At 61.6% G+C, this 57,671-nt stretch carries 49 protein-coding genes and 2 pseudogenes (2 of these 51 only partly in view); 30 read left to right on the top strand and 21 right to left on the bottom strand.

Going from position 1 to position 57,671, the window contains the following annotated elements:
- The 3 genes in view from RX328_RS02925 to RX328_RS02915 are tightly spaced (each overlapping or abutting the next) and all read left to right on the top strand, a layout consistent with a single transcriptional unit that may run on beyond the window.
- Positions 1–828 carry the 3' portion of an ABC transporter permease gene (locus RX328_RS02925; protein ID WP_213251640.1) on the top strand. Its footprint begins 66 nt before the window's first position, so only the last 828 of its 894 coding nucleotides appear in the window; the start codon falls outside the window, past its left edge; the stop codon is at positions 826–828.
- Complete coding sequence (locus RX328_RS02920; protein WP_213251639.1) at positions 828–1,841, top strand: ABC transporter ATP-binding protein; 1,014 nt, start codon at positions 828–830, stop codon at positions 1,839–1,841. The genes RX328_RS02925 and RX328_RS02920 overlap by 1 nt, the downstream gene beginning before the upstream one ends.
- Complete coding sequence (locus RX328_RS02915) at positions 1,838–2,830, top strand: ABC transporter ATP-binding protein (RefSeq protein ID WP_213251638.1); 993 nt, start codon at positions 1,838–1,840, stop codon at positions 2,828–2,830. The genes RX328_RS02920 and RX328_RS02915 overlap by 4 nt, the downstream gene beginning before the upstream one ends.
- Before the next feature lie 102 nt (positions 2,831–2,932).
- On the opposite strand, the gene RX328_RS02910 is transcribed toward RX328_RS02915, so the two are convergent.
- The 7 genes and pseudogenes from RX328_RS02910 to RX328_RS02880 form a co-directional block, all read right to left on the bottom strand.
- Positions 2,933–4,891: an acetyl/propionyl/methylcrotonyl-CoA carboxylase subunit alpha gene (locus RX328_RS02910; protein WP_213251637.1), complete on the bottom strand. Its 1,959-nt coding sequence runs from the start codon at positions 4,889–4,891 to the stop codon at positions 2,933–2,935.
- 11 nt (positions 4,892–4,902) lie between these two features.
- A complete protein-coding gene (locus tag RX328_RS02905) occupies positions 4,903–6,519 on the bottom strand; it encodes an acyl-CoA carboxylase subunit beta (RefSeq protein ID WP_213251636.1) in 1,617 nt (538 codons plus the stop codon).
- Positions 6,520–6,620: 101 nt separating this feature from the next.
- Complete coding sequence (locus tag RX328_RS02900) at positions 6,621–7,487, bottom strand: 3-keto-5-aminohexanoate cleavage protein (RefSeq protein WP_213251635.1); 867 nt, start codon at positions 7,485–7,487, stop codon at positions 6,621–6,623.
- A gap of 92 nt (positions 7,488–7,579) precedes the next feature.
- Positions 7,580–8,374, bottom strand: coding sequence for a helix-turn-helix domain-containing protein (locus RX328_RS02895; protein ID WP_213251634.1), 795 nt, complete (start codon positions 8,372–8,374; stop codon positions 7,580–7,582).
- 185 nt (positions 8,375–8,559) lie between these two features.
- On the bottom strand, positions 8,560–9,216 hold the full coding sequence (locus RX328_RS02890; RefSeq protein WP_213251633.1) for a glutathione S-transferase family protein: 657 nt from the start codon (positions 9,214–9,216) through the stop codon (positions 8,560–8,562).
- Between the two features lie 38 nt (positions 9,217–9,254).
- Positions 9,255–10,408 (bottom strand): annotated as a pseudogene (locus RX328_RS02885) (acyl-CoA dehydrogenase family protein).
- Positions 10,409–10,539: 131 nt separating this feature from the next.
- Positions 10,540–11,694 (bottom strand): acyl-CoA dehydrogenase family protein, encoded by a 1,155-nt coding sequence (locus tag RX328_RS02880; protein WP_249726390.1) that lies wholly within the window; start codon positions 11,692–11,694, stop codon positions 10,540–10,542.
- Positions 11,695–11,896: 202 nt separating this feature from the next.
- Here RX328_RS02880 and RX328_RS02875 point away from each other — a divergent pair, with 202 nt between their 5' ends.
- Together RX328_RS02875 and RX328_RS02870 are read left to right on the top strand one after the other, a co-directional pair.
- Positions 11,897–13,108, top strand: a complete 1,212-nt coding sequence (locus RX328_RS02875; protein WP_213251632.1) for an ABC transporter substrate-binding protein — start codon at positions 11,897–11,899, stop codon at positions 13,106–13,108.
- Between the two features lie 78 nt (positions 13,109–13,186).
- Complete coding sequence (locus RX328_RS02870; protein WP_213251631.1) at positions 13,187–14,734, top strand: acyl-CoA synthetase; 1,548 nt, start codon at positions 13,187–13,189, stop codon at positions 14,732–14,734.
- A gap of 116 nt (positions 14,735–14,850) precedes the next feature.
- Here the strand turns inward: RX328_RS02870 and RX328_RS02865 are convergent, their stop codons facing one another.
- Positions 14,851–15,060, bottom strand: coding sequence for a cold-shock protein (locus RX328_RS02865; RefSeq protein ID WP_213251630.1), 210 nt, complete (start codon positions 15,058–15,060; stop codon positions 14,851–14,853).
- Between the two features lie 361 nt (positions 15,061–15,421).
- On the opposite strand from RX328_RS02865, the gene RX328_RS02860 reads away from it, so the two are divergent.
- The 3 genes from RX328_RS02860 to RX328_RS02850 all read left to right on the top strand — a co-directional run bounded on the left by RX328_RS02860 (position 15,422) and on the right by RX328_RS02850 (position 18,351).
- A complete protein-coding gene (locus tag RX328_RS02860) occupies positions 15,422–15,697 on the top strand; it encodes a hypothetical protein (protein ID WP_213251629.1) in 276 nt (91 codons plus the stop codon).
- Positions 15,698–15,825: 128 nt separating this feature from the next.
- Positions 15,826–15,963 (top strand): hypothetical protein, encoded by a 138-nt coding sequence (locus tag RX328_RS02855; RefSeq protein WP_213251714.1) that lies wholly within the window; start codon positions 15,826–15,828, stop codon positions 15,961–15,963.
- Between the two features lie 165 nt (positions 15,964–16,128).
- Complete coding sequence (locus tag RX328_RS02850) at positions 16,129–18,351, top strand: acetate--CoA ligase family protein (RefSeq protein WP_213251628.1); 2,223 nt, start codon at positions 16,129–16,131, stop codon at positions 18,349–18,351.
- A gap of 100 nt (positions 18,352–18,451) precedes the next feature.
- Here RX328_RS02850 and RX328_RS02845 read toward each other — a convergent pair whose 3' ends face one another.
- Positions 18,452–19,213, bottom strand: a complete 762-nt coding sequence (locus RX328_RS02845) for a S1 family peptidase (protein WP_213251702.1) — start codon at positions 19,211–19,213, stop codon at positions 18,452–18,454.
- A gap of 105 nt (positions 19,214–19,318) precedes the next feature.
- Between RX328_RS02845 and RX328_RS02840 the strand changes: the two genes are divergently transcribed.
- The 3 genes from RX328_RS02840 (at position 19,319) to RX328_RS02830 (ending at position 22,392) form a co-directional block, all read left to right on the top strand.
- A complete protein-coding gene (locus RX328_RS02840) occupies positions 19,319–19,951 on the top strand; it encodes an HAD-IA family hydrolase (RefSeq protein WP_213251627.1) in 633 nt (210 codons plus the stop codon).
- A gap of 109 nt (positions 19,952–20,060) precedes the next feature.
- Positions 20,061–21,008, top strand: coding sequence for an AAA family ATPase (locus tag RX328_RS02835; protein WP_213251626.1), 948 nt, complete (start codon positions 20,061–20,063; stop codon positions 21,006–21,008).
- A gap of 7 nt (positions 21,009–21,015) precedes the next feature.
- Positions 21,016–22,392 carry a vWA domain-containing protein gene (locus tag RX328_RS02830; RefSeq protein ID WP_213251625.1) on the top strand — a complete coding sequence of 459 codons (1,377 nt, stop codon included), beginning with the start codon at positions 21,016–21,018 and terminating at the stop codon, positions 22,390–22,392.
- A gap of 6 nt (positions 22,393–22,398) precedes the next feature.
- Here RX328_RS02830 and RX328_RS02825 read toward each other — a convergent pair whose 3' ends face one another.
- The 3 genes from RX328_RS02825 to RX328_RS02815 are packed head-to-tail and all read right to left on the bottom strand — an operon-like array spanning position 22,399 to position 26,467.
- Positions 22,399–24,624 carry a xanthine dehydrogenase family protein molybdopterin-binding subunit gene (locus RX328_RS02825; RefSeq protein ID WP_213251624.1) on the bottom strand — a complete coding sequence of 742 codons (2,226 nt, stop codon included), beginning with the start codon at positions 24,622–24,624 and terminating at the stop codon, positions 22,399–22,401.
- Entirely contained in the window at positions 24,621–25,118 is a 498-nt protein-coding gene (locus tag RX328_RS02820; RefSeq protein WP_213251623.1) for a (2Fe-2S)-binding protein, read from the bottom strand. The genes RX328_RS02825 and RX328_RS02820 overlap by 4 nt, the downstream gene beginning before the upstream one ends.
- On the bottom strand, positions 25,115–26,467 hold the full coding sequence (locus RX328_RS02815) for a cytochrome c (protein ID WP_213251622.1): 1,353 nt from the start codon (positions 26,465–26,467) through the stop codon (positions 25,115–25,117). The genes RX328_RS02820 and RX328_RS02815 overlap by 4 nt, the downstream gene beginning before the upstream one ends.
- A gap of 242 nt (positions 26,468–26,709) precedes the next feature.
- Here RX328_RS02815 and recQ point away from each other — a divergent pair, with 242 nt between their 5' ends.
- Positions 26,710–28,572 carry a DNA helicase RecQ gene (gene recQ, locus RX328_RS02810; RefSeq protein WP_213251621.1) on the top strand — a complete coding sequence of 621 codons (1,863 nt, stop codon included), beginning with the start codon at positions 26,710–26,712 and terminating at the stop codon, positions 28,570–28,572.
- A gap of 9 nt (positions 28,573–28,581) precedes the next feature.
- On the opposite strand, the gene RX328_RS02805 is transcribed toward recQ, so the two are convergent.
- Positions 28,582–29,595 carry a 1-aminocyclopropane-1-carboxylate deaminase gene (locus tag RX328_RS02805; RefSeq protein ID WP_213251620.1) on the bottom strand — a complete coding sequence of 338 codons (1,014 nt, stop codon included), beginning with the start codon at positions 29,593–29,595 and terminating at the stop codon, positions 28,582–28,584.
- Between the two features lie 160 nt (positions 29,596–29,755).
- Here RX328_RS02805 and RX328_RS02800 point away from each other — a divergent pair, with 160 nt between their 5' ends.
- Together RX328_RS02800 and RX328_RS02795 are read left to right on the top strand one after the other, a co-directional pair.
- Complete coding sequence (locus RX328_RS02800; protein ID WP_213251619.1) at positions 29,756–30,220, top strand: Lrp/AsnC family transcriptional regulator; 465 nt, start codon at positions 29,756–29,758, stop codon at positions 30,218–30,220.
- A gap of 84 nt (positions 30,221–30,304) precedes the next feature.
- Complete coding sequence (locus RX328_RS02795; RefSeq protein ID WP_247509057.1) at positions 30,305–30,898, top strand: hypothetical protein; 594 nt, start codon at positions 30,305–30,307, stop codon at positions 30,896–30,898.
- A gap of 141 nt (positions 30,899–31,039) precedes the next feature.
- Here RX328_RS02795 and RX328_RS02790 read toward each other — a convergent pair whose 3' ends face one another.
- Positions 31,040–31,309, bottom strand: coding sequence for a hypothetical protein (locus RX328_RS02790; RefSeq protein ID WP_213251618.1), 270 nt, complete (start codon positions 31,307–31,309; stop codon positions 31,040–31,042).
- Between the two features lie 473 nt (positions 31,310–31,782).
- Between RX328_RS02790 and RX328_RS02785 the strand changes: the two genes are divergently transcribed.
- The gene (locus RX328_RS02785) at positions 31,783–32,091 is read left to right on the top strand and encodes a hypothetical protein (protein WP_213251617.1); all 309 of its coding nucleotides are present in this window, start codon (positions 31,783–31,785) and stop codon (positions 32,089–32,091) included.
- 205 nt (positions 32,092–32,296) lie between these two features.
- On the opposite strand, the gene RX328_RS02780 is transcribed toward RX328_RS02785, so the two are convergent.
- The gene (locus RX328_RS02780) at positions 32,297–33,232 is read right to left on the bottom strand and encodes a S1C family serine protease (RefSeq protein WP_312018010.1); all 936 of its coding nucleotides are present in this window, start codon (positions 33,230–33,232) and stop codon (positions 32,297–32,299) included.
- 507 nt (positions 33,233–33,739) lie between these two features.
- On the opposite strand from RX328_RS02780, the gene RX328_RS02775 reads away from it, so the two are divergent.
- Positions 33,740–34,972, top strand: a complete 1,233-nt coding sequence (locus RX328_RS02775) for a glycosyltransferase family 87 protein (RefSeq protein WP_249726389.1) — start codon at positions 33,740–33,742, stop codon at positions 34,970–34,972.
- A gap of 267 nt (positions 34,973–35,239) precedes the next feature.
- Entirely contained in the window at positions 35,240–36,220 is a 981-nt protein-coding gene (locus RX328_RS02770) for a tripartite tricarboxylate transporter substrate binding protein (RefSeq protein WP_312018009.1), read from the top strand.
- 58 nt (positions 36,221–36,278) lie between these two features.
- Here RX328_RS02770 and RX328_RS02765 read toward each other — a convergent pair whose 3' ends face one another.
- Entirely contained in the window at positions 36,279–37,148 is an 870-nt protein-coding gene (locus RX328_RS02765) for a tetratricopeptide repeat protein (protein ID WP_213251616.1), read from the bottom strand.
- 115 nt (positions 37,149–37,263) lie between these two features.
- Complete coding sequence (locus RX328_RS02760) at positions 37,264–37,920, bottom strand: FecR domain-containing protein (RefSeq protein ID WP_213251615.1); 657 nt, start codon at positions 37,918–37,920, stop codon at positions 37,264–37,266.
- Positions 37,921–38,213: 293 nt separating this feature from the next.
- On the opposite strand from RX328_RS02760, the gene RX328_RS02755 reads away from it, so the two are divergent.
- On the top strand, positions 38,214–40,790 hold the full coding sequence (locus RX328_RS02755) for a VCBS domain-containing protein (protein WP_249726388.1): 2,577 nt from the start codon (positions 38,214–38,216) through the stop codon (positions 40,788–40,790).
- A 48-nt stretch (positions 40,791–40,838) separates the two neighbouring features.
- Here the strand turns inward: RX328_RS02755 and RX328_RS02750 are convergent, their stop codons facing one another.
- On the bottom strand, positions 40,839–41,831 hold the full coding sequence (locus RX328_RS02750; RefSeq protein WP_213251613.1) for a Bug family tripartite tricarboxylate transporter substrate binding protein: 993 nt from the start codon (positions 41,829–41,831) through the stop codon (positions 40,839–40,841).
- A 223-nt stretch (positions 41,832–42,054) separates the two neighbouring features.
- Here RX328_RS02750 and RX328_RS02745 point away from each other — a divergent pair, with 223 nt between their 5' ends.
- The 4 genes from RX328_RS02745 to RX328_RS02730 all read left to right on the top strand — a co-directional run bounded on the left by RX328_RS02745 (position 42,055) and on the right by RX328_RS02730 (position 45,994).
- Positions 42,055–42,969 (top strand): 2-dehydro-3-deoxygalactonokinase, encoded by a 915-nt coding sequence (locus RX328_RS02745; RefSeq protein WP_213251612.1) that lies wholly within the window; start codon positions 42,055–42,057, stop codon positions 42,967–42,969.
- A gap of 11 nt (positions 42,970–42,980) precedes the next feature.
- Positions 42,981–43,619, top strand: a complete 639-nt coding sequence (locus tag RX328_RS02740) for a 2-dehydro-3-deoxy-6-phosphogalactonate aldolase (protein WP_213251611.1) — start codon at positions 42,981–42,983, stop codon at positions 43,617–43,619.
- Positions 43,620–44,170: 551 nt separating this feature from the next.
- Positions 44,171–44,848, top strand: coding sequence for a nitroreductase (locus RX328_RS02735; RefSeq protein ID WP_213251698.1), 678 nt, complete (start codon positions 44,171–44,173; stop codon positions 44,846–44,848).
- A gap of 45 nt (positions 44,849–44,893) precedes the next feature.
- On the top strand, positions 44,894–45,994 hold the full coding sequence (locus tag RX328_RS02730) for a murein L,D-transpeptidase family protein (protein WP_213251610.1): 1,101 nt from the start codon (positions 44,894–44,896) through the stop codon (positions 45,992–45,994).
- 123 nt (positions 45,995–46,117) lie between these two features.
- Here the strand turns inward: RX328_RS02730 and RX328_RS02725 are convergent, their stop codons facing one another.
- From RX328_RS02725 to RX328_RS02715, 3 genes are read right to left on the bottom strand one after another with little or no spacing between them, the layout of a single operon-like run.
- Positions 46,118–47,143: a PIN domain-containing protein gene (locus RX328_RS02725; protein WP_213251609.1), complete on the bottom strand. Its 1,026-nt coding sequence runs from the start codon at positions 47,141–47,143 to the stop codon at positions 46,118–46,120.
- A 59-nt stretch (positions 47,144–47,202) separates the two neighbouring features.
- Positions 47,203–47,448: an abortive infection family protein gene (locus RX328_RS02720; protein ID WP_312018008.1), complete on the bottom strand. Its 246-nt coding sequence runs from the start codon at positions 47,446–47,448 to the stop codon at positions 47,203–47,205.
- 32 nt (positions 47,449–47,480) lie between these two features.
- Entirely contained in the window at positions 47,481–48,032 is a 552-nt protein-coding gene (locus RX328_RS02715) for a hypothetical protein (protein ID WP_213251607.1), read from the bottom strand.
- Between the two features lie 853 nt (positions 48,033–48,885).
- Here RX328_RS02715 and RX328_RS02710 point away from each other — a divergent pair.
- From RX328_RS02710 to RX328_RS02675, 8 genes and pseudogenes are all read left to right on the top strand, one after another.
- Positions 48,886–49,083, top strand: a pseudogene (locus RX328_RS02710) (Arm DNA-binding domain-containing protein); the annotation flags it as partial.
- Between the two features lie 158 nt (positions 49,084–49,241).
- Positions 49,242–50,012 carry a site-specific integrase gene (locus RX328_RS02705; RefSeq protein WP_312018007.1) on the top strand — a complete coding sequence of 257 codons (771 nt, stop codon included), beginning with the start codon at positions 49,242–49,244 and terminating at the stop codon, positions 50,010–50,012.
- Positions 50,013–50,148: 136 nt separating this feature from the next.
- Positions 50,149–50,421 carry a helix-turn-helix domain-containing protein gene (locus RX328_RS02700; protein ID WP_213251606.1) on the top strand — a complete coding sequence of 91 codons (273 nt, stop codon included), beginning with the start codon at positions 50,149–50,151 and terminating at the stop codon, positions 50,419–50,421.
- Positions 50,418–53,612, top strand: a complete 3,195-nt coding sequence (locus RX328_RS02695; protein WP_213251605.1) for a hypothetical protein — start codon at positions 50,418–50,420, stop codon at positions 53,610–53,612. The genes RX328_RS02700 and RX328_RS02695 overlap by 4 nt, the downstream gene beginning before the upstream one ends.
- Positions 53,613–53,997: 385 nt before the next feature.
- Positions 53,998–54,519 carry a hypothetical protein gene (locus tag RX328_RS02690; protein ID WP_213251604.1) on the top strand — a complete coding sequence of 174 codons (522 nt, stop codon included), beginning with the start codon at positions 53,998–54,000 and terminating at the stop codon, positions 54,517–54,519.
- A 903-nt stretch (positions 54,520–55,422) separates the two neighbouring features.
- The gene (locus RX328_RS02685; RefSeq protein WP_213251603.1) at positions 55,423–55,668 is read left to right on the top strand and encodes a hypothetical protein; all 246 of its coding nucleotides are present in this window, start codon (positions 55,423–55,425) and stop codon (positions 55,666–55,668) included.
- A gap of 51 nt (positions 55,669–55,719) precedes the next feature.
- Complete coding sequence (locus RX328_RS02680; RefSeq protein ID WP_213251602.1) at positions 55,720–56,118, top strand: hypothetical protein; 399 nt, start codon at positions 55,720–55,722, stop codon at positions 56,116–56,118.
- Positions 56,119–57,051: 933 nt separating this feature from the next.
- Positions 57,052–57,671, top strand: the 5' end (the start) of a protein-coding gene (locus RX328_RS02675) for a cytochrome P450 (RefSeq protein WP_213251601.1). It continues 667 nt past the right edge of the window; the window shows 620 of its 1,287 coding nt (coding positions 1–620); its start codon is at positions 57,052–57,054; its stop codon lies off the right edge, out of view.

Below are 57,671 nucleotides of genomic sequence, written 5' to 3'. Positions count from 1 at the left end.
CGGCTGGTGTTCCTGGCGCAACGTTATCTGCTCGGCACGATCGGCCTTGTCATCATGGTGATGTTCGTCTGGATGGCGATCTCGGCCGACCTGATCGCCCGCTATGACCCACTCAGCGTCGATTCCGCGCAGCGGCTGGCGGCGCCGAGCGCGGCGCACTGGATGGGCACCGATTCATTCGGTCGTGACGTCTGGAGCAGGATCATTCACGGCGCGCGCATCTCGCTCGCCGTCGGCATCGGCGCCACCGCGCTGGGATCGACGATCGGCGTCATCGTCGGCCTCGTATCGGGCTATCTGTCCGGCTGGGTCGATCTGCTGTTCCAGCGCGTCACCGATATCCTGCAGGCGCTGCCCTTGCTGGTGCTAGCGCTGGTGATGACCGCGGCGCTCGGCCCCTCGCTGCCGAACGTGATCATCGCGATTGCGATCCCGTTGATCCCGACGGTCGCCCGCGTGATCCGCGCCAATACGCTGGCGCTGCGCGAGCAGCCCTTCGTCGAGGCCGCAAAATCGATCGGCATGAGCGAGACCCGTATTGCGCTCCGCCACGTGCTGCCGAACACGCTCGCGCCTTTGATCGTGCTCGCGACCGCGCAACTCGGTTCCACCATCCTCACCGAAGCCTCGCTGTCGTTCCTCGGGCTCGGCATCCCCGAGCCTTATCCGTCCTGGGGACGCATGCTGTCGGAGTCTGCGGCCGAATATGTTCGCACTGCGCCCTGGCTGGTGATTTTCCCGGGCGTCGCCATCTCCCTTGCCGTATTCGGCACCAATCTGTTCGGCGACGCGCTCCGTGACATCCTCGATCCGAGGCAGCGCGGCTGATGAGCGAGGCGCGCAAGGACGACACTATTCTCGACGTGAAGAACCTGCAGACGGTGTTCTTCACCAATTCCGGGCTGTTCCGCGCGGTCGACGACGTATCGTTCACCGTGCGCCGCGGCGAGACGCTGGCAATCGTCGGCGAGTCCGGCTGCGGCAAGAGCGTGACCGCGCTGTCGGTGATGCGGCTGGTGCCGGACCCGCCGGGCCGGGTGGTCGGCGGCTCGGTGACGCTGGAAGGCACCGATCTGCTCGGCCTCTCTGAGGTCAAGATGCGCGACATCCGCGGCAATCGGATCTCGATGATCTTTCAGGAGCCGATGACCTCACTCAATCCGGTAATGCGAATCGGCGACCAGATCACCGAGGTGCTCCGCCTGCACCAGGAAGTGACCGCGAAGGAGGCCTGGGCCAAGGCGGTTGAGATGCTGCGCCTGGTCCGCATCCCCGAGCCGGAACGCCGTGCGCAGGAGTATCCGCACCAGCTCTCCGGCGGCATGCGGCAGCGCGCGATGATCGCGATGGCATTGGCTTGCCGGCCGGCGCTGCTGATCGCGGACGAGCCGACCACCGCGCTCGACGTGACGATCCAGGCGCAGATTCTGGCGCTGATCGTCGATCTACAAAAGAGGCTCGGCACCGGCTTGATCCTGATCACGCATGATCTCGGCGTCGTCGCGCAAACCGCGCAACGCGTCATCGTGATGTATGCCGGCAAGAAGGTCGAGGAAGCGACGGTAGAGGACCTGTTCGAAAATCCAAAGCATCCCTACACGCGAGGGCTGATGGCCTCGATGCCGGCGGTGATTTCGTTCGGCGCCAAGACCGATGCGCGGCTCAATGAGATTCCCGGCATGGTGCCGTCGCTGACGAACCTGCCGCCGGGCTGCGCCTTTGCGCCGCGCTGCCGCCTGGCCGTGGACCGATGCCGCGCCGAATATCCGCCGCTGCAGCAAGTCGATGCCAATCATCTCGCGGCGTGCTGGCGCGCAACCGAATTGGTAGGCGCGCCATGAGCGACCAACGCCCGCTGCTGGAAGTCACCGATCTCGTCAAGCATTACGCGGTGCGCGGCGGCGTCCTGCGCCGCCGCATCGGCACCGTGCATGCGGTTGACGGCGTCAGCTTCTCGGTCGCCAAAGGCGAGACGCTCGGGCTGGTCGGCGAATCCGGCTGCGGCAAATCGACGGTGGCGCGCAGCGTGCTGCGGCTGGTGGAGCCGTCCAGCGGCGCCATCAAGCTGAACGGCACCGACATCACCGGGCTCAGCAAGGCCGAGATGCGCCCGCACCGGCGCTCGATGCAGATCGTGTTCCAGGATCCGTTCGCCTCGCTCAATCCGCGCATGACCGCGGGCGATATCGTCGGCGAGCCGCTCGCCGTGCATGGCCTCGCCACAGGGCGTGCGCAGCAGGAACGCGTCGCGGAACTGTTCGCGCAGGTGGGATTGCGGCCTGATCAGATGAAGAACTACCCGCACCAATTCTCCGGCGGCCAGCGGCAGCGCATCTGCATTGCCCGCGCGCTGTCGCTCGGACCGAGCCTGATCGTGTGCGACGAGCCGGTATCGGCGCTCGACGTCTCGATCCAGGCGCAGGTGATCAACCTGTTGATCGACCTGCAGCGCAAGAACCATTTTTCCTACCTGTTCATCGCCCACGACCTCGCCGTCGTCGCCCATATCAGCCACCGCGTCGCCGTGATGTATCTCGGGCGCATTGTCGAGATCGCGGATAAGTCGGAATTGTTCGCCAACCCGCGGCATCCGTATACGCAAGCGCTGCTGGCGTCGGTCCCGGTCGCTGATCCCAAAGCAAAGCGTCTTGCGCCCATGGTCGACGGCGACGTCCCGAGCCCGATCAACCCACCCTCGGGCTGCGCCTTCCACACCCGCTGCCGCTATGTCATGGATCGCTGCAAGGTGGAGCGGCCGGCGCTGGTGGAAGCCGGCGAAGGACATCAGGTAGCGTGCTGGCTGAATGACGGCACGGGGCGGCCGGAGTAATCCGTAGCTTCGTAAGGTGGGCAAAGCGAAAGCGTGCCCACCATTTCACGCACGGCAAGGATGGTGGGCACGTCGCTACGCTCCTTTGCCCACCCTACGCAGTCAGCCCGCTGCAATCTCCACGACGATCCGCCCCGTCGTCACCTGCTCGCCCTCGGCCACATCGATCGCCGACACCGTGCCCGAAACACCAGCCGTATGCACGTGCTCCATCTTCATTGCCTCCAGCGTCATCACGGGCTGGCCGACCGCAACCTGCTCGCCGGGCGTGACCAGCACGGCGACCACGCGGCCGTTCATTGTCGCGCGCACCTTGCCGTCGCCGTCCGCCGCCGCAGTGGAGGCCGGTGCGGCCAGCGTCAGATCGCGGGCGGCAATCGAGGCTCCGCGATGCAGGATGTACAGACGACCGCCGTCGCGCAGAAATCTCGCTGACTCCATCAAGCCATCGGTGCGAAAGCGGATCGTGTCGGCGCCAAGCTCGTCGATCTCGAAACGCCGCTCGTTGCCATCGAGGCCGGCGACATAACTTCCGTCGCGGTTCCGAACGATATCAACCTCGAACGCGTGGCCAAGGTCGATCCGCATCGTCAGCGGGAACGTCGTCGCCAGACTGCGTCCGCTGCGCCAGGGCGGCGCATGCGAGTTGGTGACGTAAAGCAACAATGCCGCCAACGTAGCGCCCGTCTCGTCGTTCGCACGCGACGCCAGCAGTTCGTCGCGGTGATTGCCGATGAAGGCCGTGGTCGCTTCGCCCTTCGCAAAGGCAGGATGGCGCAGGCAGGAGATCAGAAACTCCTGATTGGTAGTCACCCCAAACGCTGCCAGTTGCTCCAGCCCACAGATCAACCGGCCGCGGGCCTCGTTGCGGTCGGCACCGTGGCTGATGATCTTGGCGACCATCGAATCGTAGAACGGCGGAATCTCCGAGCCCGATCGCAGCGCGTGCTCGACGCGGATGCCGTCGGGCATCTGCCACAGCGCCATTCGGCCCGATTGCGGCATGAAGTCATGATCCGCGTCCTCCGAGCACAGCCGCACCTCGATGGCGTGGCCGGAGAATCTGACGTCTTCCTGCTTGAGCCCGAGCGGCTGGCCGGCGGCAATGCGCAACTGCAGTTCGACCAGATCGAGCCCGGTAATCGCTTCGGTGACGGGATGCTCGACCTGCAGGCGCGTGTTCATTTCCATGAAATAGAACTCGCCGGACGGATCGAGCAGGAACTCCAGCGTACCCGCGCCCTCATAACCGATCGATTTGACGGCAGCGACCGCGACGGCGCCCATGCGCGCCCGCAATTCCGGCGTCACCTTCGGCGACGGCGCCTCCTCGATCAGCTTCTGGTGTCGGCGTTGCACCGAGCAATCGCGCTCGCCGAGATGAATGGCATTGCCGTAGCGATCGCCGAACACCTGGATTTCGATGTGGCGGGGATCGATGATGGCGCGCTCCAGGATCACCGTGGGATCACTGAACGCGCCTTGCGCCTCTGACCTTGCGCTGCGCAGCGCATCCGGAAATGCCGCGGCGTCTTCGACAAGACGCATGCCGCGACCGCCACCGCCCGCAACCGCCTTGATCATCACGGGGAAACCGATCTTCCTGGCCTCTGCCAGCATCACTGCGTCGCTCTGGTCCGTGCCCTGATAGCCGGGCACGACAGGCACGCCAGCCTCCCGCATGATGTCCTTGGCGCCGGCCTTGTTACCCATCGCCCGGATCGCCTCCGGCGACGGCCCGATGAAGACCAGTCCGGCATCGCGGCAGGCCTGCGCAAAATCCTCGTTTTCGGCGAGGAAGCCGTAGCCCGGATGCACCGCGCCGGCCCCGCTGGCTTTGGCGGCGGCGATGATCGCATCTATCCGCAGGTAGGATTGCGCCGGCAGCGCCTCGCCGATGCGCACGGCCTGGTCCGCCTCGCGCACGTGCAGCGAATCACGATCGGCATCGGAATAGACGGCAACCACGCCATAGCCCAGGCGGCGCGCGGTGCGCATGATCCGCAGCGCGATCTCGCCGCGGTTGGCGATGAGGATCTTGAAGAATGGCGTTCGCTTCATCTCGATCCCGCTCATGGCCGGGCGACCGAGAATTGCATGCGCTGCGGCGTGCGGGCTTCGGCCTCGCGGCAGATCGCCAGCACCTCGGAAAGTACGCTGCGGGTATCGCGGGGATCGATCACGCCGTCATCGAGCACGCGCGCGCTGGTCGAGAACACGTCCATCTGGCCGTCGAACACGCCGGTGATCTGCGCCTTCATCGCCTCCAGCTTTTCCTTCTCGATCGGCTTGCCCCGCCGCGCGGCGGCCGCCTCGGTCACGATTGCCATGGTCTCGGCGGCCTGCTCGCCGCCCATCACGGCAGTCTTGGCATTGGGCCAGGAGAAGCAGAAGCGCGGATGGAAGCCGCGCCCGCACATGCCGTAATTGCCGGCCCCGAACGACGCTCCGCAATAGATCGTAATCTGCGGCACGGTCGCCGAGGTCACCGCCTGGATCATCTTGGAGCCGTGCTTGATCATGCCGGCTTCCTCGTAGGCTCGGCCTACCATGTAGCCGGTGGTGTTGTTCATGTAGAGCAGCGGCGTGCGCGACTGGCAGCAGGCCTGGATGAAATGCGTCGCCTTATTGGCGCCGGGCACGTCGAGCGGGCCGTTGTTGGTGATGATCCCGATCGCCTGTCCTTCGATGCGGGCGTGGCCACAGACCGTCGCCGGGCCGTAATTCGCGCCGAATTCGGTGAAATCGGAATCGTCGACAAAGCGCGCGATGGCCTGGCGCATATCGACGGGACGCTTGTGGTCCATCGGCATGATGCCGAGCAGTTCCTCGGCGTCATAACGTGGCGGCTTGAAGGATAACGCCGCAGGCTTCCGCCGGTCCCATTCCAGGTTGGCCATGATGTCGCGCGCGATGCGCAGCGCGTCGCGGTCGTCTTCGGCGAGATAGTCGCCGAGCCCTGAAATGGAGGTGTGCATCTCGGCTCCACCGAGTTCCTCCTCCGTCGCGATCTCTCCCGTTGCGGCCTTCAGCAGTGGCGGCCCGGCGAGGAACGCGCGGGTACGGCCGCGGACCATGACGATGTAGTCGGATAGTCCGGTCTGGTAGGCGCCGCCCGCCGTTGACGATCCATGCGTCACGGTGACGACGGGCAGGCCAGCGGCCGACAACCGCGCGAGATTGCGAAAAATGTTGCCGCCGCGGATAAAGTCCTCAACGCGATAGCGCAGCAGATTGGCGCCGGCGCTTTCGACCAGTTGCAGGTAAGGCAGCTTGTTTTCGAGCGCCAGTTCCTGCACCCGCAGCGTCTTGTCGAGGCCGTACGGTTGCAGCGCGCCGGCGTCGATGCCGGAATCGTTGGCGCTGACCATGCAGCGGATGTCGGAGACGAAGCCGATGCCCGCGATCACGCCGCCGCCGGGAACGCTCTTCTCGGCATCCGGCACGTCGAACATGTAGCCGGCGAGCGTGGAAAGCTCGATGAAAGGCGAGCCGGGGTCGAGCACCAGCGCCACCCGCTCGCGCGGCAGCAATTGACCTCGCTTGTGGAAGCGATCCTTGGCCGCGGCCGATGCGGCACGCGTGCGATCTTCCAGCGCCCGCATCCGTGTGATCAGCGCCAGCATGCCGTCGCGGTTGGCTTTGTAAGCGGCGCTCGAGCGGGAGATGGTGGATTCAATTACAGCCATGAACTCTCCGCCCCGTCATTGCGAGAAGCGAAGCGACAAAGCAATCCATATTTTGCCGGACGGCGGGATGGATTGCTTCGCTTCGCTCGCAATGACGGCACTCAATGCCTAGTTCCAAAAATCTGCCTGGCCTCCGCCGGACTCGCGACCTCGCGTCCCGCTCGCCGCGCGCAGGCGGCGATGGCTTCGATCAGTTGCCCATTCGAAGTCACCTTGGTACCGTCGGCGAGATAAAAAGTATCCTCCAGCCCAGTGCGCAGGTGCCCACCGAGTTCGGCGCAGCGCTGGTGCAGCGGCCAGATTTCGGCGCGGCCGATCGCGGTGACCTGCCAATGCGATTTCGGCCGCATCAGCTTCAACAGGATCGGCAGCAATTCGGGATCGGCCGGCATGCCGGAGGCAACGCCCATCACGAAATTATATTCGAGCGGCCCGGTGTACATGCCGGTTTGCACGTACATGCCGACGCAGCGCACGATGCCGACGTCGAAACATTCGAACTCCGGAATCGTGCCCGCTTCCTTCATCACGTCGAGATAGTCCTGCACCTTCTCGACCGCGTTATCGAACATCATCGGCGGCCAGGCCCAGGTATTGTCGGACTTCACCTTGAGATAATTCAGCGAGCCGGCGTTGCAGGCCGCGATCTCGGGCCTCGTCTCGCGCACGCAGTCGAGCGCCCCCTGATATTTCGGGCCCGAGGTGCCCGTGGTGTGATTGATGATGACGCCGGGACAGGCTTCGCGGATCGCCTGCTGGATCTCTTTGGAAACGCTGACGTCCCAGGACGGCAGATGCCCCTTGTTCGGCTCCTGCTGGCGCAAATGGATGTGCATGATGCTCGCGCCGGCATCGAACGCGGCCCTGGCCTCACGCGCCATCTGCTCCGGCGTCACAGGTACGTTGTGCTGCTTCGGATCGGTCAACACGCCGTTCAGCGCGCAGGTAATGACGGCCTTGTCGCCCATGGATCAGCCTTCGAAAAGCGGAATGCGAGGGATCGCGAAAATATCCAGTGCGATCATGCGTGCCGCATCAGCCGGCTTCTTGCGTCCAGCCGCTACCCGGCGCTCGCATGGCGATGGCTATAGATCGCCAGATCGCGCGAACCTGAAAAGATCGCGCGCGGCTTCAAGCCATAGAAGCGGCGGATCGAGTGGCTGAAATGCGTGGAATCGGGATAGCCGATATCCTGCGCGAGATGCGCAAGGTTGATGTCCTGGTTGGCGAAGTGCAGCAAATGACGCGCGCGCTTCCAGGCGCGGAACGAGCGGAACGAGATTCCGGTCTCTTCCTTGAACAGATGCAGGAAGCGCGATGGAGACAATCCGGCCTCCGCGGCGCAGCTTGCCGCCGTCACCGGCTCGCCGGAGAATTTTCCGATCTGCACGATCGCGCGTACCACCCTGGGATCGAGTTCGCGCTGTGGCAGGGGCTCGCCAAGGCACAGGCGATCGAACTCGGTGCTGGAGAAATCACTGCCCGCATGATGCTCGCGCAGTTCGTGATAGGCGGCACGAATGCGGCTGGCGAAAACCACGCCCTCAGGGCCCGAGAGGCGCGTGGCGAGGTCTTCAAGCGCGCCCGGCCGAACGCTCTCGGGTTCGATCACGACGCTGAGCACGGAGCGATGATCGCTGGCGATGGTGTGCCTGATGTTCGGCAGCAGAGCGACCATGTCGCCATGGGTTTCGCAGCCATCCGCAGTGGTGAGCCAGAGGCTTCCCTCGATCGCGACGTAGATGTTGAACCCGCCCGAGCAGCGTTGCCGGGGCCTACCGAGCAGGCCGGCGTAGAACACGCGTTCCGGGGTGATCAGCATCAGGTGGCCGGATTTGTGGCCGGTATGGTCCATGGCTCGTCCTCCTCGCGCGGCTCTCTGGCTGCTGCGACGGGGCCAACCATAGCGGAATTTTGAGTGCTGTCACCGAGAGAAGAGCCGTCATTCCGGGCGCGAAGCGAACATGGGGCGCCCTTACGCCCCCGGAATCTCGAGATTCCGGGTTCGATGCTTCGCATCGCCCCGAAATGACACACCAGTTAGGCCCGTATCCTTGGCGCCACGTTTTGCTCGATGCCAGCCTTGCGTTCCGCCGCAACGGCCCGCTTGTACCCGTCGCGTTCCTGCAACCGGGCCCAATAAGCCGCGACATTAGGGCCGAAATCCTTGGCAAGGCCGATATTGCCGGCGAGCCGCAACGCGTAGCCATTGACAATATCGGCCGCGGTAAAGCGTCCGGCACAGAGAAATTCCGCATTCGCAGTCGCTGCCTCGACCGCGCGCAGCCGACCCAGGAACCATTTGGCGTAATCGCCGGCCACTTGCGGGTTCCGCCGTTCCTCCGGCTCGAGCTGGCTGTATCTCAGCACCAGTGTTTGGGGAAAAGTCAGCGTGGCGTCGCTGAAATACATCCAGTTCAGGAAGGCGCCATAGGCCGGGTCGTCCATCCCGACCACCAGCGGGGTCGGTCCGTATTTGGTGCCGAGGTAATAACAGATGCCCGACGACTCCGTCATTTTGGTATCGCCGTCGATCATGAACGGAATGGTGCCGAGCGGATTGATCGCGAGATATTCCTTGGCGAACACCCGCGGTGGGAACGGCAGCATCTTCAACTCGTAGGGCAAGCCCATTTCTTCCAGCATCCAGAGCGGGCGGAACGAGCGCGCGCCGTCGCAGTGATAGAGCGTGATCATCAACCGTTCCTCATCGTTACTTTTCCTCTGACTTATTCTTATTGATTTTTCGGCAGTGTGCCCATCACCTTGCATAACACCGTCAGCATCACCTCGTCGGCGCCGCCGCCGATCGAGGTCAGGCGGCTGTCGCGATAGGCCCGGCTGACCGGCGTCTCATTCATGAACCCCATGCCGCCCCAGAATTGCAGGCAGGCATCGGTGAGTTCACGGCCCAAACGGCCGGCCTTTAATTTCGCCATGGTGGCAAGCCGCGTCACGTCCTCGCCCGCAATCAGTGCCTCGGCAGCGCGGTAGACCAGCGCACGCAACAGCTCGACCTCGGTCTGCATCTCCGCCAGCTTGAAATGAACGGTCTGGTTATCCAGGATCGATTTCCCGAACGCCTTGCGGTTGCGGGTATATTCGATGGTCTCTGATATGATGAATTCATGCGCCTTGAGGCAGGCGGCCGCGCCCCACAGCCGTTCCTCCTGGAACTGCACCATCTGGTAGGTAAAACCCTTGCCCTCCTCGCCTATCCGGTTGCGCTTGGGCACCCGGACGTTGTCGAAGAAGATCTGCGCGGTGTCGGAAGAGCGCATACCCATCTTGTCGAGCTTGCGCGCGACCTGCACGCCCTTGGTCCTCATGGGTACGCAGATCAACGACTTGTTGCGATGGACCTGGCCGTCGCTGGTATTGGCGAGCAGGCAGATCCAGTCGGCCTGCACGCCGTTGGTGATCCACATCTTGCCGCCATTGATGACGTAATCGTCGCCATCGGAACGCGCCTGCGTCTTGATCGAGGCGACATCTGATCCCGCGCCGGGCTCCGATACGCCGACGCAGGCCACTGCGTCGCCCGCGATCGCGGGGCTAAGAAACTCGCGGCGCACCTCATCAGAACCGAACCGCGCCAGCGCCGGCGTCGCCATGTCGGTCTGCACCCCGATCGCCATCGGCACGCCGCCGCATTTGATGGCACCGAGCTCTTCGGCCATCATCAGCGCGTAGGAATAATCGAGTCCTTGACCGCCGAATCGGTGGGCTTGTTGAGGCCGAGAAAGCCGAGGTCGCCAAGCTTCTTGAACAGTTCATGCGCCGGGAAAATGTCGTTCTTCTCCCATTCATCGACGAACGGATTTATTTCGGCGGCGATGAATTTTTGCAGGATACGGCGGGGTTCGTCGTGGTCGGCGGTGAAGAGCATGTTTGTCCCTTGTCATTCCGGGGCGCGCAGCATCGAACTATGTTGCGCAATTGCGCACCTGAGAATCTCGATCCGTTCATTCGACTTCTGGGTTCCGGGTTCGCGCTGCGCGCGCCCCGGAACGACAGCGCTCACAACCCCATCTGTCTGGACGCGAGATCCTTCATGATCTCCTCGGTGCCGCCGCCGATGGCGTTGACCTTGACCTCGCGATAGATGCGCTCGACCTTGACGCCGCGCATGAAGCCGGCGCCGCCGAAGATCTGCACGGCCTCGGAGGCGCAGAACGCCATGGTTTGCGTGGCCTGGTTCTTCATCATACAGATTTCGGCAACCGGGCTTTCGCCCTGCCCGAGCCGCCACGCCAGCATTTCCAGCATCGCCTGTGAGGCCGCGACCTTTTGCGCCATGTCCACGATCTTGTGGCGGATCACCTGATGCTGCGCGATCGGCTTGCCGAAGGTCTGGCGCTCCTTGGCATACGCAATCGCCTCCTCGACGCAGACACGGGCATAGGCTGTGCAGCTCGCCGCCATGCCCATGCGCTCGCTGTTGAAATTCTGCATAATGATCTTGAAGCCCTGGCCCTCCTCACCGATCAGGTTTTCGGCAGGCACACGGCACTCGTCGAAATGCAGCGTGGCGGTGTCGGAGGCCCACCAGCCCATCTTCTTCAGTTTCGTCCGCGACAGGCCCGGCGTATTGCCTTCGATCAGGAGCAGGCTGACGCCGCCCGGTCCCTCGCCGCCGGTGCGCACCGCGACCGTCAGATAGTCGGCCCGCATGCCCGACGTGATAAAGGTCTTCTCGCCGCTGACGATATAATGGTCGCCATCGCGCCGCGCCTTGGTGCGGAGATTGGCAACGTCGGAGCCGCCGCTGGGCTCGGTGATCGCGAGCGCCGAAATCTTCTCACCCGACAGCACCTGCGGCAACACCCTCGCCTTGACCTCGGGCCGCGCAGCGCGCGCGATCGGCGGCGAGCCGATGGTGTGGCTCATCAGGCTGGAGCTGACCCCACCGGCGCCGGCGCGCGCCAGTTCCTGCGACGCTACGATCTTCATGAACTGGTCGGCGGCCACACCGCCATATTCCTCGGGAAAGCCGAGCCCGAGCAGCCCGATTTCGGACGCCTTGCGATAGAGCTCGCGCGGAAACTCACCGGCCTCGTCCCATTCATGGGCATGTGGCTCGATCTCCCGCGCCACGAAGCGGCGCATCACGTCGCGGAACGCCTCGTGATCCGCCGTATAGAACGGGCTTTGCACCTTTGTGCGCTCCAGCATGCTTTCCTCCGCAGGGATTACGATGCCCCGGTTTGGCCTGCGCAAACTTGCGTTGAGCGGCTGGCATGATCTTGTAGGTCGTGTCGCGCCAACGCGCATGCGGTGTCCAGCAGCTCAACGCAAGACCAGTTCCTTTCGCATGACCTAGCCTTGGTTCAAGACCAATAACATATCATCGGGCCGTCGTTGGGGAGGATACAGCATGATCCGATCGCGCAATTCTGCCTCGGCTTTCTTCCTGACAGCACTGCTGTCGCTTGCAGCGACGACGGCTTCCGCCCAGCAACCCGGGATATCAGACACCGAGATCAAGTTCGGCAACATCATGCCGTATAGCGGCCCGGCGTCGGCGCTCAGCGTCACGGGCAAGGTCTTCGCCGCCTATTTCGATCTGGTCAACGAGAAGGGCGGCGTCAACGGGCGCAAGCTCAACATGCTCTCGCTTGACGACGGATTCTCACCGCCGAAAACGGTCGAGGCGACGCGCCGATTGGTCGAGAATGACGGCGTCGCCTTCATGTTCGGAACCATGGGCACTGCGCCGAGCTCTGCGACCGCGAAATATCTCAACGGCGCCAAGGTGCCGCATCTGTTCTTGATCAGCTCCGCCTCGAAATGGAACGACCCGACCAACCAGCCCTGGCTGATGGCCCTGCCCTGGGCGCCCAATTATATTGAGGAAGCGGGCATCGAGGTGCGCTTCGCCCGCGCTAAAAACCCCGCTGCGCGTTTTGCCATCCTTTATCAGAACGACGACGCCGGAAAGGACTATCTGCGCGGCGTCAAGCAGGCGCTCGGCGCCGACGCCGACAAGGTGATCGCAATGGCGACGAGTTTCGAAGTCGCCGACCCCACTGTGGACTCGCAGATCCTCACGCTCGCCAACACCAAGGCCGACGTGTTCCTGATCTACAGCGTGACGCCGCGTGCGTGCGCCCAGGCGATCCGAAAAGCGTACGAGACCGGCTGGCGTCCGATGCGATTCATCTCCAGCGGCTGCGCCAACAAGGAGTTGGTGATGGTGCCGGCGGGCCTCGAAGCGGCGACAGGCATCATGTCCGTCGGAGCGCTAAAACCCTACGCGGCTGATTCCACCGACCCCGACTTGATTACCTATCGGGATTTCATGAAGGCGCGGCTGCCGAATATCGATCCGGCCAATCTGGCCGCAGGTTACGGTTACATGGTGGCGCAAGCGCTGGTCGTGGTGCTCACGCAATGCAAAAACGACCTCAGTCGCGAGAATATCATGGCGCAGGCGGCCAACCTCAAGGACATATCGCTGCCAATGCTGATGCCCGGCGTCAAGCTCAACACCTCGCCGACGGACTACCGTCCCATCAAGGACGGCTATATGGTCGAGTTTCGCGACAACCAGTTCAACGTGATCAGTGAACTGCTGCGCGGCTCCTGAACGTTGACGGGCAATACTAGCAATGAGCCCGGCGCGACCGAATGGCCGGTTGTAATCGGGCGGTTCTCGGGAGGAAGCATGCCTTCGGTTCGCTATTACGACTGGATCGCCCATTTCGGTCGCCGCACGCCGGGCAAGATTGCGGCCATCGACCTCGCGAGTGACCGCCGTCTCTCCTACGCAGAATTTGACGCCCGCATTTCGCGCCTTGCCACGCACCTGCGCGATGCGCTCGGCGTCAAGCGCGGCGACCGCGTCGCCGTGCTGGCACTGAACACATCAGATACGCTCGAAGTGCAGTTCGCCTGCGGCCGGTTAGGGGCGGTCTTCCTGCCGCTGAACACGCGACTCACGGTTCCCGAGTTGCAATTCATTGTCGGCGATTCTTCGCCGAAGGTGATGATCCACGACGCCGATCTCGCGGAAGTTGCGCTGACGGTCGCCAGGCTCTGCAACGTTTCGTCGGCGCTGCTGCTCGGCCCCGGCGGCTCCTATGAGGCGGCGATCGCGGCTTCGAAGCCACTAGACCGTTTTGAATACGTCACGCATGACGACGTCTCGACCATCATGTACACCTCGGGCACGACAGGCCAGCCCAAGGGTGCGATCATCACCCATGGCATGACGTTCTGGAATTGCGTCAATCTCGGCGGCCCTGCCTATGTCTCGCCGTCGACGGTTCTGCTCACCGCGCTGCCGCTGTTCCACACCGGCGGGCTCAATTGCTACACTAATCCCGTGCTGCATGCCGGCGGCACCGTGCTGATCATGCGTGCGTTCGATCCCGGCATGGCGCTGCAACTGATCAGCGATCCATCATACGGCATTACCCAATTCTTCGGCGTGCCGGCGATCTACCAGTTCATGGCGCAGCATCCCTCGTTCGCGACGGCCGATTTCAGTCGCCTCGTGATCGGCGGCGTCGGCGGTGCGCCGATGCCGGTACCGCTCCTGAAAGTGTGGGAAGAGCGCGGCGTCGCTCTCCAGCAGGGTTATGGCATGACCGAGACGTCGCCGGCCGTGCTGGCACTCGACCGCGAGGACGCCGCGCGCAAGGCCGGCTCGTCCGGCAAGCCGGTGCTGCATACGGAAGTACGGATCGTCCGACCTGATGGCACGGACGCAGATGTCGGCGAGCTCGGCGAACTCTGGGTCAAGGGGCCGAACGTCACGCCCGGCTACTGGAACCGACCCGAGGCCAACCAATCATCGTTCACCGACGGCTGGCTGCACACCGGCGACGCCACCCGCGTCGACGAAGAGGGCTTCTACTACATCGTCGATCGCTGGAAGGACATGTACATTTCCGGCGGCGAAAACGTCTATCCGGCCGAGGTCGAGAGCGTGCTGCATCAGCTTACCGCAATAGCCGAAGCTGCTGTGATCGGTGTTCCCGACGAGCAATGGGGCGAAGTCGGCATGGCGATCATCGCCGTGAAGCCCGGCCAGACGCTGACGCCGGCCGAAATTCACGCCCATTGCGCGGCCAATCTGGCGCGGTTCAAATGCCCCAGGTTGATCGAGTTCGTCGATGCCCTGCCGCGCAATGCGACCGGGAAGATTCACAAGCCGACGCTGCGACAGAAATTCAACGCGCCGAAAGCGACGGACAAGCTCGCTTCATGATCGTGCGCCGGCATGCGACAAACGAAGAGCCCGCCGGTTCATCACCGGCGGGCTCTTGTATCGGAGGCCAATTAGAGGATCCCAGTACATCCGTGGAAATCCCGAATCGGCAACCTTTATTCGACGCGAAGGTTCTCGGCACTGGTCTTGCCGCGCATCGGGTCCTTCTTCGCTTCGAACGAGATCTTCTGGCCTTCATTGAGCGAGCTCAGACCCGCACGTTCGACGGCGCTGATGTGAACGAAAACGTCCGTGCTGCCATCATCGGGCTGAATGAAGCCGAAGCCCTTGGTTGCGTTGAACCACTTAACTGTTCCGGTAGTCATATAACTATCTCCAAGATGCGCGAAAGCGCTTTTGCCTGCACGACCTCCGTGCAGGTTTGATCCGATTTCAACGATGTCTTGGGGATTAGAGCCGGTTCGGCGTGGTCAACAAGGCAGAGCGATAATTCGAATAAGAGCCATATAGTCTGTTTCGCCTGGAATGCAAGGCCGGTACCCCGGCAAGAACCGCGCGAACAGTTCATCCGTCGCTCGCCGCAAATGCTGGCGGTACTACGCGAAGTTGGGTTCATCGACTGAGACCCTGCCGGAGGTCGGGTGCGCGACCATCTTGATCGGCAGATAGGCGATTGGGGCTGCGATCGGCGTCAACAGTGAGCCGCTCAAGCTTTCGGAACTGCCGATGAGCCTGCCGGCGGGTTGGGATTTTGAAAAGGTGTTCGGCGGGCGCCCACGCGTTCCCGCAACGCCTATGGAACGGCGCGCGGATACGGACGAGGTGCGGGTCCAGATCGCGGCGCTGAAGCAGGCCTGGCCTGTCGCCACCCAAGCGCCCAGCACGGTCACGCTGCCGAGGACGGCGGCCGACGCCGAACTGAAGATGATTGCGGGTGTGATCCTGCTCACGGTCAGCCTCATCCTGCTCGTGTTCAATCGACGTCAGATGTCACTGCATTGACGTCGGCTGAAAGGAGGAGGGACCCCCGACCTCCTCTTTCCAGAGCGCGCGCGGCTTCCACCCGTCCCCCCAGGGCCGCGCGCGCCGCTTTTCTCCTCACCGTCATTCCGGGATGGTCTCGCGCTTCGATGCCCGGCATCGATCCGCTCGCGGGCGGGCATGAACTTGTGCTGTCGACCTGCTGGCCGTTCGACGCGCTGACACAGGGGCCGGAGCGCTATCTTGTGCACGCCACGATGATCGAGCCCGTATCAAATACGCACTGAATTCTGTGAGCCGGGAAATCTTGCGCGGCGCGAATGGCGCTCATCGCGCAACGCGTGTTGCCACCCTCACCAGGGCTCAATAAAAAGGTCGTAATCAAAAGAAAAACATGGCGAGACGATCGTTTTCGATCACCACGGCCAAGAACAACAGAGTCAGGGATATCCATGGACGCTCAGGCAAGCACCGCATCGCATCAAGCCGAAAAATGGTCGCCTTCGCCCGACGCCAGCGACATCATCAAGGGTATCCACGCCATGCTGCACCCACGCAACATCGTGCTGGTCGGCGCCACCGATAAGCCCGGCAACTATGCCGAGCGCATCTGGAACAATCTGGTCAAGTACGGTTACGAAGGCGGACTGTTTCCGGTCAACGCCAAGCGCGAGACGATCTGGGGCGTGCCCTGCTACAAGGATTTTGCGAGTCTCCCCGAAAAGCCCGATCACGTGCTGGTGCTGGTGCCGGCGCGTTTCGCCGTGCAGGTGATCCGCGCTGCCGCGGCTGCCGGGGCGCGTTCCGCCACCATCGTCACTTCAGGCTTCAGCGAGCTGCAGGATGAGGAGAGCCAACGGCTGGCGATTGAATTGAAGGAAGCGGTGCGCGAGACCGGCCTTGCGGTCACCGGGCCAAACTGCCTCGGCAATTTGAGCGCCGGCGAAAAGCTGTTCACCAACATCGACGATCGTATCGTTACCATGGAAGCCGGTCCTGTCGCGATTGTCGGGCAATCCGGCGCGATTGTGATGGCGATCCGCCAGACGCTCGAAGATCGCGGCGTCGGCGTCGGCTACATGGTGACTACCGGCAACGAGACCGGGCTCGAGACGCCGGACCTGATGGCCTATTTCGCCGCCGATCCCTCGATCCGGGTCATCGTGGTCTACCTCGAAGGGGTCCGGAACACCAAAGTGTTCCGTGAAGCCTGCAAGGCCGCGCGAGCTGCCGGCAAGCCGGTGATTGCGCTGAAGCTCGGCGCCTCCGAGGGCGGCCGGGCGGCTGCGATGGCGCATACCGGCGCGCTCGCCGGCTCGATCGAAACTTTTGACGCGATCTCAACACGCGAAGGCGTGATCCGCGTCCGCGGGCTGGACGAGCTGATCGAGACCACCGAATGTTTCGTCCATGCCGATCCCCCGAAAGGCAACCGTATCGCCGCGGTTTCACTATCGGGCGGCAAGCGCGGCCTCCTGATCGACGCGTTCTATTCGGCCGGTATGAACTTCGCGCCGCTCAGCGCGAATGCAACAGAACAACTGGCGCAAATGCTCGGCCCCGGCAGCATTGTCGGCAATCCGCTCGACGCCGGGTTTGCGGCTGTGGTCGATCCGTCTGTCTATATCAAATCGATCAAGATCATGATCGACGATCCCGATACCGACATCGTCATCATCGACGCCGAACTGCCGAAGGCGCCGCACGAATTGCGCGAGCGCAATCTGCGCCTCGTCAACGAGATGGCGGGCGCGGCAAGCAAACCTGTCGTTTACATCAGCGCGATGTCGATCGGGTTCACTGACTTCACCAAGGCGCTGCGCAAATCGCTGCCGAACATCGCGGTGATGCAGGGCCTCGACCGGGCGGTCGGCGCGATCAAGTCACTGATCGAGTATGCGTCGCTGCGCAAGGAAGTGCCCGACATCGTGTCGAGCTCGAAAGCTTCCGCGCGCGCGGTGTTGGAGAAGACGCTCAAAGCCGCCAACGGCGCCGCCGCGCTGGACGAGGTCGCCTCGAAGAAGCTGCTCAAGGCCTATGGCATTCCCGTGTCGAAAGAAGAGATCGCAAAGACCGCGGCGGAGGCGGTGAAGATCGCCAAGAAGATCGGCTTTCCGGTCGTGGCAAAAGTCGTCAGCGCCGACATCCTGCACAAGTCGGACATCGGCGGCGTGGTGCTGAACCTCAACAGCGCCGCCGAGGTGAGGAAGGCGTTCGATGACATCACCGCGCGGGTAAAGAAGATCAAGGGCAAGCCGAAGCTGGAGGGCATTCTGATCGCGCAGCAGGTCAAGGCCGACCTCGAGCTCGTGGTCGGCGCCTCGCTCGACGCCGAGATGGGTCCCGTCGTGCTGTTCGGCACCGGCGGGGTCGATATCGAACTGATGAAGGATGTTGCGCTTGCCGGCGCACCGCTGGACGAAGCCGAGGCGAAACAGTTGATCGCCAAGACAAAGGCCGGCGTGAAGATGAAGGGCTATCGCGGTAAGCCGGCGCTGCACGAGCCTTCCGCCGTGAAGGCACTGGTCGGCCTGTCGAACCTGATGGCCGACGCCGGCAACCGCATCGCCTCGATCGACGTCAATCCGTTTTTGATCAACAGCAAGCTCGGCGTCGCCGTCGACGGCCTGATCGTGTTGAACAACGCCGCCGCGAACAGAGCGGCGGGACATTAGCGCCACTCGTCATGCGCGGGCTTGACCCGCGCATCCATCTAAAATGAATCTTTCGAAGATGATGGATTTGCCAGGTCAAGCCTGGCAATGGCGGCTGGTACTATAACCCCGCGCCCCACTTCTGCGCAGTCTGCAAAATCCAGTCCCGATACAGCGTCAGTGGCGTAACGCCGGTCATGCCGCCGCAGCCTGCGCTGCCGTTCGGCCCGGTCGACCAGCTCACCACGCCGATAATGACGGGACCACCTTGCTTGTCCTCGAACACCGGCGCGCCGGAATCTCCCGTACAAGCTCCGAGCCCCTCACGCGTGCCCTGCCCTACCGGATCGACCAGCCTGATCTGCAACGTTCCCGGCCTGCCGGTCGCGACCAGGCTGGCGACCCGGATGGTGCCGCCGCTCTTGCCGTCGCCGCGGACGGTGACGCCGATGCCCGCGATCGTGAAACGGCTGCCGATGTTGATCGGAATGTTGGGCAATCCGAGCGCGGCCGTCGTCTTTCCCTTGGGCGACACCGCCAACTGCAACAACGCGACATCCGCCGTCGCACGATGTCCTGACATCGCCTGCATGTTGAAGCCAGGATGAATGGCGACGCTCTTCACGTCCTGCAGCGAGGGCTGCCTGTCCACGCCGTATTCGACGATCTTGTATTCCGCGCCGGGCTGCACGCAGTGCGCCGCCGTCAGCACCAGCCTTGGCGCAATCAAGGCGCCGGTGCAGAAATTGCCGCGCGAGCCGACGATGGTGATGATAGAGCGGGCCACGCCTTCGGTGGATGGTGCACCGCCGCCGACAATGGCATGGGCGGGAACGGAGAGCAGCAGCACCAGGCCGGCAATCATTCGAGGCAGGATCTTCATCGGCGCAGCAATAGCCTGTGCCGCGCGCATCGCCAAGCGCCTCGATCGGGCTGGTTCGGGCAGTCAATCCGTGTTAGCCGCTCCCCGGAGCGGAGGCAGGATATTATGATCGAGGCTGTGATCTGGGATTTCGGCGGGGTGCTCACCACCTCGCCGTTCGAGGCGTTCACGCGGTTCGAGACGGAGCGTGGGCTGCCGGCCGACATCATTCGGCGCACCAACGCCGCCAATCATCTGGAAAATGCCTGGGCGAAGTTCGAACGCGCCGAGGTCGACATCGAAGCCTTCGACGAATTGTTTGCGGCCGAATCGCTGGCGCTGGGCGCGGCGGTTCGCGGCAAGGACGTGCTGCCGCTATTGTCCGGCGATCTGCGGCCCGAAATGGTCGAGGCGCTCAAGCGCATCAAGGCAAAGTTCAAGACCGGCTGCATCACCAACAACCTGCCCGCCAACGCCATCGGCAGCCACAGCGGCCGCACGCTCTATGTCGCCGAAGTGATGGCGCTGTTCGATCATGTCATCGAGTCAGCGAAGATCGGACTCCGGAAACCCGACCCACGCATCTACCGAATGATGGTCGAGACGCTGAAGGTCGATCCCAGGAATTGCGTCTATCTCGACGACCTCGGCGTCAATCTGAAGCCGGCGCGCGAGATGGGCATGACCACGATCAAGGTGGTCAGTGCGGCGCAGGCGATCGCGGAGCTTGAGGCAGCAACCGGGCTGGCATTGCGCTAGGCGGAAAATGCCGGAACTTGCGCCCTCGTTATGTCCAAACGGCGCTTGTTCTTTGCCGGGAACGCAGGCAGAACATTCCGAAATCTACCGAATTCGGAGTTGAAACCCCGTGGCTGAAAATCGGCCTTTGGCCTCGATCGAGGCAGTGGAAAGCGGTCTTGCGGCGCAAGGCTATATTGCGAGCCGCCAGATCGCGACCGCGGTCTACCTGGCGCAGCAGATCGAAAAGCCCATTCTGGTCGAAGGTCCTGCCGGCGTCGGCAAGACCGAGCTGGCCAAAGCGATCGCTGCATGGCGCGGCATGAAGATGATCCGCCTGCAGTGCTATGAGGGACTCGACGAGGCGAAAGCGCTCTACGAGTGGAAATACGCCAAGCAGCTTCTCTACACGCAGATTCTGAAGGACAAGCTCGGCGAAGTGCTCGGCGGCGCGCCGACGCTGGAAGCGGCGCTGAACCAGCTTCACGATTTCGGCGACGTGTTCTTCTCCAAGGAATTCGTTGAACCGCGGCCATTGCTGCAGGCGCTGGAGCAGCCCGCTGGCTGCGTATTGCTGATCGACGAAATCGATAAATCCGACGCCGAATTTGAATCGCTGCTGCTGGAAATTCTCAGCGATTTCCAAGTCACGATTCCGGAACTCGGAACGGTGGTCGCAGTCGCGCCGCCGACCGTAATCCTGACCTCAAACAGCGAGCGCGATCTCGGCGACGCGCTGAAACGGCGCTGCCTGCATCTGCATATCGGCTTCCCCGAGCAGAAGCTGGAAGAGCGGATCGTCGAGAGCCGGGTGCCCGGTATTTCGCAGACACTGCGCCGGCAGATGGTAAGCTTCATCCACGAAGTCCGTACGCTGGACCTGAAGAAGCTGCCGTCGGTCAGCGAAACCATCGATTGGGCACGGGTGCTGGTGCTGCTGCAGGCGCCCGAGCTCGGCCACGAGATGGTCAAGGATACGCTGAACGTTCTCCTGAAATACGAGGCCGATATCGAGGCCACCATGCCGCAGGTCTCCACCTTCATCGCCAAGGCCTCGCGTCAAAACGTCTTCGGGTGACGGACTAATGCGCGAGAACCTGCATCGCTTCTTTCGTGCGGCGCGGGGCGCAGGCGTCAGGCTCTCGCCGGCGGAAAGCATCGACGCGATGCGGGCCGTCTCCAAGGTCGGCTTTACTGACCGAACGATCCTGCGTGACACGTTTCTGCTGACACTCGCCAAGACGCAGGACGAGAAGAAAGCGCTCGGCGATTGCTTTGATCTGTTCTTCGATCAGCCCGAGCCGCAATCGCCGCCCGAAGAGGGCAAGGCGAACGAGCCGGATGCGCAGGGCTCCAACGCGACATCCGATTCACCAGGTGACGCCACCGGCGGCGACGAGCAAGCCGAAGGGCTGGGTTCGCTCGCCCAGATGCTGCTGGCGCAGGACCGCAACCAGATTTCCGCGGCAATCGCCAACGCGGCGAGCGCCGCTTCGCTGTCCGACATCCGTTATTTCACCCAGCGCGGCATCTTCTCCGGCCGCATTCTCGACCAGATGGGCATTCAGCGCCTGCGCGACGATCTCGACAATCTCGCGGCGACCAACCCGGCACTGGCGGAGCGGCTGACCAACGCGCTGGACGGCCTGCGCGGCACGGTTCGTGACACCGTCTCGCAGGCGCTGATGCTGTACGGGCGCGAGGAAGCTGAGAATTTGCGCAATGAGATCCTGCGCAACGCGCCGCTGTCCCGGATCGAGCCGCGGCAGGTCGAGCAGATGCGGCATCTGATCCGCCAGATCGCGCGCCGCCTGCGCGAGCGCTACAGCAAACCGCGCAAGCGCCAGCGCCGCGGCCATCTCGACGTCCGCCGCACCATCCGCCGCAACGCCGCCTGGGGCGGCGTGCCGTTTCTCACCGCGTGGAAGCGGCGGCACCGCGACAAGCCGAAGATCGTCGCACTCTGCGACGTTTCGGGCTCGGTGGCGCGGGTTTCGGATTTCTTTTTGCTGTTGATCCACAGCCTGCATGAGGTCGTGGACGATGTCCGCTCGTTCGCATTTTCCGGCCACCTGATCGAGGTCAGCGACATCCTGGAGTCAAAATCGCCGGAAGAGGCGATGGCCGACATCATGTCCAACGTCGGCTTTGGTTCGTCGGACTACGGCAATTCCTTCGCCAACTTTGAAGACGAGTGGATGAGCGCGATCACGCCGCAGACCACCGTGATCGTGCTTGGCGACGCCCGCAGCAACAACCTCGACCCTCGTGCGGACATTCTGCGCCGCATTGCCGAGCGGTCGAAGCGGCTGGTCTGGCTCAATCCGGAGGGCCGCATGGCCTGGGGCTGGGGCGATTCGGAAATGCCGCGCTATGCGACCTTCTGCACCGTCGTCCGCCAATGCGCCACCGCCAAGCAGCTTGAACGCGCGGTGTCCGACATCGTGGCGAGCTATCAATAGCCGCCTTCACGCATCGATCGCTTCCTTGATGCGCTTGCGCGTCAGCGGCAAATTGCGCAGTCGCTTTCCGGTCGCGTTGGCGATGGCGTTTGCAATCGAGGCCGCCGCCGGGCCCTGCCCGGTTTCGCCGCTGCCGAGGAACGGCTGCCCCGGCCGGTCGATGATATGAACCTCGATGCTTTCGGGCGCTGAACTGAAACGCAGGATCGGATAGGTCTGCCAGTCGATGCTGGTGATCCTGGTGTCGTCGAACGTAACGCTCTCATACAGCGTCCAGCTCATCGACTGCACGATTGCGCCTTCGATCTGGTTGATCAATCCGTCCGGATTGACCACCTGCCCGCTATCGACCGCTGCCACCGCACGCACCAGGCGCGGGCGGCCGGTCTCGCGGTTCACCTCCACTTCGGAAGCGACGGCGCAATAGGCCGCCAGATTCTTGTACCGCGCAAAGGCAAAGCCGTAGCCGTGATCCGGCGGCGGCTTCTGATCAGGCTTCCATCCGAACGCTTGCGCGGCCTTTTCGACCACGTCGCGGCCGCGCTGATCGTCGAGATGTTTCAATCTGAACTCGACCGGATCGGCGCCGGCGAGAATGGCAAGCTCGTCGACAAAGCTCTCGATCGAGAACACATTGTGGTAGGCGCCGAGCGCCCGCATCGCCGAAATCCGCAACGGCATCGCGGGAATGAAGTGATGCACCACGCGCGCATTGGGGAAATTGTAGAACGGGATTGCGTTGCGATCACCGCCGCCTTCCGGCAGCGGCAACGGCCTGGGAGCCGGCACGGCAAACGGCTGCGCCATGTGCTGCGCCGCCAGCAACGATCCAGCGCCGCCCGGCCGCATCGAATGCGTATTGCTCCAGACATCGAAATTCCAGTCGGCAATTTTGCCATTGCCGTCAAGTGAGGCCTTGAGCTTCGTCACCATGGCCGGGCCGAACGGCTCCCAGGCATGTTCCTGTTCGCGCGTCCAGTGCACGCGAACGGGTCGGCCGGGTAATGCACGGGCGATCAACGCGGCGTCGGCCGCGGCATCGTCAGCGCCGTTGTGGCCATAGCAGCCCGAGCCTTCGACATGGATCAGGCGAACGCTGGCCGGCGGCATACGCAGCATTTCGGCGATGGCTTGGCGATCGGGGAAGACGCCTTGCGTATGCGTCCACACCGTCATCGCGCCGTCGACGAATTGTGCGACAGCGCAGGACGGCCCGATCGATCCATGCGCCTGATATGGCCGCGTATAGGTCGCCTCGATGGTCTTGTGGACCGCCGCGGGAGCATTGCTGCGCTCGAAGATCGTCGTGGCCTGCGAAGGCAGGCTGGTCAACACGTTAAGCAGATCATCCTGTTTCGGCAGGCTTGCGGTTTCCTTCCATTTGGCGGCAGCGGCAAGCGCGTTCATCGCCTTGATCGACTGGAATTCCTTTTCTGCGACCACGGCCAGGAAATTGCCGTCACGCACGACCTTGACGACGCCGGGCAGTTTCTCGACGGCGGCGGTATCGCATTCGGTCAGTTGCGCGCCGTAGCTCGGCGGCCGCACGACGCGGGCATGCACCATCCCGGGCAGCCGCATGTCTTGAACATAGGCCGTCCCTCCGGTCACCTTGGCAGGGATGTCGACGCGCGGCACAGGCCGGCCGATCACCTTGAATGTCGCCGGGTCCTTCAATTTGGACGTCGGCTGTGCCTGAACATGCAACATCTCGCCTGCGACGAGTTCACCATACGACAGGCGCTTGCCATCCGGCGCGATCACCGCGCCGTCTGCCGTGCGCAGGTTCTCGGCCGGCAGATCAAGCCGCCGCGCCGCTTCTGCAATCAGCAGCGCGCGAACCTGTGCCGCCGCGTTCTGGATTGCGGTGCCGCTGTCCTTCATGGAGTTGCTGCCGGCTGTATAGCCTTCGTTCGCGGTCAGACGCGTGTCCGCCGTCGTCACCTTGAGGGATTCAAAGGCAACATCGAGCTCCTCAGCCGCAATCTGCTGAAAAGCCGTCTTGAAGCCCTGGCCGAGTTCGGCCTTGCCGGTGAACACCTCGACGCCACTAGCATCGATGCGGATCCACGCGTCGAGATAGGGCGATGCTTTCAAGCTGCCGGGCGGGCTCGGTGCGGCAGGCGGCGCGCCTTGTTGCTGTGCCAAGGCGTTGCCGAGCGAGAAGCTGACGATCAGCGCGCCGCCGCCTGCCAATACGCGCCGGCGATCGATAATGACGGCGGCACTCATCGGGCGCTCCCGTTCGCTGCCGGTGACGCTTCCGCCGTGTCCATCAGCCGCGCCGCGCGGTGCACCGCACGCAGGATCCGCATATGGGTGCCACAGCGGCAGAGATGCGGTTCGAGCTCGGCGCGAATCTGCTCGTCAGTCGGCTTCGAATTCTTCTGCAGCAAGGCCTGCGCCCGCATCATCATTCCCGGGATGCAATAGCCGCATTGTGCTGCCTGCTGTTCCATGAACGCCCGCTGGATCGGCGCGGGCTCGGCGATCGTGCCAAGACCCTCAAGCGTCGTTACCTGCTTGCCTTCGAGCAGCACCATCGGCACGACGCAGGACAGCACCGCCTTGCCGTCCACGATTACCGTGCACGAGCCGCATTGTCCTAACCCGCAGCCGAACTTGGCGGCATTGAGCTTGAGGTCGTCGCGCAGCACGTAGAGCAGCGGCGTATCCGGCTCTGCGTCGACCTGATGCTCGCGGCCGTTGACCTTCAATGTCATCATGGCTTTTCTCGCTGCTGAGGGTCGGCAGGCGCGTTACGCGGCGCGGGCGATGTCTGAAGAAATACGGTCTGCGTGCGTCGTGCTTCTGCGATGGTCTTTTTGATATCGGTCCATGCCGGCTGGTTGCTGAACCGCGCCCGCAAATAGTTCAGCAAGGCCGAAGCCTGATCATCGTTCATGCTGGCGGCAAAGCCCGGCATGATCGGGCTGCGCTCGCCTTCCACCGCGTCAATGCCTGACAGCACGATGTTGGCGAGATTGCGCGGATCGGGGCTTGAGATCGCGGTGCTGAGGCCGAGATCGACTCCGCCATAAGGAAGCGGCCTGCCGCTCTCGTGGCATGACGCGCAGGCGGCAGTGTAAATCGACGCGCCAACGGGGTTTGCCTGCGAAGCCGCTTTGCCGCGCGCCAAGGCAGCCTCGCTTGGTCCCGTGCGGCCAGACGTCGGTGTACCGGAAACGCTGGCCATATAGATCGCGATGGCGCGGACGTCGCTTGCCGGCACCGAGGACAGGTTGCTGACCACCTTCGCCATCGGTCCGCGCGCAGTGCCATGATCGGGATGCCAGCCTTCACGCAAATAGGTGAACAATGCATCGGCGGTCCAGGGCACGGGTGAGCGGGACTGGTCGTTGATCGCATAGGCGTGCCAGTCATCGACATCGCCGCCGGCAAACCGTGCGCTGACGCGCTCCGCGCCCAGCGCATTTCGTGGCGTATGGCAGGCGCCGCAATGGGCGAGCCCTTCGACCAGATAGGCACCGCGGTTCCACTCGGCGCTCTGCTTCGGATCAGGCCGATAGGTGTCGTGGCGAAGGAAAAGCAATTTCCATCCCGCGATGGCGAGCCGCTGGTTGAACGGGAAAGAAAGCTGGTTTTCGCGTGCTGCTGCGCGAACCGGCTGCCGCGTCATCAGGAAGGCATAGAGCGCCCGGTCGTCCTCATCGCTGACGTTGGTGAAGTGGTCGTATGGGAATGTCGGATAAAGGTGCTGGCCTTCACGGTTGACGCCGGACCGCATCGCGCGGCGGAATGCCGCTTCCGACCATCGGCCGATTCCCGTCTCCGGCTCCGGCGTGATGTTGGTGGAATAGATTGTGCCGAACGGGGTCGGCACCGGCAGGCCGCCGGCAAAGTTCTTAGCCCCGCGCGGCGTATGGCAATCGCTGCAATTGCCAATCGCCGCCAGGTCGCGGCCTCGCTTGACGAGATCAATATCGAAGGATTGCGGGTCGGGAGGATCGATTGCCGCGATTTGCGGGCGCCACGCAATTGCAAAGGCCGCGACGGCGGCAGCGATCAGCAAGGCGGCAACGATACCCGCGATGATCCGCGCCGATACCCGCATGCTCTCGTCTCGGATTTTTGTTACTTGGGTTGCCTTCTAACACAAATCTCCCTCCGTCGTTCGCCCCGGACGCGCCGATCACCGGCAGTTGACCCCTTGCTGCCATTGCTGAACACGCCACGGGAACATCAAATCAGGCATAGACTTGCCACGATGTTTTTGGCCTATTGGATCCGTTCAATTTTCGGTAGCTCCCCCAAAAGCCTGGCGCCACACGCCTTCAACCGGACGACCTCACTCCCATGCCTGCTCCCGCAGCCCGGCGCCCTGAATCCGGCAATGTCCCCGATGCGCTGTCTGTCCTGAATTCCGTGTTCGGCCTGCCCGCCTTCCGCGGCGCACAGGAAGAAATCGTCCGGCACGTGACCGACGGCGGCAATTGCCTGGTGCTGATGCCGACCGGCGGCGGCAAGTCGCTGTGCTACCAGTTGCCGTCGTTGTTGCGCGAGGGCTGCGGCATCGTGGTGTCGCCGCTGATCGCGCTGATGCGCGACCAGGTCGCGGGGCTTCTGGAGGCCGGCGTCAACGCGGCCGTGCTGAACTCGACGCTGTCATTCGACGAGGCGTCGGAAGTCGAGCGGCGGCTATTGGCCGGCGACCTCGACCTGCTCTATGTCGCGCCGGAACGGCTGTTGACGCCGCGCTGCCTTTCCCTGCTCGGCCAAGCGAATATCGCGCTGTTTGCGATCGACGAGGCGCATTGCGTGTCGCAATGGGGGCACGATTTCCGCCCCGAATATATCGGCCTCTCCGTACTGGCGGAGCGCTTTCCCGACGTGCCACGCATTGCGCTGACGGCAACCGCCGACGAGATGACACGCAAGGAGATCGTGACCCGGCTGGGGCTATCAGGCGCACCGAACTTCATCTCGAGTTTCGACCGCCCGAACATCCGCTACGAGATCGTCGAGAAGCAGAACGCGCCGGCCCAGCTCAAGGCATTCATTACCGAGCGTCACGCCGGCGATGCCGGCATCGTCTATTGCCTATCGCGCGCCAAGGTCGAGGATACCGCCGAAGCGCTGAGCAACTCCGGCATTCCGGCCCTGCCCTATCACGCCGGTCTCGACGCCGGCATTCGTGCCCGCAACCAGGATCGTTTCATCAACGAGGACGGCATCGTCATCGTCGCCACCATCGCGTTCGGCATGGGCATCGACAAGCCGGACGTACGCTTCGTCGCACATCTCGATCTGCCGAAAAGCATCGAGGCCTACTATCAGGAAACCGGCCGTGCCGGGCGCGACGGCAAGCCGTCCAGCGCCTGGATGGCCTATGGCCTGACCGATATCGTGCAGCAGCGCCGCATGATCGACGAGTCCACCGGCTCCGATGCGTTCAAGCGCATCTCGATCGGCAAGCTCGACGCGCTGGTCGCGCTGGCGGAAACCGCCGGCTGCCGACGCAGCCGCCTGCTCGGCTATTTCGGCGAGGCCGTCACCTCGACCAATTGCGGCAATTGCGACAACTGCCTGTCGCCGCCGCAGCTTCGCGACGGCAAGGTCGCTGCGCAAAAACTGTTGTCCTGTGCCTACCGCACCGGGCAGAGGTTCGGCGCCATGCATCTGATTGACGTACTCGTCGGCCGCATAACCGAGAAGGTCACGCAGTTCGGGCACGACAAGCTGTCCGTGTTCGGCATCGGCCGTGATCTCAACGAGAAGCAGTGGCGTGCCGTGATCCGGCAACTGGTCGCGATGGGTCACCTCAAGGCGGACAGCGAAGCCTTTGGTGCACTTAAGCTGACGGAGAGCGCGCGCGGCGTCCTCAAAGGCGAGACCGAGGTGATGCTGCGCGAGGCGGCGCCCGGCACCCGCATTCGCGCCAGCCGCGCCAAATCAAGGCGTGGCGATCTCGCGCCGCGCGCCGAAACCAAGCCCGCCGATGCCGGCCTGCAGGCCGCGCTTCGCGCATGGCGCTCGGAGATCGCGCGCCAGCGAGGCGTGCCGGCCTATGTCGTGCTGCATGATTCCACGCTCGACGGCATCGCCGCCGCACGGCCGGCGACGCTGAACGCGCTTCGCGATATTCCCGGCATTGGCGACAAGAAGCTCGAACATTACGGGGACGAATTGCTAGCGGTGGTGCGAGCGGCGGACAAGTAAGTCTCGAGCTCATCCGTTGCGGAAGGTGTAAGCGTAGCCGTTGATCGCGGGCGCGCCGCCAAGATGGGCGTAGAGCACTTTCGATCCCTTCGGGAAATAGCCCTTGTTCACGAGGTCGATCATGCCCTGCATCGATTTTCCCTCGTAAACGGGATCGGTGATCATGCCTTCGAGCCGCGCGCAGAGCCGGATGGCCTGCTTGGTTTCTTCCGACGGAACGCCATAGGCCGGATAGGCATAGTCCTCGATCAGGACGACGTCGTCCTCGACGATCTGCTGACCCAACTCGACGAGATTTGCGGTGTTGCGGGCGATCTCGAGCACCTGGGCCTTGGTCTGCGCCGGGGTGAAGGATGCGTCGATGCCGATCACCTTGCGGGCGCGGCCGTCCTTGGCAAATCCGACCAGCATGCCGGCATGGGTCGAGCCGGTGACCGTGCAGACCACGATGTAATCGAAGGCAAAGCCAAGCTCTTTCTCCTGCGCGCGAACCTCTTCGGCAAACCCGACATAGCCGAGCCCGCCATATTTGTGCACGGAGGCACCGGCGGGAATCGCATAGGGCTTGCCGCCCTTCGCCTTCACATCTGCAATCGCCTCTTCCCAGCTCTGGCGGATGCCAATGTCGAAACCTTCATCCACCAGCCGTACGTCCGCGCCCATCACGCGGCTGAGCAGGATGTTGCCGACCCGGTCATAGACCGCGTCCTCATGCGGCACCCAGCTTTCCTGCACCAGGCGGCATTTCATGCCGATCTTGGCTGCGACCGCCGCAACCATACGGGTGTGGTTGGACTGCACGCCACCGATAGAGACCAGCGTGTCCGCGTTGGAGGCGATCGCGTCGGGAATGATGTATTCGAGCTTGCGCAGCTTGTTGCCGCCGAAGGCGAGCCCCGAATTACAGTCCTCGCGCTTGGCGTAGAGTTCGACCTGACCGCCGAGATGCTTCGAGAGCCGCTCCAGCTTTTCGATGTGCGTAGGCCCGAAGGTGAGCGGATAGCGTTCGAATTTCTCCAACATGGTCATCCCCCGTTGATGGTCTGAATGTCGGGGAATGCCTATCACCGCGCTCCAGATAGGTGCTTTCAAAATCGAAACTCAGCTAGCGTTGTTATTGCACCATTCGGGGATTGTGATGCACCATCTACCACCATTCTGCACAATTTCGGAACATTCTTTCATGCCCGGCAGACTCGACCGTATCGACCTTAAGATATTGCGTTTGCTGCAAAATAGCGGCCGGCTGACCAATGCCGAGCTGGCCGAAACGGCCGGTGTCAGTGCCGCAACGTGTCACCGCCGCACCCAGCGCCTGTTCGACGAGGGGTTCATAGCGGGGATCCGGGCGATGGTGGCGCCACGAAAAGTCGGCAAGGGTGCGCTCGTCATGGTCGGCGTCGTGCTCGACCGCTCCACGCCGGAAAGCTTTGCCGCCTTCGAGCGGGCGATCGCGCAACTCAAATTCGTGCTCGACTGCCATCTGGTGGCGGGCGATTTCGACTATTTCCTCAAGATCCGCGTCGGCGATATGGAGGATTTCAACCGCATTCATGGCGAACAGTTGATTGCGCTGCCGGGCGTCCGCCAGACCCGGACCTTCTTCGTCATGAAGGAGGTCGTCGACAACGCGCCGCTCGATTTCTGATAGTGTTCGGCACCGCAAGACGGGCCCATCTTGCCCGGATGCGCTCTTCCGGAACCTGCGGAGACTCTGGTCAGGCAGCGCGCCATGTCCTATCAACCGGGCATGACCATGAACATTTGCCGGCGGGTTTTCGCTCTCGCCACCATTTTCATTGCAATGCCGGCCTCTGCCTCGGACGAACTTCACCGGCAAGAGCCCGATACCGTTATTTTTGCGATGATGTCCGGCAAATGCAGCACGCTTAAAGTGGCGGGACGCGATTTTGCCTGCCGCGCGGTTGCGTTCTTCCAGACGGAGGAAGGCAGGGCGAATTTTACCGTCGCCCTCGAGGACCCCAGCGACGACAGCCATATCATCACGTTTTCCGGCGACAACGGGCGGAGACCGGAGGCCAATCTGTACGAATTGCCGATCGACCGGATGCTGTTGAAAACCAAGGACAGGCCGAAGGCCGACGGTCTGCCGGTGCCGGCAGTCGAATCGACCGCTGGCCTCTGCAAGCAGGTCGGAAACTTCGTGACGCTTGAGCTTTCCTCTATCTCCTGCACCGCCGTCGACCGGAACGGCAAGAAATACGAGCTGCAGTATCAGTCCGACGGCGCGCCGATGGCGGTGCGCCGCATCAAGCGCATGCGCGTCGGCAGCCCCGCGGTATCGCCGTTCGACGATGTAAAATGAAAGGCCGCCGGCGGAAAACCGACGGCGGCCAGTGTCGATCCACGCATAGCTCGCAACTGCGCGGACAAGCTCATGCTAGTTTGAAAGTCCTCCCCAGTGGAGGCTATCCGTCAAAGTCGAGCGATTGCCTTCACGCGGGCTTTACCGTGAACTGCCTCGCTCGCGCCCGCTCCTCGCTGGGAGGATGGAACTCGCAATGTCGAACGCTATGGCCCATCTCGGCTTCTCTTCCTCTGCGCCGGGCACGTTGATCTGGACGCCGCCACCGTCGCTGACGGTATAGGAGGCGGCCAGTACGGCGGCCTCGAGGGCGGCGCCCCGCGAATCGTAGACGCCGCCAATCTTGACGTTGTCGGCAAACACCGACCAGCCCAGCGGCGCCTTCACGACTTCGAATACTGATCGTTCCATCAAGACACCCTATATCGCCTTACCTGTATCGCTTCCGCCCCTCGCCAATGCGGCGAATCCTGGCGAAGGAAGCTTGGCGCCGGGATGCTGGCTTGTCGCCCATGGCCTTTGCTCGCCCCTCGGAGGCCCGCAACTCCGTCAACAAATTCGCCGCCGGTGCCAGCGCGATTTCCTTCCGCACAGCATCGACAATTCGATCGAACTCAACTTCGCTCATCGCACGCTCCATTGCGCCGGGCCGGCATTCAGCCGCCAGGACGATAAGAGGGGACCGCGCTGATCACAGATCGCCATGCAAGTTTGTTGTTAGAAGGCTCGCCTGCGGTCGCTTCGATGGCAAAAAGAGGTCGAAATCGGGAAACGGCCGCCTCTCGGCCTGCGCGAAACCGGTGGGCCCGATGCGCCGCCGGGTCCCCCCTTGGCCCAACTTGCCCCATGCGTGCTAGATTCGGCCACGAATCAGGAGGGTTTGCATGCCGGTAGATAGTGACAGCGCCATTGCGTGGCACCGCGCCCAGCTCAAGAAGCTTCGCGAGACATTGAGGAGCATCGAGACCGCCAGGTTCACGGTGGGCGAGTCCGCACAATCGAGCAGAACCGGCAAGACCCAGAAGACGATTGCCGAGCTTGAGCAGAAAATCCGGCAGTCGCAGCACATCATCGCCGCCTATGAGCGGCAGACCCGGCGGCCGCTGGCGACCGACCAACGAAGCCTTGCCAGCGTGAGCTGGAGCGCCTGGAACGCCCAGACTGCCCATAGCCGCGGTAGCAGTTCGCGGTAGTTCTTTGCCAGATCATTGGCCGGCGCAATGTAGACCTGCGCTCGGCCGAGCGGCGTCAGGCGCGCGATCGTGAAATCCGGAAGGACCGGCTGGGCAAAACGGCGGCGCGGCACCTAATTCTTTGCCGTCTCTTTCTCCTTCGCCTTGGCCTTGCACGAAATCAGAAAGGTAAACGCCCGCGCATTACGGGCGATTTCGGCCGTCTTCAATTCGGCCTTGGCGTCCGAGATCTGATACGGGACCACGCTGTTATCGAGAAAATCCCGCAAGGCTCCGGCTTGATGGTGAAATTGATGTTCTCGGGAATGTTGCCCGTTGCCCTCGTGAACTTGATGGCATTCAGTTTCGCCGCGACCACGCCGACAACGTCGCCGCTTGCAGCCAATAGCGGCCCGCCGCTATTGCCGGGTTGAACGGCCGCACTGATCTGCAGGAAACGCGTATCATTCAGGATGCCGCTGAGCGAGCTCACGATCCCGGTCGTCACCGTGAAATCGGATGTCAGCAATCCATGAAAGGGATAGCCGATCGCAACCACGCTGTCGCCGGACTGGATCGCCTTGTCCCTGATTTTCGCGACGTCCTTGAACGAGCCTGTCACCTGCAGCAGCGCCAGATCATTGGTCTCGTCGCTCGACACCAGGCGCAATTTGGCGGGCGCCTCGCCGGACAGATTGCCCAGAATGTCGCCGACGCATCCGTGCACGACATGCGCATTGGTCACGAGATGTCCGTTGGTGCTCACCAGAAAGCCGGTGCCGGTCTGGTCGAACAACCTGTCGGGCTTGCCGGCCGCAGCATCGGGCGCCGCCGCTGCGGCGACCGGCTTGGCGGCGGACAGGACCGAAAAATCGCCGGCACTGGCCAATTCCGATTGCCTGATCCTGGCGAAGCAATTCGCCAATACCGGTAATAGCTGGCCGGTCTGGTCGAGGTTGAACTGGAAGAGCTGCCCCTGCGTATAGGCGGTCATGGCCTTGGCCCGCCGGAACTGGCTGATGAGCGCGGAGTTGTTCGGCATCGGCACGCGAACCAGCTTGTCGGCAATCGGGACGCCATGAACGTTGAACGGTTGCTGACCATCGAATGTCAGGGTCAGCGGAAAGGCTTCCCCGGTCGTCAGTCTCCATTGTTCGTGCATGAAGCCGAGGCTCCACCCGCCACTATGATCGATCATAACGAGAAAATAGACGCCGCTGGCGTAGCGGGCGCCCGCCGCACAGTGCGAGAAGGATCCGGTCTGGTCGTTGGTCTAGGCCCCACCCTGCCAGTTGCCGACGCTGATCGAACCATAGGGTCCGCGCGCCTGCGCATCCGAATTGGCAAAAATTGCACACAACAAGGCTGCGACCGCAGCAGCACGGCACGTCATAAGCGCACTTCCCCACATTCCACGGGCGAGCATATTGGTCTTTGCAACCGAAGTCCATTTGGACCAATGCGGAAGATCAAAGTTTCCGCTCCGGGGGAGAGGAAGCCCTGGTTGCTATCGGCTCTATGCGCGCTGCAGCCGCAGGCGGCCGAGCCGCCGAAGTCCACTTTATTAAGGTCTTTGCCGGATCATTCGGCACCGCATTTCGATCGGCGTAAGATCGAAGCCGATTCATGTCTGCCCGTAGGCAGGCAACTCAATCCCTTAGCAGGTCAAATGATGGACTTGGCCAACCCTGGCGTTGATTTCAAGCAGACGGCTGCGCTGCGACCGCCGGCGGTGGTGCTGATCCCCGCCCTGGCGATGTCGTTCTACCTCTGGCTCAATCTCCTCACGACCATTCCATATCCGGGCAAGATCGGGCTTGATTACAACACGCTTGGCACCGACTGGATGGTCTTCTACGGCGCGATCCGCTCGGTTCTCGACGGCAACGCGCTACTGATCTTCGACGGCGATCGCTTCACCGACTTCCTCAACACGACGTTTGCAGGCTGGCTCTCCAAGCCGCTGGAATTCCGGCCATGGGCCTATCCGCCGAGCTTCCTGCTGATCCTGCTGCCGTTCGCGCCGCTGGGATTCTTCGGCTCCTATGTGGCGTTTCAGATCGCGACCGGCGCCCTGCTGGCCGTCGCGCTGCGGGCGAGTGCGGGAAACACCCTGCCGTCAGGCGCTCTGCTGCTGGCCGCGCTGATGTGTCCGGCGTCGGCCATCAATGCGATCAACGGTCAAGCCGTCTTTTTGGTCGCAGCCCTGATCGTCGGCGGCTTTGGCCTTCTCGAACAGCGTCCCTATCTCGGCGGATTGGTGCTGGGGCTGCTGACGTTCAAGCCCCAATTCTGCATCCTGGTGCCGATCGCGCTCGTCGCGGCCGGGCAGTGGCGCGCGCTCCTGGCTGCAGGCCTGTCCGCGTTGGCCATGATGATCGCGAGCGGATTGATTTTCGGATGGGAGCTGTGGCTGCGCTGGATTCCGGTCATCCTTGAAAATCTCGTCAGCCCGAATCCGAAGTGGATCGAGTATGGCCGCATGTGGGGCCATAGCGTCTACACCTGCGCGGTCTTGCTGGGCGCGCCGGAGCGGCTGGCGTCGTGGATTCAACTGCTTGCGACGCTCGGCGCGGCGGCATCCGTCGTCATCGCCTTCCGATCGCGTTTGGGGACGCGGGAAAGGACGGCGGTTTTTCTGGCCGCGACCGTGCTCGCCGCTCCGCATTCCGGCCCCTATGACGCGACGCTGCTTGTGATCGCGACGGCGTTCTGGCTGATGGCGCGAGAGGCTCCGCTGCCGCTGTGGTGCTGGACGCTGGCATTCATGACCTGGCTGATGCCGATGCTGAGCCCGCCTTTGCTGTTCCCCGCCGGCAGGATCGCCCCGCTGATTCCCGTGCTGCTGATGGTGCTTCTGCTTCGTCCCGGGGTTTCGACCGTCCCGGCGCGGGCGCGATAGCGGCAAGGGTGGGGTTTTGGTATCCTTCGGCGCGGCCGCACGGGAAAACGAACCGTGCCGGCGCCTATGGGAACGCCTATACGCCCCAAGGGCTGCCGCCCATTTTCGCCCGGCCTGCCGCTCATTTTGATGGATCGCGCCTGGCATCTTGCATACGGTGTGGGCTCGCTGCCCTGCCGTTTCCGGAATAAAGCCGGAATCAGGGAAGTAAAGACAATCGCGCCGCCGAGGGCGGATGCCAATTTGCAATACCCGGAGGAGAATGCCGTGAAGTCAAGAGTTGTCCGGTACGCCCTGTTTACCGTTCTGGCGGCGGTATCCGCCGTGGCCGGCCAGGCCCAAGCCCAATCATGGCCGGAGAAGCCGATCACCTTCATCGTGCCGTTCGCGGCCGGCGGCGGTACCGATGCCTTTGCCCGCCCGTTGGCGGCCCAGCTCGATGCCCAGTTGGGCAAGCGCGTGCTGATCGAGAACCGCGCGGGCGCCGGCGGCACCGTCGGCGCTTCCGCAGCGTCGAAGGCCGCGCCCGATGGCTACACCTTCTTCATGGGCGCGGCGCATCACGCCATTGCCCCATCGCTCTATCCCAACCTCGACTACAACATCGAGAAGGATTTTATCGCGGTGGCGCTGATCGCGCGGCCGCCGCAAGTGGTGGTCGTCAATCCGGAAAAGGTTGCCGCCAAAACGCTGGCCGAGTTCATCGCTTACGCCAAAGCCAATCCGGGCAAACTGAACTATGGCTCCGCGGGCGCCGGCACCACGCATCATCTCGCGGGCGAACTGTTCAAGATTCTGACCAAGACCAACCTTCAGCACGTCCCCTATCGTGGGGCCGGCCCCGCGATGCAGGATCTCATCGCCGGCCACGTGCCTGTTGTGTTCGACGGACTTGGCTCGTCGGCTGGGCCCATCAGGGCCGGACAGTTGCGGGCGCTGGCCGTCGCTGCGCCGAAACGCGTGCCCGCGTTCCCCGATCTTCCGACCGCCGCGGAAGCAGGCCTTCCCGGCTATGAAGTATCGACCTGGTACGGCCTGTTCGCACCGAAGAACACGCCGCCGGCGATTGTCGAGCAGATGGCCAAGGAGTTGCAGAAGGCCATGCAGACCTCGGCCATCAAGGAAGCCTGGGAGCGCAACGGCTCCGACGTCCCTGATGTCGCCGGTCCTGCCTTCGCGAAAATGGTGTCCGCGGAAGTCGAGCGCTGGCGCAAGGTCGCGACCGAAGCGAACGTGAAGCTGGATTAGCTCGGCAGCCCAGGCGCGGCATCGTTTTATGACGAGTTTGCCGCGCCGGGCTCGCTGGCTAATTGCTGTCACGCACGCCGTAGCGCATGAAGTCCTGATCGATTCCAGCCCGCAGCGCCTTTGCTGCGGAAATATCGGTATCGCCGCCAGCCTTATCGCCGCTCGCAAGCCTGGCAAGCCCGCGCCCATAGAGCGCACTCGCCAGCTTTGAATCTACACGTAGCGCCGAACTGAAATCCTCGATCGCCGCGTCAGCTTGTCCCATCTTCAGGTGAATCAGCCCCCGCGAGTCATGGGTGGCGGCGTCGTTCGGCCACGATTGAAGCACCTTGTTGCAGTCCTCAAGCGCCGCCTGTAACGAGCCGAGGATAGCCCGGGTCCAGCATCGCCCGCTCCACGCGGCTTTCAGATTGGGCTCGAGGCGGATTGCCTCGTCGTAGTCCCGCGCCGCGCGATCGTACTCGTTCTTTTTGAGGTAGACACCGGCACGGTTGACGAAAGCTCGGTCATAGTTCGGTTTCAGCCTGATCGCCTCGTCAAGAGCTTGGAGGGCGAGGTCGTATTCGCCCTTCCTCAAGTAAGCTGCGCCGCGGTTATTGAATGGCCTGGCGTAAGTCGGATCAAGCTTGATCGATTGATCGAAATCGAGGAGGGCGCGGTCAACGTCTCCGTTTGTCGTATGGGCATTGCCACGATTGTTATAGGCAATAGCAAGTGCGGTCTTTGTACCTTGACCGGAATCGATGAACGCCGTGCAACCACCGATCCGGGCTGCAAGCGAAGTGTGCTCCGAGCCGTTGCACAGCGCGATGTTCTCGAGATAGTCGCTCTTCTTGGGACTCTGCGCCGCAGCGAGTGAGCCGAGCAGCAGCAAGCCAAAAGCGGGCGCCAAGCCGTGGACGATGCGCTTGCTTGCACTAAATTCCATATCAGGCCTTCCGATGTTGGAACTAGCGGATGGGCCCCTCGACCTGAAGGCGGCACGCCCGGACTGGTTGACTGATGAATTTCTCGCACCGGAAGCGGCTTGCGCCGGACTGCGCCTAGCACCCCCGACAGATATTCAGATTTGACTTCGGGAAAGCCTTTTGATCGGGTTGCTGCGCCGCTGGTGCCGTCGGCTTTCTTGCGACTCTGCTCTTGCCCTCTTCAATGAGAGTAGAAAATCTGACTGTCCCGTCATCCGAAATTTCGACGCGTGGCGTGGTGCCTCGAACGCCCATGGTCGCGACCGGGGTATCGACCTTCATATCGCCGGTCTTCGCGACTTTGCCCGCGACAAAGGTGAAGGTGCCCTTGGTCAGATTGAACAAGGACGCGTTGGACGTATTATTTGGATCGTACACGAACTCGTTCAAAACCATGCGCGCGTTGTTCGACAGATTGAAGGAAGTGCCATCCGTGAAGTTGATACCGACCCTGCCGTCGGCGCCGGTTGCAACTGCATCGCCCTGATAGACGAGATCACCGACCTTCGCCTGACCGGCTTGACCTGAGGTGCTGACCTGAACGACCGTCGCACTCGCGCGTTCAAGTGTGACCGAACCCGTGGCGACAACAATTTTTCCAATTGGTTTTGACGCTAGATCCTGAACGGCGGGCCTGGCGGAATCGCGTTGCGCGTGAGCCGGCCCAGCAAGAAGCCCGGCTGTCGCCAGAACGAAGCCTGCTACTAATGCAGCAATAGCATGCGTGCACATGATCCCCCTTCCTGAGAAGATCTTGTCCGAGAGAGCGCTCACGGTTGCTTTGAACCGTCGGCCAAGGCGACATTAGACCCGATGTCGGGGGAAGGCATTATTCTATCACACGCTCAAAAGGATTACTCCTTTTGAGCCTAAAGCCTAACGCCCCCCGATTGGGATAGCTTGGAGGTCTTGGCGGCTAGCCTTCGGCTGGCCGCGCTAGGCTATTTTGACCTGAATATTTTGACCTCATGGACTGGGCAAAGCCAGACCACGAAAATTTCGCACGAGGGGCGGGGGTTGAAGCCATGCTTGTCGGGTCCCACGCCGAGACTGGGGACGAACGTAAGGCCGCGGCGGCTCCGCTTACCCAAATTATCGGCAACGTTCAGACCGCGGCCGGCTTCGGCACCCTTAAGCGCGCGACCCGCACTGCCGCTCAAGTCGCGGTCGGCGATCCGCGAAGCAGGGCTCATGCCGGCCGGTTCGGCATGCTGTGGCTCACAGCACTGACCTTCTCGCTTGTGAAGGAGGCTAAGGCCGCGGAGCCTGATGTCACGTTCCTGGACGACGGCAACATCACATACAAGGACCTCGAGCATGGCGCATTCGAGCTGGTCACCAAGGAGGTGATCCCTCGACGCTTCCTCGTCGACGATCCCGGACAGACCATCATCCTGCGCTCGCAGGGGTCCACCATCAGCGTAAGTCAGAGCACGAACTCCGCCGCTCGAATGGCCGAATTGCAGGCAGCCCAGCAGGAGGCGCTTGCCACCTACGAGAAGGGACTGGGGTCGACGGGATCCAGCACGCCCCCTCCCCTCGAGCGACTGCCGGTGCAGCCGATCAATTTCATTCAGATTGATGGTTCTACCCCGGCGCAGGAACTGCCTGCCTTGCCCGCGGTGATCCTCGCATCAGTCCCGGAAATGATTATCGGCCAGTTGCCGCCTCCGCAGCCGACGCCACCGACACTGAATGCCGTGGCCGGGCCGACCGAAATCGACACCCCGATCTTTGATGTCTTCACCGCGACAAGCGGCGCTTTCCTTGCGAGCAGCCCGAACAGCGGCGCGACACTCACCTTCGGCATCGACGGGGGAACCGCGGGCAGCACCGTCATCGACGGGGTCACATACGATGTATCGAATGCTGGTCCCTACGGTACGCTTTACGTCGACAGCACGACCGGCGCCTATACGTTCGTTCCGGATAACGACGCGATCAATGCGCTTACTGAGCCCACGACCACGGATTTCACGATCACCGTTTCCGACGGGACGCTCTCGGCCAATCAAACCTTCACGATCGCCATCAACGGCGCCAACGACGCGGCCATCATCTCCGGCGCTACCAACGGCACCGTGATCGAGGCCAGCGGCCTCGCCAACACTGCGCCCGGCACGCCGAGCGCCACTGGCACGCTCACCAGCGCCGACGTCGACAATGCGCCCGATACTTTCACCGCGGTTAGCACTCCCACCGCGAGCACGCGCGGCTTCGGTACCTTCACGATGACGACGGCTGGCGTGTGGGCCTATTCCATCGACCAAGCTAACAGCACGGTGCAGGCGCTCAATGTAGGCGACACGCTGACCGACACCTTCACAGTTACCACCATCGACGGCACCGCGCAGGTGGTCACGGTCACCATCAACGGCGCCAACGACGCGGCGGTCATTTCCGGGGCCACGACGGGCTCCGTGGCCGAGGACAGTGGCGCCCATTGCGACAAGCCCACAGCGACCGGCACACTCATCGCTACCGATGTCGACAACGCGCCTGGTTTTGCGGCCGTCAGCTGCCCGACGGCCACCGATGCCGGCTATGGCACCTTCGCGATGACGGCGGACGGCGTGTGGACTTACAAGCTCGACAACAGCAACTGCGCGGTACAGGCACTGAACGTCGGAGACAAGCTGACCGACACTTTCAAGGTGACCTCCCTGGACGGCACCGCGCAGCTGGTGACGGTTACTATCAACGGCACCAACGACGCCGCCATCATTTGCGGGACCAAGGACGGCTCGGTTATCGAGGCTGGCGGCGAAGCCAATTCCGTATCTTGCAAACCAACCGCGACCGGCACGCTTACCGACACTGACGTCGACAACACTCCCAACACCTTTACGGCGATCGATTCGCCGAAAGCGAGCGATGGCGGTTTTGGCACCTTCACCATGACGGCGGATGGCGTTTGGACCTACACGCTCGATAATACCAACTGCAAAGTGCAGGCTCTCAATGTCTGCGACAAGCTGACCGACTACTTTACGGTGACCACCATCGACGGCACCCCGCAGGTGGTGACGATCACCGTCAACGGCGCCAACGACGCCGCTGTCATTTGTGGCGCAACGACCGGCTCAGTCACCGAAGCTGGCGCCTGCACATACGGTACGCCAATCGCAACCGGCACGCTCACCGATACCGACGTCGACAATACGCCCAACACGTTCACAGCGGTCAACTGCCCGACAGCCAGCGACGGCGGCTATGGCAGCTTCACGATGACGAAGGATGGCGTCTGGACCTACAGGCTCGACAACGCCAACTGCGAGGTGCATGCGCTCAACGACTGCGACACGCTGACCGACTGCTTCACGGTGACCACCATCGACGGCACCGCACAGGTGGTGACAATCACCATCAACGGCACCAACGACGCGTTCTATTTCAAGGACAAGATGTCCGACGTCAAAACTTCTGACGTCATCGACCTTGTAGGGGATAACTCGGCGCCAATCAGCTCCCCCAGCGGAGCGCCCGCGATTTCAGAGGCGAATCAAACGACAGAGCTGTCTGCACAATGGTCCGACAGTTTCGTTTGGAACCAGCCGGGTAACGCTGTCACTACCCACGCGCCGCACGATCTGATCGTGTGATGGAGCTGCGCCGGTTTCGGCGCAGCCATTCCGCATCGCGGGGCGGCCTTACTTCGCTTCGCTCGCTTTGATACCCGAGCTTTCAACGAGCTTTGCCACCCGTGTCAGGTCGCTGGCGAACAGGCGCGCGTGCGCCTCGGGCGTCAACTCATTTTCGGGAAATGGCAATGTTCCAAGCTGCTTCAGCTTCTCCAGCAGGGTCGGGTCGGCCAGTGCTGCACGGAGCGCCGAATTCAACGCCGCTATGGTCTCCTTGGGCGTGCCCTTCGCGACGTAGAGCCCATGCCACATCGAGTAGCTGACCTCGGGCATGCCAAGCTCAGCGGTGGTCGGCACGTCCTTCAACTGTTCGAGCCGTTGCGGCGAGGTGATGGCGATGCCGTGCAGCGTTCCGGCCTGAATCTGCGGCAACGCGTTGGTGACCTGATCCCATAACAGATCAATCTGCCCCGCCAGCAGATCGGAGATCGCCGGCGCCGATCCGCGATAGGCCACAACCGTCGGCTTGAAGCCGAGCACATTGCCCATCATCACGGCGCACAAGTGACTGTTGGTCCCGAGGCCACCATGCGCGAAGTTCGCCTTTTCGCGTTGCGCCCTGATCCAGTCCACAAAATCCTTCGGTCCCGCGCCGGGGATCGACTTGCGGCCAATCAGAACCATCGGCGCGTTGTTGACGAGACCGACTGCCTCAAACGCCGTTTTGGTATCGTAGCGCAGGTTGGTGAACAGACTGGGAGCCGCAAGCAGCGCGACGTGGTTGATGAGGATCGTGGTGCCGTCAGGCGCCGATCGGGCCACGCGGTCGTTGGCCAGCGTGCTGCCGCCTCCCACCACGTTCTCGATAATGACGGTCTGACCGAGCGTGCGCGACATCCGCTCGCCGATCAGGCGCGCGACGGTGTCGGTGCCGCCGCCGGCCGCAAAGGGCACCACCAGCGTCACCGTCTTGGTGGACGATTGCGCGTGCGCCTGCGGCGAGAGCGCCGCAATCAGCAGGCCAAGTCCCACGATTGCGCTTCTGAGGGGAAAATTGATCACGACGGCGTCCTCCCAATTCATTCTTTTTGTTGTGATGCCGCATTGTTGCGGACGTGAGCTCGTTGGCGAAGCCGCTCCGCAGCAAACATGCCTGGCCTCGCATGACCTCGGATCATGCTGTTTGCGCTTCCGCAAATCAAATGGAAAGCGAACGTAGCTCGCCGGCACACCGGCGTGATACGATGTCCTCAAGGCGCGAGAGTAGCATCGGGACGGACTTGAAATGAGCGAGGCTGCATACGTCGCGGTCGATTGGGGCACGAGCAGTTTTCGGCTTTGGCTGGTCGACCGGGCCGGCAACGTGCTCGGAGAACAGCGCAGCCACGAGGGCATGATAGCGGCAGGCAAGCTTGGCTTCGCAACCGTGCTGCAATCGCATCTAAAAGCCGTCGCCGCCGGGGATGGGTTGCCCGTTGTCATCTGCGGCATGGCCGGCGCCCGGCAGGGATGGGTCGAAGCCGGGTACGTCGATACGCCGGCGCGGCTCGCATCGATCCTGAAGCAGGCCGTCGTGGTACCGGGACAGGATCGTGACGTCCGCATCCTGCCGGGAATCGCACAACGAGACCCCAAGGCGCCGGACGTCATGCGGGGCGAGGAAACACAGTTGCTCGGCGCCTTGGGCCTGGACGCGGCCGACGACGCGCTCGTCTGCATGCCGGGCACGCATTCGAAATGGGTCAGGGCGAGTGGCGGGACCGTCGAGCGCTTCGCCACGTTCATGACGGGCGAGCTGTTCGACGTCGTGTCGCGCGAAACGATCCTGTCCCACGCGGTGGCCGGCGCCGATGAAGCGGAAGATATCGACACATTCAAGTCAGCGGTCACGGCCGCGTTCGAGACTCCAGCGCTCGTCGCCAATCTGTTGTTCCACGTGCGATCGGGTCAGCTTCTCTACGGCGGCACGCCATCCTCCGCCCGCGAAAAAATATCGGGCACCTTGATTGGTCTCGAATTGGCGGCGGGGCTCGCCGGCGAAGCTCGCAGGGCGGGCATCACGCTGGTGGCATCGGGGAGGCTCCAGATGCTTTATCAATTGGCGTTTGACACGGTTTCCGTTCCTGTCCGATCAATCGGTGCCGAGGATGCGGTCCGTCGCGGCCTTGCGATGGCCGCTCACTCGATTTGGAACGTTTGAAGGATCAGACGATGAGCGTTGTCCCATTTCCCACGATGAAACGTCCGCTGGTCGCGATCCTGCGCGGCGTGAGGCCCGAGGAGGCGGAGGGTATCGTCAGCGTGCTGATCGATAACGGCATGACGGCGATCGAGATCCCGCTGAACTCGCCGGATCCTTTCCGCTCCATCGAGATCGCCGTCAGGAGGGCGCCCGCTGGAATCCTGGTTGGGGCAGGCACGGTCTTGACGCTGGAAGCTGTCGAGCGGCTCCACGATCTTGGAGGGCGGCTGCTGGTGACCCCTAATGTCGATCCCGAAATCATCGGCCGAGCCGGTGCGCTCGGCATGGTCACGATGCCGGGCGTCTTTACCCCTACGGAAGCGCTGCTCGCAGCCAAGGCAGGCGCCTCGAGCCTGAAATTTTTTCCGGCGAGCGTGCTTGGTGCAGCGGGGATTACCGCCATTCGCGCCGTGCTTCCCCCAGACCTGATGATCGCCGCCGTGGGTGGCGTCTCCGACGAAAACTTCGCGGACTACACCCGGGCCGGCATTCTGGCGTTCGGCCTCGGCAGCAGTCTCTACAAGCCCGGCATGACGGCGGCGGAAGTCGCCACACGCGCCAAGGCGACGATCGAGGCGTATGACATGGCTGTTCAACAGGTGGGGTAGATCAGCGCGGGTCCGACCTGCGCGGGCATGCCGCGCCGAAGCGCGCGAAGGCGGTGGCGGAGAGAGTGTCAGTCAATCCCCATTGAAAGACAAAGCATTTTCGACCTTCCTGGACCAAAACCCACGATTTGAGCAACAGCCTGAAGAGCCTACGCGGTGCCGTCGCGCCGGGTCGCCGCGGCTCCATCAAAAATATCGAAAACAACCCCATGCAAAGTAGCCGGCGGCCGCCGCAACCGACGGTCTGGACCGAAAATTTGACACGTCGGGCAAATCAGCGGCACAATTTCACCATCACGAAATCCGCTAAACGACCACGGGCACGCAACGGACTCTGTCTGTTGTGGCGTCAGACGTCCCCTGCCTGTGATCGGATGCTGCGTCGTGACAGCTTCCATCCGCGTGAGTACCTCGTTGAGGACGCGTCACCGACGCGAGTCGGAAGTGACCACCAGGTGAAAGGCCCACGCAGGCGGCTCGTCGCTTGCACGAGGGTGCAGAAACCGCGAAAATCCAGGCTGGTTCAGAAGTGTCAGGGGAATCCCACGCAGATGCAGTTTGATGATGTTATTCTCGGTCGCCGGAGCATCCGCGGTTACAAACCCGATCCGGTACCCAAGGCGCTGATTGCGGAAATCATTGGTTTGGCGATGCGCGCCCCGTCGTCGATGAACACCCAGCCCTGGAACTTCTACGTCATATCAGGCGAACCGCTGGACCGGATCCGCGCCGGCAACACGGAACGGATGGTGGCGGGCATCCCGCAATCGCGCGAGTTCCGCACGGGCCAGCCCTTTGCAGGCAAGCACCGCGACCGGCAGGTCGGCGTCGCCAAGCAATTATTCTCCGCGATGGGAATCGAGCGCGACAACAAGGACAAGCGCCAGGACTGGGTGCTGCGCGGCTTCCGCCAATTCGACGCGCCCGTCTGCGTGATCATCACCTATGACCGCGTGCTTGACGGCAGCGACGATACGCCCTTCGACTGCGGCGCCGTGGCGACCGCCCTGGTCAATGCCGCCTGGTCTCGCGGGCTGGGCGCCGTGATCAACAGCCAGGGCATCATGCAATCACCCGTAGTGCGCGAGCACGCAGGGATAGCCGACGATCAGGTCATCATGAAAAGCATCGCGCTGGGCTGGCCGGATGAAAATTTTCCGGCGAATGCGGTGGTGTCCGAGCGGAAGTCGGTTGAGGAAGCTACGGTGTTCGTCGGGTTTGAGAAGTAGCGGCGCGCGGGCGGAAGGGCTGGAGGTACAGCAGTGATCCGCGCCATGGTCCGACGTGCACTTGTGCTGGCGGCGGCTTTTGCCGCTGCCTTGACGCCGGTCACGTGCCTTGGCGAAAGCAGCCAGCCGTTGCCGGCCAAGGCGACACAGGAATTACCGGCCGAGCTGCTCGCGCTGCTCGAACAGAAGAAGATGCCAAAGTATTCACCTATCGTTGTGCGTCTCTTCAAGGAAGAGGCGGAGCTCGAAGTCTGGAAGCAGGACACGGCCGGCCGTTTCCAATTCCTCAAGACCTATCCGATCTGCCGGTGGTCGGGCGATCTCGGGCCGAAGTTGTACGAGGGCGACCGACAGGCTCCGGAAGGGTTTTATACAATTACGCCTGAGTTGATGAATCCCAACTCCAACTTCTATCTTTCGATTAACCTCGGCTACCCCAACAGCTTCGACAGGGCGAACAAGCGCAACGGCAGCTTCCTCATGATCCACGGCGACTGCTGGTCGAGCGGTTGCTACGCCATGACCGACGAACAGATCAGCGAAATCTATTCGCTGGCGCGCGACTCACTCCGCGGCCGGCCGTCGTTCCAGGTCCAGGCCTATCCGTTCCGCTTGACGCCAGCGAATCTGGCGCGGCATCGAAATAATCCGAACCTCTCCTTCTGGAAAATGCTCAAGATCGGCAACGATCATTTCGAGACGACGCAACTCGAACCGAGGGTGGATGTGTGCAACCGCCGCTATGTATTCGATGCGCAACCTCCCCCGAATCCGCCGTCCCCTCTTGTGTTCAACCCTGCCGAAAAATGTCCCCCCTTCGTCGTCAATCCGCAAATCGCGCGGCGGGCGCTGGAGAAGAGGCGCGCCGACGAGCTCGAATACGCGCGATTGCTTGAAGACAACGTGCCGGCTGTCCCGATCTACAGCGGACTGGACGGCGGAATGAACAAGGCGTTCCTCGCACAGTTTCCGGGTAGAGTGACGCTTGCGAAAGTAATGCCGTATGCATCTTACCTGCCGCAATTGCCACCGATCCCCTGGATCGACAATGACGGCTCGTTGACGAGCAAATGGTTTGGTACGTCGTTCTCCAAACCGGTTGTGTGTGATGCGGCCCGTGCCGGCTTCCCGTTGGGCCAGTGCTAAACTCTTGTCCGACGTCAGCGATGTGTCATTGGCAGACCACGCTTGGCATCGACATTTCGTCGGCTCATCAGGACACCGGGCCGATGTGTCACTCGTTGGTCCGGTCGCCGCCCGCAACACATGCTAAGTGTCCAGCAAGTCCCACTCGTCACCCAGCACCCACCTCAAGGCGGACAACTTGCCGTTCATCATTCCCCAGTCGAACTTAGACCATGGGCCAAGATTTTCTTTTCCGTATCGCTTTTCAACCTTAGCCGCAGATTTGAGCGCACCTTCCCAAATGTCCTGCTGAATTAGATTCTTCCTCTTTGGCCAAGGCACGTCAGGGAGCTTTGGTACGAGCTTTTCTACTCCGCGCTCGATCTTGTGCCGGGACACCATATGCCGATCGTACCAGATCTTCTGTTCCAGTTCCTCGATTGCATCGGTTATGTCGCTGACGCTACGGATCGCTTGGTCATCCTCGAAGAACCAGGCTAAAGGCCCCTTAAGATGCATGTTGTTAAGTGCATCGCCGATGTTGACGCAGTATCGCGATTTTCTCTTTGAGAACAGGTCGGCAAAATCCGGATGAGCTAGCTTGTGATTTCCGGCAGGGTCGCTGAAGTCGCGGATGTTGTGAGTCACAAACGCGAATCGATCGCGCGGTTTGTCGTGTTCCTTGATGTATTCAGCATACGTTTCGATGATCAGAGCGTCGTTGAAGCTGTTCTTGTCCCGGTGAAATGGCGCTTTCTTTTGCATGGCTCGGTCTGATGCCCGGAGCTTCACCGCATCAGTTACTTCGATAATCTCGCCAGCCTGCAAGAGCGTTTCGATTTGATCGGCCGCCGTCTCGGCTATGGTTTTTGGAGTCTTGATCGGGCTGTCGGTCTCATCGAACAACCTCCAGAGTGTCTTGGAGCGTCTCCGTCCACCTTGCTGGACTACGATCTCCTTGGCGCGGCTTAAGGTGGTGGTGACGCTTTTTGCATACTCAGCAATCATCCGATCTCGGTTCCGGCTGAACTCCTCGAGAACGACCTTTGGCACGATGAAGTTGATCAGTTTGTCGGCGCGCAGGTGCAGGAGAATACCGAGGTTTTTGGACTGCGCTGGCGTCTTTGCCATGTCGAGCCAGACGCAGGTATCGACCAATATCTTCAGCATTCATCGCGCCCCTAAGCCACCGGCAACCTAGTGGCCGCCAATCGGCTATGCTTTCTCGTTCAAAACGGAATGTCTCCATCGTTGGCGGCGGTCGCCGTCACGGGCGCGGCCGTCGCACCGGCGGCGTCGAACTGGTTAGTTTCAATGCTTTTGATGAACCGCAGAATGGCAGTAACGGAGTCATAGATAAAGCGCGCCTCAGCTTGATCCAGCAACTCGTTGTCGTGGGCAAGAGACTGGTTGTTGCGCACATGGTTGAATTTATCGAACACCCCAATCGCATTCTTGACAATTTGCGCGGTCACGTCCCGCAGGTTCCGCTCTTGCCCGAGCGCCCTCACATACTGCCGACGCGGCTCTGCAGAGGTTCTGCTCGATCCCAAGTTACACCATGCACGTCCAAGAGGTGCCCAAATTTTTTCATGCAGTACGTGTGAAGGCGGTCGAGCGCCGCGGCCGGACGGTTCGCTCCGATGTCGCGCTCGATCGAAGCGACCAGTTCGTCTAGCGTCTGGTCACGAGCGAAACGCTCGATCGCATCCGTGCGAGGAATTTCGCTGCCGCTTTCCAGCTTATCGAGCAAGGCAAAGAATTTCGTCTTGAGCTGCGCTGTGGCGTCGGCCCGGCTGTACTGAGGAATACTCTCCCGATGCTCCCATAGCTGCCGGAGTACGCGACAGACTGTGAAAGCATCCTCGACTTCGATGAAGGCCCGCATGTGTTTGGCCTTCGATGGGCCGTTAAAGCCGTACTTCTCCTGATAGATCGTGATCCCGTGGTCATCGAAAAACTCGGCAAACGTCCGATCAGAAAAATTGAGTACGTAGCCGCCGCCCATGTCTAGCGCGTCTTCGAGAATTCTCTTTTCAAAGTGCTTCAACTGGACCATCGTCGCATCTTCTCACACGACTGTTTCGGAAAACGCGCGGCCAACCTTCCTTTGCGGAGCGACCGTGCCGACGGCACGAGAGAACGGGGCTGGCCAACGCCAACCCCGTCCTTGTTCAATGCAGAAGATAGACGATTAACGCTACAGCCCTTAGGCAGTCCGCTAAGTCGATGTTGATCGAACACCGGATTATGAGTTGCTTTCGCATACTCTGTCCTCCGGGCAGCAGCCGGCCGCTCGCCCAAATGAGGGGTTGCGGTTCAAAGCTCCTGTCGAACGAATAAGCCGTCGTTTACAGGTTCATCGGCCCATCCTTGACGTTCTAGAACCACCGCAGATAGCCCCACGTCACCCTGAGGATCGTCTCGGATGCTCCTTTTGATCGGAGGTCTGCGACGGGTCAGGCCATCGGCTGTACGAGTTGTCCGCTCGGTAGTCGCTTTGTGAAGGCGAGGCGAATCGGGCTCGACAGATGCGTGCATATTTGCGGCGTTACCCGGCAGAGTCGAGGGGTCGAGTCGCGCTATCCGTACTATTCACACAGACGCGCAGGCCAGACCCGTTGCGACGCGCGTACTGGCAAAAAGATTAACGGTTTCAAGGATAGCTGGCGGAGAGAGTGGCCGACGAACGACTATTCACCCGCGTTCGTGCGCGGCCGTTAAGTCTCTAAATATGTTAATAATTTTATGGAGGAAAGCAACAACCTGTCCGCGGCCATTCGGCGCTGTTCGTCGCTAGCCACGTTTTCCCTGGGGACTGAATTGGGGACCGCTTGCCCGACGCGGCAGGGGATCGGACCGTTCATGACTAGGCGCTTCCAGAACTAGTGGGTCCGGATAGGGACCCTATCATGGCCGGCCACCTTACCGCTCGAAAAGTCAAAACTGCCAAGCCGGGAAAGTACGGTGACGGCGCCAACCTTTACTTGTTGGTCTCCAAAACCGGTGCCAAGAAGTGGGTGCTGCGCTTTACAATGAGAGGCAAGGCCAAGGAGATGGGACTTGGTAGCGCCACCAGCGTCCCCCTTGCCGACGCCCGCGAGAAAGCTGTCAGTGCCCGCCGGAAGATTGCCTCGGGCGTAGATCCCATTGAGGAGCGCAAGCGCGAAGGTGGCATTCCCACGTTCGGCGAATTGGCCGATGAAGTGCGCGAAGCGCTATCCGCAGGCTTTCGAAAAAGCCTGTCGACACCATCGGGACGGATGACATGCTTAGTGTTCTCAAACCGATCTGGACAACTAAGGCTGAGACGGCGTCCCGGGTACGAGGCCGGATCGAAAAGGTCCTCGATGCAGCCAAGGCCAGAGGCTTCCGTGGCGGCGATAATCCCGCGCGGTGGCGCGGTCACCTGGATCACCTTCTGCCCCGGCCCTCAAAGCTGTCTCGTGGTCACCACGCGGCCATGCCCTATCAAGAGGTCGCGACCTTCGTCGCGAAGCTCCGGACGCGTGAGGCGATTGCCGCGCTGGCCCTGGAACTCTGCATCCTAACTGCTGCTCGGTCAGGCGAAATATTGGGAATGAGATGGTCCGAAATCAACTTGGACAACAATATTTGGACAGTACCCGCAAATCGCATGAAAGCGGGGCGCGAACACCGTGTGCCATTATCCTCGCGCGCCACCGCTATTGTGCGCCACCTGGAGACAATGAAAATCGGCGAGTTCGTCTTTCCGGGTCAGGCACGTGGGAAGCCGCTCTCCAACATGAGCATGGAAATGATGCTGCGGCGAATGAAGGTTAATGAAGCAACCGTTCACGGCTTTCGCTCAAGTTTCCGTGACTGGGCAGGAAACGTATCGAATTTCCCGCGTGAGCTAATCGAGACGGCATTGGCTCACGTGATTGGCGACAAGGCCGAACAAGCATACCGCCGAAGCGACGCATTAGAAAAGCGCCGAATACTGATGGAGGACTGGGCAGCATATTCCACACCCCAAGAGGATCGCGCCCAAGGCTCAAGGCGATCCACTACGTAGCAAACGGCGCTTAGCGACGCTTCGGCAGACGTCCAGCGCAACGTATACAAGTTAGTTACCATTCCGCTTTTGATTGAAGCTGTCCGCGCCAGTGCGGGCACGTTCCGGCGAATGCCGATCACCAGCGGAGACCAGCATGTCACTCTTAATTTTCAGCATTCCTGAAGTCTGCAAAAACGCGAACTCAGGCCGAACGACCGTCTACAAAGCGATCAACGAAGGCCATCTTGTTGCCCATAAAAGGGGCTCACGCACCATTGTTTTTTCAGAGGACTTGGAGCGGTGGCTCAAGTCATTCCCGGAGATCGAAGCGAAGCACTCAAAGCGTACTGAGATGCTTGGGCACACCGAACAGCCTGGCAACGAGGTCATCAAAAAACAGGCGCGCCGACGCCGGAGTGTCAGATGAGCACCGCAGACGCGCAACTGGCTCCGCTGACCGCTGGATGCATTGACGCCCACACCGCGTCGGGCGCGCGTGTCACCTCCGCAGCTGAGGAGACCGTCGAAGCCGGTCTTTCTACCGCCATGGTAACAGACGCCCCAGCTCCACAAGCAGACTACGCGAACGTGAGTGAAACCGACGAAATTACCGCCACGGTAACATCAGGTCCACAGCCCACCGAGTATACGCCAACGATGACCGAGTTCATGTCGGCAGTGGCGGCGTGGCCGCGACCGAACGAGCCCGGCTACGTCAACATCCACTACTCCATGCTCAACCCGAAGCCCACCCCTGGCACGCCATTGCTAAAGGGGATGGGCTGGCCGTTCCGGACCGTGACCGAGTTTGTCTCCAGGGCGTCGTGGATCAACACCACGAACAACTTCAAGGACGTCTGGTTCTGCACCTCGCTGCAGAGCCAGATGAAGCAGAACAGCAAGTGCAAGCCGAAGGCTGTTCGCTTCGCCGCCAACGCGCTGCTCGTCAAAGCGATCTGGATCGATGTGGACGTCGGCGTGAGCGAGCCCGGCAAGAAGCCGAAGTACCCAGACATCGCGACCGCGCTCAAGGCGGTGCTGCTGTTCGTCAGGACGGTGGGGCTGCCACAGCCAAGCGCGATCGTGTACTCAGGGGGCGGCATCCATTTCTACTGGATCAGCAAGACCGCGATGCCACCAGGAGAGTGGCAGCCATACGCCAGCGGTCTGAAGAACCTGCTCCTCGCGAACAACATCCTCTGCGACACCGGCCTGACCACAGACATCGCGCGTCTGCTGCGCGTCCCAGGCACCTTCAATCACAAGCCCGAGTATGGCACGCCGCGCCCAGTGACGCTGGCTCCGATGCCGCTCAAGCTCTACGACTTCGAGCCGCAGCTCGGGTTCATCCGAGACTTCGCCACCCCGATGACGGCGACCCCCGGCGCCAAGCCCGTGGTCGAGCTGTTCGTCGACGGCGTGCGCCATCCCGGGTTCAGCGCACCGCCGGTCATCAAGGCTGACCCCAGCGACACGCTCGGTGCCGGCGTCACACATGAAGAGGCGCTGCTCGACGCGCGCCCGATCTTCAAGCAGTGCGGCTTCTACAAGGAGGCGCTCCTTACCGGGGGCGCGGGCTATGACAACGCGCTCTGGATGTACTCGGTCCTCGGCGCGACATTCATGGAGAACGGCAATGCGATCGCCCACGCCATCTCGAAAGGCCACCCATCGTATTCCCCGGCTGACACACAGGCGCTCTACGATCGCAAAGTGGCTGAGCGGGCTGATCGAGGAATTGGATATCCCAGTTGCGCCGCAATTGCGGGTGCTGGCTGCGAAGCGTGCAAGACGTGCCCGCTCTTCGCGAAGGGCAAATCACCGCTCAACATCAGGCCAGTTGTTACCACCACGGTAAATTATTCCGGTTCCCAGTCGGGCTCGTCTGAGCAAGGGCCGGGCTCCAGCAGTGAGAAAACTGTCAACTATGTCCCCGGCAACGAAGTCGCCTGCCGCACGGCGCTCGATAACGTCGTGGCCGCTGACACATCGACCTTCACCTCCGGTGACATCCTCACCATCCTCCGCGTGCCAGATCAAGAAAAGCCAGGTCTTGAGAGATGGGGTGGTGACCTGCCGGGCACAACACCGGCACTCCCTGCTGACGTCATCGAGCGCGCGGAACGATTGTCGTGGATGGCGCCGACCGGTGGCAAGGGCGAACTTCGCTGGAAGCGGTGCAAGCCCCCTCGCGATTTTTGTACGGATTACATCACGCAGCGGCGCGGTCGCTACACTGCGCGCCTGCTCGTGGGAATTGCTCGGGTTGCGTTCATTCGGAATGACGGGACTATCAGGGCCGAACCGGGATACGACCCGGAGACGGGCATCTTCGTTGACCGTGCGCCAAAGTTGGTCGTTCCAGATTTCCCCACGCTAGACGATGCAAAAGCCGCTCATCGGCGGGTTATGAAACCATACGAATATTACGCGTTTGAGGACCTCGAGAGCGGCTCCCTGCAAGTGTTGGCCGCAAACCTCACCGCCATTGAGAGGCCATACATGAGAACGGCTCCCATGTTTGTTGTGAATGGTGTGCAGGCCGGTACGGGCAAGGGACAGCTTTGTCGTGCCATCGGGCATCTAGCGCTAGGTACCACCGCACCCTTCATGTCGTGGGGACATGACGACGACGAATTTAAAAAGCGGTTCGACACGATGCTTCTTGCCAGCCCAGCTATGTTGGTGATGGACAATTGTAACGGTCGAGTGCTGCGCGGCGATACGCTAGAAATGATCCTGTCTGAGGGAGAAGCGACCATTCGACAGTTTAACAAGCTAGAGGCGATAACCGTCCGAAGCCGTACTTTCCTAATGGCAAATGGCAACAACATTCAGATTTCGGGTGACATGAGCCGGCGCGGCATCAAGATCAACATTCTCCCGCGCTCCGCGAGTCCCGAGAGCGACGTATTCCCTTACACTCCTGAGGACTACGTGGCCAAGCATCGCGATGCTCTTCTAAGCGACTATTATACAATAATGCGGGCCTATCGGCTCGCCGACATGCCCCGTAGTGGACTTCCCGCTGTGGGCTCTTTTTCTGAATGGGAACGCAAAGTCCGCGATCTTATTTTCTGGTTGACCGGCCACGACCTGAGCGGAGACTTCAAGAAAAACAAACTAGACGATCCGGAGCAGCAAGAAGATGCAGCGGTGCTGTCGGCACTACATAATTTATTTCGAGAGCGGTGGTTCAAAGCCTCCGAAGTTGATGCAGCTCTTAAGCGAGCAGCCGACCGGCGTCGCCCGGGCCTCTCCGTGGCGTTTTACCCCGGGCCGAAAACGACCGCCGCCATGAAATTGAACAACACTCCAACAATAGATGGGCTAGTCCAAGCCATGGAGGACAGCAGCGCACCTGCCGATCCTGACGTTCTGGAAGAGATAAGAGCCTATCGAGAGAATGTGGCTCAGGTGAATAAGGAAGCCGCTCTCTTGGAAGCAACGGAGCAGAAGTTCGGCGTCAAGCTGGACTATGTAAAAACCCTCGGAAACTGGGCGAGCGGAATTCAGAAAAAATTCGTCGACGGTCTCATCCTCAATCGACAGAGGGACTCACATTCGAAAATCCATCAGTTCAGGGTAGGGAAGGCCAGTTCGACGGCAGAGGATTAGTGCGGGCTTTGCGGTGTTTCGCGATGCTGTTTACCTCCGGTAGGGATGAGCAATCGCTCCGCACCCCTTTATGGTCAGGCTCGACGCGAGGAGATTGCTCAGAATTAGCTCAGGGAAATATACCCAACAAAGCACGCAAAACCCGCACGCATATTTCGCACCGTCTTCAACCGCCAACTATTTGGACATCACTTTCAGATAATTAGGCCAGCCACTGTCGAGACATATTGCCGGCGACCGTGCACGGATCGAGATAGGTGCAAAGGTGAAAATACTCACTCCAACGCCATCGATCCTATGCAAATAGTTACCCTTCAGCCCTAACACTCTCTCCTAACGTTGCATTGTCGCGGCAGATCGGCCGCACGCACATAGGAGAAGTAACATGGAAGCCAACTACAAAAGCCCCATCGAGGAAGTAGTCGACCGTCTGTTCAGTAAAATCAAAGCCAAGCGCGGCGAAAGTTGTCGCAACCCGGTTACTGACGCCAGTTTTGTTTGGGGCCTCGACCCAATTGTGGTGCAGAAGAAGAAAGCGGTCGCGGCCCTCCGTGCTCGCGAATGGTTTGCAGTCAACGGCCCAAGAGATGCGCCGCTCCTCCCACTGTCACACGAAGACGTAGAGGACTACAGAAATGCGAGAGGGTTGGCGGGCGTAGTTGGTTTCTTCGCTCGATCGTTATCCAGACTGGACTATGCCGTCCAGAAGCACCCGTCCTTTAACGACTTTGCCCGCGGGTTGATGGCGATGAATACTGGCCTATGGGGCATAGAGAAAGATGAGAATTTGAAAAGGCGTTTCCCGCCGTGCCTGCTTGCCGGCATGACACCGGGCGCGTACTGGGCACCGCCCAAGGAATACGAGGAAACCATGGCAAGCTACAGACGCGCCAGCGATGCTGCGTGAGCTTCGACGCTGACGGGAGGAACGACAGATGTCCTTATTAAAGAGGCTTCGGGCCACGAGCATGGAGTATGAGCCACCTGCCGACCCTTGGCTCGCACGACTGCAGCGTGTCCGCGGCAAGGTTGAGTTCGATGGCCAGGAACGTGTGAGCAGTCAAACGGTGCTAGACGTGCTCGAGGTGCCTCAGCGCCTGCGCACAGCGGGGGCGTACCGGCGGCTGGCGAAGCTCATGGCGGAGCTCGGGTGGACGGCTGTGCGCGTGCGCGATCTCACGCGCGGTGGATATAAAGAGCAAGTTCGCGGGTACGTGCGTCACGCCCGGTAATCAAGAACTAGGCGGAACGCAGCTCCCGCCTGTTCATGTGCAATTCGCCGTGGCTTGGCAGTGACCTTGGCTGTCTGGACTGCACGAACCAGTAGAAACCCAGACGTCCGTTGACCTCTTAGCGGCCCGATGCCGCTGTACAAGTGTGGCGCCGCCTCCCATAGTCAGAGCGCAGGTTATGAGCATGCCTCAATTGGCTTTGTCTCCCTGTTAAGGGGATCTGACGTAACAGAGGGCAAAGGTACACTCTTCTTACAAGCGCGTTAGAGTCTCCGATAAGCTACGGGGAGCGCCTTGCCCCCTGTCCGATGAAGCGAAACACGTAGCGGACATCCATTTGCGCGACGTTTCTCAGGTCCGGACTGTCATCAGGGCTTGTCGTGGTCCCACCGTCTCAGCCGCATCGAACTGCCGGCATCAAACCACGAAGCCTAAGTCTCGTTTTTCACGGGGTAGCCCCCGCTCGCGGGAAGACTCAGCAATAATTGGTAACTTGTCTACTTACAATTTTAGGAAGCCATTTCACGCTGCACCCACCTCTCGATGTTACACATTCCAAGAAGAGGAAAGGTCAAAACATGGCAGCAAAACTCCATCGCGATATCGAAACTCTCGTGAAGCTGTTCTCTCGTTTGGAGAAAAAGAAAATCCACCGCGTCCGGACCGGCAACCCCCACAAACCGGGTTCTGCGCCTCGTGCGCGGTGGTCCTCGCTCTTTAAGAGCGCAAGGCAAGGAGCAAGCGTCGTCGACTACATCAGCGCGAAGGGCAACCCTAGGACACTCAAGAATGCGATAGCTAAAGGCTATATCGAGTTGGTCTAACAATCGGCTTTTCGAACTTTACGGCCATGCAAATAGTTGCGCGAGGGGGAGATGATATTGCAATTTTCGAAGCTGCTTTATGCAATGCTTCTTTTAGTTGTCGCGCATCCGGCATGGGGAAATGTCCAGCCGCGATGCGACCACTCACCAAACAACCAAGTTTGTGTCCTTAACTATGGTCGCGTGACCATACGCATCGAGAGCGATGAAGCAAACGCAGTTCGGCGCTTCATTCTGTACACCGATGATCGAACGGGAGAGGCCGATCGTTTGACCGTTGCCGTCGGCAGGCTTATGATCATGATAAAGCCGGCGTCCACTCCGGATGAGCGCGCGGACTTCATCCTATCTGTGATTAAGAACGACGTTGTTAAGCGGTGGGGTGGCTTTTACTGGAAGACATCATTCGCGCAGCCTGGCGCCGCTCGAATAATCGCTGAGCGAGAGTGATCGCGAAGCCTCCATCGTTTTGTGTCGCGTCGCCGGCAATGTGACATAACGATGGTTCAGCAAGGTGCAAAGGTAGAACCGCCCTCCCCTCGCGAAGGTTGTGCTTGTCGCACTTTGGCGTTTGTGGGCGTCTGAGCCAGGTCTGCAATAGCGGACATGCAGTGACTGCTGCGGCATGACTGTTTTGTGCCGCCAGGAGCGGACATAACCCGTGTATGCGCTAATGTGATGCAAAGTAATACCAGAGCTGCCAACGGGACGTTCCGAACTCCCGATTGCTGCAACGGGCAGCGCCGGCGCTGTCGGCCGGCATCGCACGTTCATCCAACATAAATTGAGCGTTCGTCCGCGCGTGCGTGAAGACACTCGGAGGAACGCATGGCACGGCGAGACGCAGATGAACCGCACCTGTCTTCAGCGCCATCTACGCCGGGCAGTGGCGACGAGTCGAGCCTCGTTCGCCCTGGCGCAACCCCGGTCAAACAGTTGCGTCACGGTGAAGTCGGGCTCTGACCCGAGCGCTACGTGACTTCTCAACTGCGGGGGTGAAGATGCTGCGCAGGCCGGCCTGGAAGTCGCTGGGCTTCAGCGCCGGCGGGGTGGCGGGGTTGAGGGGAATCACGGTCACGCAGCGCGGCGGGATGGCCGGCGCCCGGGGAACGCCGAGCTCGTCGGTAGCCACTAGCTCGGTTTCTAGGATGACGCCGTGCGGGCCGCGGCCGATGGGGCGGCGGCGCTTGGGGTCGCAGGGCTGCGGCGCGTCCGCTTTGGGGTCATCACCGGAAGCGTATACTGAAGGTCGGCTAACCGCAATGTCCGCAAGGCGCATCGGACTAGGCCGCCTCTTCTAGACGATGGTCGATCTCTTCGCGCAAGATGGATGTAGTACTTCTCGCTTGCAATCAAAGAGCTAGAGATTAAGGATATTGACCCATGCAGGAGGTCAAAAAAATACCCGACCGCCTTGGACGCTTGATCGCATCCCCAAAGGCTTATGCGAGGCAAAAATCTCTTCTTGTGGGGCTTCAGTGGCTTCGCGCAAATCAACCGCTTGGTCGAGTCGAAACCCAAGGCTTTGATCCGTTTTGGTTAGTGACCAGGCACGCCGACATTTCCAAGATCATGCGTCTGCATCAGCTATTTCACAACGGCGACCGCGCGCACACCCTTGTGCCACGGGCTTCCGATGAGATGGCGCGCGCGTTGACCGGTGGTAGCCCGCACCCCATCCGCACCCTCGTCCACATGGATGAACCGGACCATCTGAAATACCGGCGGATCACCCAGTCCTGGTTCACCCAGCAAACAGTGGGCTCACTGGAGCATGGTATCCGCGCCATTGCCCGCGCCAGCATCGATCGCATGGCTGCACACGGTTCAGTTTGCGATTTCGTGCGCGATGTCGCGATTCATTATCCGCTGCGTGTCCTGATGCAGATCCTCGGCGTCCCAACCCAGGACGAGCCGTGGATGCTCAAACTGACGCAGGAGTTATTCGCAAGTGAAGATATGGACCTCGGGCATGGTGAAGCCGGGAGCGGTGATCCGGCTAG

The sequence above is a fragment of the Bradyrhizobium sp. sBnM-33 genome, assembly GCF_032917945.1.
Lineage (GTDB): Bacteria > Pseudomonadota > Alphaproteobacteria > Rhizobiales > Xanthobacteraceae > Bradyrhizobium.
This window is presented reverse-complemented; position numbering and strand designations above follow the sequence as displayed.

Excerpts from the sequence above, each read along its gene's own strand:
- RX328_RS02730 (WP_213251610.1), top strand. The coding sequence starts at position 44,894 with ATGGTCCGACGTGCACTTGTGCTGGCGGCGGCTTTTGCCGCTGCCTTG.
- RX328_RS02895 (WP_213251634.1), bottom strand. The coding sequence starts at position 8,374 with ATGGACCATACCGGCCACAAATCCGGCCACCTGATGCTGATCACCCCG.
- RX328_RS02690 (WP_213251604.1), top strand. The coding sequence starts at position 53,998 with ATGGAAGCCAACTACAAAAGCCCCATCGAGGAAGTAGTCGACCGTCTG.
- RX328_RS02855 (WP_213251714.1), top strand. The coding sequence starts at position 15,826 with ATGCCCGGCATCGATCCGCTCGCGGGCGGGCATGAACTTGTGCTGTCG.
- RX328_RS02725 (WP_213251609.1), bottom strand. The coding sequence starts at position 47,143 with ATGCTGAAGATATTGGTCGATACCTGCGTCTGGCTCGACATGGCAAAG.
- RX328_RS02780 (WP_312018010.1), bottom strand. The coding sequence starts at position 33,232 with ATGCACGAACAATGGAGACTGACGACCGGGGAAGCCTTTCCGCTGACC.
- RX328_RS02820 (WP_213251623.1), bottom strand. The coding sequence starts at position 25,118 with ATGATGACATTGAAGGTCAACGGCCGCGAGCATCAGGTCGACGCAGAG.
- RX328_RS02700 (WP_213251606.1), top strand. The coding sequence starts at position 50,149 with ATGTCACTCTTAATTTTCAGCATTCCTGAAGTCTGCAAAAACGCGAAC.
- RX328_RS02695 (WP_213251605.1), top strand. The coding sequence starts at position 50,418 with ATGAGCACCGCAGACGCGCAACTGGCTCCGCTGACCGCTGGATGCATT.
- RX328_RS02900 (WP_213251635.1), bottom strand. The coding sequence starts at position 7,487 with ATGGGCGACAAGGCCGTCATTACCTGCGCGCTGAACGGCGTGTTGACC.
- RX328_RS02905 (WP_213251636.1), bottom strand. The coding sequence starts at position 6,519 with ATGGCTGTAATTGAATCCACCATCTCCCGCTCGAGCGCCGCTTACAAA.
- RX328_RS02765 (WP_213251616.1), bottom strand. The coding sequence starts at position 37,148 with ATGGAATTTAGTGCAAGCAAGCGCATCGTCCACGGCTTGGCGCCCGCT.
- RX328_RS02850 (WP_213251628.1), top strand. The coding sequence starts at position 16,129 with ATGGACGCTCAGGCAAGCACCGCATCGCATCAAGCCGAAAAATGGTCG.
- RX328_RS02800 (WP_213251619.1), top strand. The coding sequence starts at position 29,756 with ATGCCCGGCAGACTCGACCGTATCGACCTTAAGATATTGCGTTTGCTG.
- RX328_RS02790 (WP_213251618.1), bottom strand. The coding sequence starts at position 31,309 with ATGGAACGATCAGTATTCGAAGTCGTGAAGGCGCCGCTGGGCTGGTCG.
- RX328_RS02865 (WP_213251630.1), bottom strand. The coding sequence starts at position 15,060 with ATGACTACCGGAACAGTTAAGTGGTTCAACGCAACCAAGGGCTTCGGC.
- RX328_RS02880 (WP_249726390.1), bottom strand. The coding sequence starts at position 11,694 with ATGCTGGAGCGCACAAAGGTGCAAAGCCCGTTCTATACGGCGGATCAC.
- RX328_RS02755 (WP_249726388.1), top strand. The coding sequence starts at position 38,214 with ATGCTTGTCGGGTCCCACGCCGAGACTGGGGACGAACGTAAGGCCGCG.
- RX328_RS02845 (WP_213251702.1), bottom strand. The coding sequence starts at position 19,213 with ATGAAGATCCTGCCTCGAATGATTGCCGGCCTGGTGCTGCTGCTCTCC.
- RX328_RS02805 (WP_213251620.1), bottom strand. The coding sequence starts at position 29,595 with ATGTTGGAGAAATTCGAACGCTATCCGCTCACCTTCGGGCCTACGCAC.
- RX328_RS02920 (WP_213251639.1), top strand. The coding sequence starts at position 828 with ATGAGCGAGGCGCGCAAGGACGACACTATTCTCGACGTGAAGAACCTG.
- RX328_RS02715 (WP_213251607.1), bottom strand. The coding sequence starts at position 48,032 with ATGGTCCAGTTGAAGCACTTTGAAAAGAGAATTCTCGAAGACGCGCTA.
- RX328_RS02875 (WP_213251632.1), top strand. The coding sequence starts at position 11,897 with ATGATCCGATCGCGCAATTCTGCCTCGGCTTTCTTCCTGACAGCACTG.
- RX328_RS02840 (WP_213251627.1), top strand. The coding sequence starts at position 19,319 with ATGATCGAGGCTGTGATCTGGGATTTCGGCGGGGTGCTCACCACCTCG.
- RX328_RS02830 (WP_213251625.1), top strand. The coding sequence starts at position 21,016 with ATGCGCGAGAACCTGCATCGCTTCTTTCGTGCGGCGCGGGGCGCAGGC.
- RX328_RS02745 (WP_213251612.1), top strand. The coding sequence starts at position 42,055 with ATGAGCGAGGCTGCATACGTCGCGGTCGATTGGGGCACGAGCAGTTTT.
- RX328_RS02915 (WP_213251638.1), top strand. The coding sequence starts at position 1,838 with ATGAGCGACCAACGCCCGCTGCTGGAAGTCACCGATCTCGTCAAGCAT.
- RX328_RS02685 (WP_213251603.1), top strand. The coding sequence starts at position 55,423 with ATGGCAGCAAAACTCCATCGCGATATCGAAACTCTCGTGAAGCTGTTC.
- RX328_RS02740 (WP_213251611.1), top strand. The coding sequence starts at position 42,981 with ATGAGCGTTGTCCCATTTCCCACGATGAAACGTCCGCTGGTCGCGATC.
- RX328_RS02910 (WP_213251637.1), bottom strand. The coding sequence starts at position 4,891 with ATGAAGCGAACGCCATTCTTCAAGATCCTCATCGCCAACCGCGGCGAG.
- RX328_RS02680 (WP_213251602.1), top strand. The coding sequence starts at position 55,720 with ATGATATTGCAATTTTCGAAGCTGCTTTATGCAATGCTTCTTTTAGTT.
- RX328_RS02825 (WP_213251624.1), bottom strand. The coding sequence starts at position 24,624 with ATGAGTGCCGCCGTCATTATCGATCGCCGGCGCGTATTGGCAGGCGGC.
- RX328_RS02705 (WP_312018007.1), top strand. The coding sequence starts at position 49,242 with ATGCTTAGTGTTCTCAAACCGATCTGGACAACTAAGGCTGAGACGGCG.
- RX328_RS02815 (WP_213251622.1), bottom strand. The coding sequence starts at position 26,467 with ATGCGGGTATCGGCGCGGATCATCGCGGGTATCGTTGCCGCCTTGCTG.
- RX328_RS02775 (WP_249726389.1), top strand. The coding sequence starts at position 33,740 with ATGATGGACTTGGCCAACCCTGGCGTTGATTTCAAGCAGACGGCTGCG.
- RX328_RS02870 (WP_213251631.1), top strand. The coding sequence starts at position 13,187 with ATGCCTTCGGTTCGCTATTACGACTGGATCGCCCATTTCGGTCGCCGC.
- RX328_RS02890 (WP_213251633.1), bottom strand. The coding sequence starts at position 9,216 with ATGATCACGCTCTATCACTGCGACGGCGCGCGCTCGTTCCGCCCGCTC.
- RX328_RS02860 (WP_213251629.1), top strand. The coding sequence starts at position 15,422 with ATGAGCCTGCCGGCGGGTTGGGATTTTGAAAAGGTGTTCGGCGGGCGC.
- RX328_RS02760 (WP_213251615.1), bottom strand. The coding sequence starts at position 37,920 with ATGTGCACGCATGCTATTGCTGCATTAGTAGCAGGCTTCGTTCTGGCG.
- RX328_RS02795 (WP_247509057.1), top strand. The coding sequence starts at position 30,305 with ATGTCCTATCAACCGGGCATGACCATGAACATTTGCCGGCGGGTTTTC.
- recQ (WP_213251621.1), top strand. The coding sequence starts at position 26,710 with ATGCCTGCTCCCGCAGCCCGGCGCCCTGAATCCGGCAATGTCCCCGAT.
- RX328_RS02735 (WP_213251698.1), top strand. The coding sequence starts at position 44,171 with ATGCAGTTTGATGATGTTATTCTCGGTCGCCGGAGCATCCGCGGTTAC.
- RX328_RS02785 (WP_213251617.1), top strand. The coding sequence starts at position 31,783 with ATGCCGGTAGATAGTGACAGCGCCATTGCGTGGCACCGCGCCCAGCTC.